Here is a 55,890-nt window from a genome sequence, read left to right as displayed (position 1 = left end):
TCCCAGGGGTGACGGGCCTCAGACGGCGTCGTTCGACCGGTAGCGGGTACTCGGGCGGCCCTTGGTCGAGTAGTCGAGTGTGCGGGTCGCTCGGCCGGAGCCGGCGAGATGCTCGAGGTAGCGGCGGGCGCTGACGCGGGAGATCTCGAGGTCGTCGCCGATCTCGGTCGCCGAAGCGTCGGGGCGCGCAGCGAGAGCTGCGCAGACACGATCGAGCGTCTCGGCGCTCAGTCCCTTGGGGAGCCCGAGTCGCTGTCGGAACGCGATGATCGCATCCGCGGCCTCGACCCGTCGCACCACGTCATGCAACTCGGTGTGATCGCGCAACAGCAGCGTCGCTCCGATGCCTTCGCCGTCTGCCTCGCTTCCGGTGCTGCGGGCGACGAGCACGTGCGCCCCGACGATCACCGGCCGGCCGGCGGACTCGCCCTCCCGGAGCACCGTGGCGAGCTCTGTGCCCAGGACCTCGGCGGCGGGTTCGCCATCGAGATCGGCGGCATCCCTGTCGAGGAATCGGGCGGCGGCGTCGTTGACGAGCGTGATCCGCCCGGTGCCGTCGACCGTGATGACCCCTTCGCTCAGACCGTGCAGCGTGGTCTCCTGGTTCTTCACCAGAGCGGCGATCTGGTGGGGTTCGAGACGGTAGATGCGCCGCCGGATGATGGAGGTCACCCACGCCGAGCCGAATACCCCGAGAACAGCGGCCGCCAGCATCGCCGAGATCAGCCAGACGAGATTGGCCGAGAACTCCTCGTTCAGCTCCGACTCGAGAATCCCGACGGATGCGGTGCCGATAACGTCGCCCTCATCGTCACGGATGGGCACCTTGACCCGCCACGACGTGCCGAGCGTGCCGGTCTGCGTGCCGACGTAGATCTCGCCGGCGAGGGGGATCGACGGGTCGGTGGAGACCTTCTCGCCGATGCGCTCCGGATTCGGGTGCGAGTAGCGGATGCCGTCTTCGTTGGCGACGACGACGTAGGCGAGATCGGAGGCCTCGCGGATGACCTCGGCGATCGGCTGGATGGCTGCGGAGGGCTCGGCATCGTCGAACGCCGCGTGCACCGTCGGGAGCGCGGCGATCGACTGGGCCACGGCCTGCATCCGGTCCTTGTACGCCTCGCGGAGAGCCTGCTCCTGGAACGCGCCGGCCACGATGCCGGTCGCCAGGGTCACCAGGAACACGATCAGCGCCTGCAGCACGAGCAACTGCACGCGGAGCGTCATCTTCGAGGCCACCTGCTCATTCTGGCCCTTCGGCGAGTGCGGTGCGAGCGGGCGGGAGCGCCGCTCGTGACCAATAGTTCCGAAACTCCGACCAATGGTTTCCGAAGCTGGAGCAGGCGCAGCTCCCGCTCCAGGGTGGAGCCACAGCACCACGAACGCTCAAGGAGGAGCGCACATGAAGAACGCACGCATCGCAACCCTGGCCGGGCTGGCCGCGGTCGCAGCCCTCACACTCACCTCGTGCGCGGGAGGCAGCGCAGCGACCGACGACGGTGGAGGGGAAGCAGAGACCGCCACCGTCACCGACGTCTCGATCGTGGTCCCGGCGGATCCCGGTGGGGGATGGGATCAGACGGGCCGGGCGCTGTCGCAGGTGCTCACGCAGGACGACCTCGTGGCCTCCGCCCCGGTGACCAACGTGGGCGGTGCCGGTGGCACGGTCGGCCTCGCCCAGCTCGCCAACGAGAAGGACCCGAACACGCTGATGGTGATGGGCCTGGTCATGGTCGGAGCGGTCGAGACCAACGCCTCGGCCGTGCGGATCGAGGACACCACACCGATCGCCCGGCTCACCGACGAACCGCTCGTCGTGGTGGTGCCGGCCGACTCGAAGTACGACACGCTCGAAGACCTCGTCGAAGACGTCGTCGACAACGGCCAGGCGGTCACGATCACCGGCGGCTCGGCGGGCGGCGCCGACCACATCCTCGCCGGTCTCATGCTCGAGGAAGCAGGACTCGACGGGGCCGAGATCGCCGAGAAGCTGAACTACACGCCGAACTCCGGCGGCGGTGAGGCCGTTCCGCTGCTGATCGGCGGCAAGGTCGCCGCGGGCATCTCGGGCGTCGGCGAGTTCGCGCAGCACATCGAGAGCGGCGCGCTCAAGGCTCTGGCTGTCTCGAGCGAGGAGCCGGTGTCGCAGCTCCCGGATGTCCCGACCATCACCGAGGAGGGGTACGACGTGGTCCTGACCAACTGGCGCGGCGTGATCGCCCCCGGTGGCATCTCCGACGGCGAGAAGGACGAGCTGGTGCGCGTGATCACCGAGCTGCACGAATCCGAGGCGTGGACGGAGCAGCTGGAGACCAAGGGGTGGACCGACGCGTTCCTGGTCGGCGCGGAGTTCGATGACTTCCTCACCGGGAACATCGAAGAGGTCACGGCGACGCTGAAGAACATCGGTCTGGTGCAGTGACATGACGGTCCCCGCCTCATCGGGGACCGAGGAGCAGGGGGTGCGGGTCGACCACGATGGTCGACCCGCACGCCGCTCTCCCTCCGTCCCCCTCGGCGAGCTCGTGTTCGCCGGAATCATGGTCGCGCTCGGCGTCTTCGCCGTCGTCGGCATCTTCCTGATCCACGTCCCCGTCGGGATGAAGGCCGGTCCGACGGTCTTCCCGATCTTCGTCTCGGTCATCCTGCTCGCCTCGGCCGTCGCCGTTCTCATCGGCGTGCTGCGCGGGGAGCGCGGCGGTGCGGAGGAGGCGGAGGACATCGATGAGAGCCTGCCGACCGACTGGGTCACCCTCGCCAAGCTGGCCGGTCTCGTCGTCGCGCACCTGCTCCTGATCGAGCCGCTGGGGTGGGCGCCGGCGGCCGCTCTGCTGTTCGGCGGGGTCGCGTGGTCGCTCGCCGCCAAGCGGTGGTGGATGGCGTTCCTGATCGGCATCCTGGTCGCGCTCGTGATCCAGGTCGTCTTCGGCGGTCTGCTCGGCCTGTCGCTGCCCTGGGGCCCTGCTCTCGGCTGGCTCGGAAGGATGTTCTGATGGACAGTTGGACCCTGCTCCTGGAGGGCTTCGCGACCGCGCTGCAGCCGCAGTACCTCGCCTTCGCCTTCCTCGGCGTCTTCGTCGGCACCGCGGTCGGGGTGCTCCCGGGCATCGGCCCCGCGATGACGGTGGCGCTGCTGCTTCCCCTCACATACACGCTCGACCCCGCAGCGGCGCTGATCACGTTCGCGGGCATCTACTACGGCGGCATGTACGGCGGCTCGACGACGAGCATCCTCCTGAACACACCGGGGGAGTCGGCCTCGATAGTCACGGCGATCGAGGGCAACAAGATGGCCAGGATGGGGCGGGGCGCTGCCGCGCTCGCCACCGCCGCCATCGGGTCCTTCATCGCCGGCACCCTGGCGACGCTGGGCCTCACGCTGCTCGCACCGCTGCTCGCGCAGTTCGCCGTGAACCTCGGGCCCGCCGACTACGTGGCCCTCATCGTCATCGCGTTCATCACGGTCGGCGCGCTGATCGGCAGCTCGATCTCGCGCGGCATGCTCTCGCTCGGCGTCGGCCTCTTCCTCGGGCTGGTCGGCACCGATTGGCTCTCCGGCCAGCAGCGCTACACGCTGGGGCTCCCGGCGCTGTCCGACGGCGTCGACATCGTGCTGGTCGCCGTCGGCCTGTTCGCGGTCGGGGAGACGTTCTACATCGCCGCCCGGTTGCGGCACGGCGGGGTCGACGTGATCCCCGTGACTCGCGGGTGGCGCTCGTGGATGACGAGGTCCGACTGGCGGAGGTCCTGGAAGCCGTGGTTGCGCGGCACGGCGATCGGCTTCCCGATCGGCACGATCCCCGCCGGCGGCGCGGACGTCGCCACGTTCCTGTCGTATGCGACCGAGCGCAAGCTGTCGAAGCACCGCGACGAGTTCGGCCGCGGTGCGATCGAGGGCGTCGCCGGTCCGGAGTCGGCGAACAACGCCGCGGCCGCCGGAGTGCTGGTGCCCCTGCTCACGCTGGGCCTGCCGACGACGGCGACTGCGGCGATCATCCTCACGGCGTTCCAGTCGTACGGCATCCAACCGGGACCGCTGCTGTTCGAGAGCCAGTCGAACCTGGTGTGGGCGCTCATCGCGAGCCTCTACATCGGCAACGTGATCCTGATCGTGCTCAACCTGCCGCTCGTGGGCATGTGGGTGAAGCTGCTGCAGATCCCGCGGCCGTATCTGTACGCGGGCATCCTCCTGTTCGCGGTGTTCGGGGCATACGCACTGCACAGTTCGCCGTCGGACATCGTGATCCTGCTGATCGTCGGCATCCTCGGCTACTTCATGCGCAGGTACGGCTATCCGGTCGCGCCGCTCGTGGTCGGCATGATCCTGGGGCCGATGGCCGAGGAGCAGCTGCGCAAGGCGCTGCAGCTGAGCCAGGGGGATCTGAGCACGCTCGTCATGCAGCCGTTCGCGGCGATCGCCTACGGGGTGCTCGCCCTGCTGATCGTCGGCGGACTCTGGTTGCGGCGTCGCCAGCGCCGGTACGAGCAGGCGCTGACCGCGTCGATCGCGGTGCCGATCAAGGCGGACTCCGAGGTCTGATCCGCGACGCGGGTTCGAGAGGGGAGGAGGCCGCGAGTAGGCTGATCCGGTGAGTGACGTACAGGCCCCCGCACGAGGGCCTCGCGCCTACGCGGCGTTCATCGGCATCGGCCTTCTCGCCGGCCTCCTCTCCGGACTCTTCGGCGTGGGCGGTGGCACGGTCATCGTTCCGCTTCTCGTGCTCCTGCTGCACTTCGATCAGCGCCTCGCGGCAGGGACATCCCTCGCGGCGATCGTGCCGACGGCGAGCGTCGGCGTCATCTCCTACGCCACGACCGGGTCTGTCGCCTGGATCCCCGCGATCATCCTCGCCGCGGGCGCCGTGGTGGGGGCGCAGATCGGCACGCGGCTGCTGCCGCGCATCTCGCAGACCGCCCTGCGTTGGGGCTTCGTCGGCTTCCTGCTGGTCGTGATCGTCAGCCTCTTCCTGGTCATCCCCTCGCGCGATGCCGCGTTCGAACTGTCCTGGCTGACAGGTATCGCCCTCGTCGGCGTGGGCATCGGCACCGGCATCCTCGCCGGGCTCATCGGCGTCGGCGGCGGTGTGATCGTCGTGCCCGTGCTGATGCTGGCGTTCGGCACCAGCGACCTGGTCGCCAAGGGCACGTCGCTGCTCATGATGATCCCGACGGCGATCTCGGGCACCGTGGGAAACCTCCGCAACCGCAACGTCGATCTGCTCGCCGCGCTGCTCATCGGCGTCTCCGCCTGCACGACGACGGCGCTCGGGGCATGGTTGGCGACGATCGTCGATCCGACTCTCGGCAACATGCTGTTCGCGGCATATCTGGTCGTGATCGCGGTGCAGATGGCGATCAAGGCGGTCAGAGGGCGCAAGCGGGCCTGAGCGTGTCCGGATGAAGGGATCTTCATCCACGGCTCATCTGCCCATCATGATCGACGGGCATCATGGGGTCATGCCCACTCCACGTCGCCTTCTCGTCACCGGCGCCCTGATCGCGATCCCGGTCGCCTTCGCGGTCGGAAGCGTCGTGCTGGCGCAGATGCCGCCCTCGCCGCGGATCCCTACCGAACCCGTGTCGGTGCAGCTCGCGCCGCCGGTGCCGAGCGAGGTGCCTGCGCCCGTGCCTGCGCCGGCACCTGCGCCTGCGCCGGGACCTGCGCCGGCCCCTGCCCCGGCACCGGTACCTGCGCCTGCGCCCGCCCCACCCGCTGGCGACGACGACGATGACGGTGGCGGCGATGATGACTGACGCCCCTACCCTGCCCCTGGATCTCGACGAGAGCGCCACGCCGCACGCGCCGACGCGTGCGGCGGCGCAGGGCCTCGCGGCCACCGGTGCGCCGCTGCGCACCTTGCGCCGCCGCACTCTGCCCGCCCGCTGGCGTATCACGCTGTGGATCATCCTCAGCACCGCCATCACGCTCCTCGCCGTCGGCATGGTCGGCCGCAGCATCTTCCTCGCCGGTGTGGAGCAGTCGGCCAACGCCGAGATCGAGCAGGAGGCCTCTGAGTTCTCCCGATTCGCGGAGGATGCCGCGGCCAGTGGTCACACCACGGCCGAGGAGCTGGTCAGCGAGTACGTCGCCCGCCAGTCCGTGCACGAGAACGAGGTCGTGATCGCCACCGTCGAGGGGGCAGTGATCGCGGTCGCGAACGGCCGGGTGCAAGCGACGGATGCCTCCGCGCTCGCTGCAGTGCCGGGCGGCGAGGCGCTCGTGAACCGACTGCTCGATGAGCCGTCGGCGTCCGGCGCGATGGATGCGCCCGACGTGGGCCCCCTGCGCTGGGGTCGGTTGGAGTTCACCACCGGTGATCGCGGTGGCGCGGTGCTGATCGTGCAGTACACGCAGGAGGCGCGCTCGCAGGTCGACGCGGGATTCGCCACGATCGCGTGGGTGGCGCTGATCGGGATCCTGCTCAGCTCCGGCGTCGCCTGGCTCGTCGCCGGGCAGATCCTGGCTCCCGTGCGAGAGGTGTACCGGGTCGCCCGCGACATCGGAGAGCACGACCTCTCGGCGCGCGTGCCGGTCGAGGGCACCGACGACATCGCGGCCGTGGCCACGACCTTCAACCAGATGCTCGACCGCCTCGAGGCCGTGCACGCGACGCAGCAGCGGTTCGTCGACGATGCGGGACACGAGCTGCGCACGCCGATCACCATCGTCCGCGGCCAGTTGGAACTGCTGAGCGAAGACCCGGAGGAGCGTGCGGCGACCCTGCGTCTCGTCAGCGACGAGCTCGACCGGATGAGCCGCATCGTCACCGACCTGCTCGTGCTCGCGAGGGCCGAGCAGCCCGACTTCGTGCGGGTCGCGAACTGCGACACCGCCGCCCTCACCCTCGACATCGAGGCCAAGGCGCAGAACCTCGGAGATCGTCGCTGGCAGCTCATGGAGGTGGCCGAGGGGACGGCGGCGCTCGATCCCCAGCGGGTGACCCAGGCCGTGCTGCAGCTCGCGGCGAACGCGGTGCAGGTGACCGAGACAGGTGACCGCATCCTCATCGGCTCGCGCTTCGACGGCGAGGGGAGCGAGCGGCGGCTGCGGCTGTGGGTGCGCGACTCCGGTCCCGGGGTCGCCGTGGCCGACGCCGAGCGCATCTTCGAGCGCTTCGCCCGCGGCGACAGCTCTGGTGCGCGACGAGGGTCGGGGCTCGGGCTCGCGATCGTGCGGGCGATCACCGATGGACACGGCGGTTCAGCCTGGGTCGACAGCGTGTTCGGAGAAGGTGCCACGTTCGGCATCGACCTTCCGGCACCCACCACCACGCGGTTCGACACCGCGGCAGAGAGGAGCGAGTGAGATGCGCAGCATCCTCATCGCGGAAGACGACCCGCACATCACCTCGTTCGTCCGCCGGGGCCTGCGCGCGGCCGGCTACGAGACCGCCGAGGCGGCCGACGGCCACACCGCGCTGCTGATGGCACGCAGCGGCATGTTCGATCTGGTGCTGCTCGACATCGGGCTCGGCGGCATGGACGGTTTCGACGTGCTCGCCAACCTGCGCGGCGAGGGCGTCGCGACACCGGTCATCATCCTCACCGCCCGTGACTCGGTCATCGACACGGTGCGGGGCTTGGAGAGCGGGGCGAACGACTACGTCACCAAGCCGTTCCAGTTCGCCGAGCTCATCGCCAGGGTGCGGCTGCGGATCGGCGACGGCGAGGGACGGGCGGCCGGCCCCGTGCTCACCCACGGCGATGTGCGGGTGGATGTGCGCGCCCGCACGGTCACGGTCGACGGTGACATGCGCGAGCTCACCTCGCGGGAGTTCGCCCTGCTCGAGGTTTTCCTGCAGAATGCCGGCCAGGTGCTGTCGCGCGACCAGCTGATCGGGCACGTGTGGGGGATGGACTTCGATCCGGCCTCCAACGTGGTCGACGTGTACGTGCGGGCGCTGCGCGGCAAGATCGGTGTCGATCGTATCGAGACGGTGCGCGGGGCGGGATACCGATTCCGATGAGTGATCCCACCCATACCCCTACCGAGAACGCGCGCCGGGTGGCCGAGCCGTCGGCGGTCGAGCGCACGCGATTCTCGACGATGCCGCCGCAGCGCCCGACTCCGTTCCCCGGTCGCAACTCGGCCGGAGGTGGCTTCGCGGTGCGCCGGCTCGGGCGCGGGCGCATCCTCAGCCTCCTCGCCCTCGGACTCGTGCTGATCGCGGGGCTCGCCATGGCGCTGTCGTCGCTGTCTCAGGGCGCCGGCCCCGGCCGGGTGACCATGCCGATCGCCGTGACTCTCACCGTGTTCCTGCTCGCGGTGTGGGCGTGGACATCCACCGGCCTCGATGACACGCTCGTCGCCTTCCTCGCCGCGATCGCCCTGATTGTCACCGGCGTGCTGCCGGCGAGCGACTTCTTCGCCTCCCTCGGCGACGAGACGATCTGGCTGCTCATAGGCGCGTTCGTGATCGCCTCCGCAGTGTCGTCCTCCGGCCTCGCTCTGCGCGGTGCCTCGCATCTGCTGCGGTTCGCACGCGGGCCGCGGAGCCTGTTCCATCTGACGACCGTCGCCCTCACGCTCACCGCCTTCGCCGTGCCCGCCACCTCCGGGCGCGCCGCGCTCGCCGTCCCCGTGCACACGGCGGTCGCGGCCGCGCTTCCCGGACGCGAGCGGGTGATCCGCGCCCTCGCCCTGCTGATGCCGACCGTGGTCCTGCTCTCGGCCGTCGGCTCGCTGCTCGGCGCGGGGGCGCACATCGTGACGGATCAGCTGCTGCGGGCCGCGGGCGAGCAGGGCTTCACGTTCCTGAGCTGGCTCTGGCTCGGGCTGCCCCTCGCCGTGGTCTCGTCGCACCTGGCCTGCGAGCTCATCCTCTGGCGCTTCACCCGCCGCGACGACCGCAGCACGCCGCTGCGGATGAGCGCGACGGATATCGGCCGCTCCGCATCGACCGCCGTGACCGGGCCGCTCAGCACCATGGAGCGACGCGCTGGCGTGCTGCTGGGCGGTGTGATCCTCCTCTGGGCCACGGAACCGCTGCACCATCTGTCGCCGGCACTGGTCGCCCTCATCGGAGCCGTCGCCGCCGTGACGCCCGGGATCGGCTGCCTGACCTTCCCCGCTGCGATCAAGCGCGTGCCGTGGTCGCTGCTGCTGTTCCTCGCCGCGACTCTCGCGCTGGCATCCGCGCTCACCAGCACGGGCGCCGCCGCCTGGTTGAGTTCGTCGGCGCTCGCCCCGCTCCGGGGGCTCGGCGCCGCGGGGGCCGTCGCGTTCGTGCTCGTGGTCATCGCGATCTCGATCGCCGCGCACCTGCTGATCCCGTCGCGGTCGGCCCGCTCCGCCGCGATCGTCCCGGTCGTGATCGCGCTCGCGCCCGCACTCGGCGTCTCCCCGATGGCGGCGGCGTTCGCCTCGACCGCCGCGGCCGGGTTCTGCCACACGCTCCCCAGTTCGGCGAAGCCGGTCGCCATGTTCGCCGACCCCGACATCGTGAGCGGGGGCTTCACCCCGCTGGACCTGCGCCGGCTCTCGGGGCTGCTGGCACCGGCGATGTTCGTGCTCGTGGCCGTCTTCGCCCTGTGGGTGTGGCCTCTGATGGGGCTGCCGCTGCTGCTCTGATCCGCGGCCTCGGCCCCTCTCACACCCGCTTCACTCCGCGTGCACCGCCGGTGCACCGGTGCTCGTCGTGCCCGCACACCGGGCGCTCGTCGCCCGTCTCGGGCGCAGAAGGAGGAATCATGTCGTTCCACACCCCGCAGCGCATCCTGGTCGCACCCAGTGGCTTCAAGGAGAGCCTGAGCGCCGAGGCCGTGGCCCAGGCCATCGCCGCCGGCGTTCGTCGGGTCATCCCCGGCGTGCAGGTGGACGAGTACCCGGTGCCGGACGGCGGAGAGGGCACGGCCGCCGCGCTCGCCGCGGCGACCGGAGGCGAGCTCATCCCGGCACGGGTGACGGGCCCCGTCGGCGACCCGGTGGATGCGCACTGGGCACGGCTCGGTGGGCACGCCATCGGAACCGCCGTGGTCGAGATGGCGTCGGCGGCGGGTCTGCGGCTCGTGCCGCGCGATCGCCGCGACCCGGGGGAGACGACGACGCGCGGCGTGGGCGAGCTGATCGCCTCTGCACTGGACGCCGGTGCGGAGCGGATCGTGGTCGGCTGCGGCGACTCCGGCACGAGCGACGGCGGTGCCGGGGCGCTCGAAGCGCTCGGCGTGCGCATCCTCGACCGAGACGGTGTGCCGATCACCGCGGGCGGGCGGCATCTCCGCGATGCGGTGCGCCTCGATCTCGCGGGTCTTCATCCCCGCATCGGCGAGGTCGAGATCGTGCTCGCCTGCAACATCCACAACGTCCTGTGCGGACCGCGCGGCGTGGCCAGGGTGTTCGGTCCGCAGAAGGGAGCGACGTCCGAGCAGGTCGAGGAGCTCGCGGACGCCCTCGACGTCTGGGCCGGTCTGCTCGAGGAGCAGAGTCCGTTCGGAGCGGCGATGGATGTGCGCACCGGCGGCGGCACCGGCGCCTCTGGCGGGCTCGGAGCGGGTCTCGCCGCCGTGCTCGGTGCGCGTCTCGCCCCGCGTTTCGAGGTGCTCCTCGACAGCGGGCTGCTGCCCGAGCCCCTCGATGAGCTGATGGCGGTGGCCGATCTCGTCATCACCGCCGAAGGGGCGATCGACTTCCAGACGCCTCGGGGCAAGGTGCCGGCCGAGATCGCGATGCGCGCCAGAGTCGCCGGCGTGCCGGTGCTCGGCATCGCCGGATCGCTGGGTGTCGGCGCGCCGACCGTGCATGACATCGGCATCGACGCGATCGCCTCGATCATCACCGTGCCGATGCCCCTCGAACAGGCGGTGGAACACGGCGAGGCACTGCTGCGCGACGCCGCGGAGCGCAGCATGAGGATGGTGCTGCTCGGATCGGCGATGTCCGCACGTGCGGCCTGAACTCCCGGGAGCCGACCCGCGGCCTGGTTCGCTGCCACCCCTCGGTAGGATCGAGGGGTGGCAGTGAACCAAGATCTGGTCGGCCGGGAGTTCCCGCCGACGGCCCCGTACCTCGTCGGCCGCGAGAAGGTGCGCGAGTTCGCTCGTGCCGTCTTCGCCGACGCCCCGCAGCACACCGACCTGAAGGCGGCCCGCGCGGCGGGCTTCTCCGACGTCGTGGCGCCGCCGACCTTCGCGATGGTCATCCAGGACCTCACGCTCCAGCAGCTCCTGGGGCAGGAGGATTCCGGCATCGTGCTCGCGCGCACCATCCACGCCGAGCAGCGCTTCACCTACACGCGCCCCATCGTCGCGGGCGACGAGCTCACCGCGCAGCTGCGCGTCACCGGCATCCGGATGATGGGCGGCAACGCGATGATCACCAGCGAGGCCGAGATCACCGACCCCGCGGGCGCTCACGTCGTCACCGCCACCAGCGTGCTGCTGGTCGGTGCCGAGCCGAGCGCGGATGAAGGAGAGGCCGCCTGATGGGCTACACCGTCGGAGACGTGCTCGCCGAGCGCACCGTGCACCTCACCCGCGAATCGCTGGTGCGTTACGCGGGAGCGTCCGGTGACTTCAACCCGATCCACTACCGCGATGATGTCGCCGCGTCCGTCGGGCTTCCCGGCGTGCTCGCGCACGGCATGCTCACGATGGGCATCGCCTCGTCGGTGGTCGTCGCGGCGCTCGACCCGGCCACCCGCATCCTCGACTACGGCGTGCGCTTCACCAAGCCGGTCGTGGTCGACCCCGACGAGGGCGCTGACGTCACCGTCGTCGCCACCGTGGGTGCCGTCGACGACGAGGCCGTGCGCATCGACCTCAAGGTCACGTTCGGCGAGACCACCGTGCTCGTCAAGGCGCAGCTGCGCATCGCTGTCCGATGAGGGCGAGCTGATGCGGGAGATCGAGCCGGTCCGTCTGGCGGAGCTGACCACGCTGCGCACAGGAGCAGCACCGGAGCGGATGTTCGAGGCGACGACGACGCCGGGTCTCGTCGATGCTCTGCGTGAGGCGTGGGCGCGCGGCGACGAGTGGTTCGTCCTCGGTGGCGGCTCCAACCTCTTCGTGGGCGACGAGCCGTTCGAGGGCACGGTCATCCGCGTGCGCACGGAGGGCATCGACGAGCTGCCGTCCCCGCACGCGGGCCGCATCCGTCTGCGCGCGCAGGCCGGCCACGGGTGGGACGACCTCGTCGCGTATGCCGTCGCCCACGGGTATGCGGGCCTCGAGGCCATGAGCGGGATCCCCGGCACGGTCGGCGCCGCCCCCGTGCAGAACATCGGGGCGTACGGGCAGGAGATCCAGGAGACGCTGGTCGAGGTCGAGCTGATCGACGAGTCGACCGGCGAGATCTCGACGGTTCCCGCTGCCGAGCTCGGGCTGGGTTTCCGCACCTCGGTGCTCAAGCATCACCATGGCAGTGTGCCGCTGCGCCGTGCCGTGATCCTCTCCGTGACCGTCGACCTGCTGATCGCGGGCGAGCGTGTGGTGCGCGGTGAGCAGCTGCGTCGGGCACTGGGTCTGACCGATGAGACACCGGTTCCGCTCGGCTGGGTGCGCGAGCGCATTCTCTCGACTCGCGCGTCGAAGGGCATGCTGCTCGACGCGGATGACCCCGACACCCACGGCGTCGGCTCCTTCTTCCAGAACGCGATCGTGACGGCGGCGGTCGCCGGCTCGTTGCCCCCGGAGTGCCCGCGCTGGCCGGTCGCCCCCGATCTGGACGCCGTGACCGTGATCCCGCTGGCGTCTTACGACGGACAGGTGCCGCTATCGAAGCCCGCGGCGGTCTCCGACGTGAAGGTGAGCGCGGCCTGGCTGATCGAGCAGGCGGGCATCCGCAAGGGGTTCAAGCTCCCGCGCTCCCGCGCATCCGTGTCGACGAAGCATGCGCTCGCGCTGACCAACCGTGGCGGGGCGACCGCGGGTGAGGTCGCCGAGCTCGCCCGGTTCATCCAGAGCAGGGTGCACGCCGAGTTCGGTCTCGTGCTGCAGCCGGAGCCGGTTCTCGTCGGCGTCGAACTCTGAGGCGTCGAACTCCAAGGCGTCGAACCGCAGGCACGTCGGCTGTCGCGGCTACACTCGCGGCATGAGCGGATTGATCCCGTACCTGCTGTTCCCCGGCAACGCCGCGGAGGCGCTGCGTCATTATCGATCGGTGTTCGGCGGTGAGCTCCAGCTGCTCGACTACGCCACCGCGGGGAGGCACGACGGCCCCGGCGATGCGATCGCGCACGGGCAGCTGAGCGGACTGGTCGAGATCGCCGGAGCGGATGCCGGAGCCGATGACGATGCCGTGCAGATGGGCGGCATGTTCCTCTCGCTCCTCGGCACGGCCGACGCCCTCACTCTGACCGACTGGTACGACGAGCTCGCCGGCGGCGGCCGCGTGATCGACGCACTGCAGAAGCGACCCTGGGGTGACTTCGACGGCACGCTCGTCGACCGTTACGGCGTGCGCTGGCTGATCGGCTTCCGTCCCGAGGACTGAGGTGTCCCGCTGCCGAAGTAGGAACGAGACGACGGCAGGAGGATCAACACGACCGCCGCCGTGGTGACGGCGAGGGCCGCGATGGCGACCCAGAACTCCCAGATCGGGGCTGCTACCGCCGGAACATAGAGCGCGAGCGGGAGCGGGAACAGCAGGGTCGCGTATCGGGCCCACGACTTTCGTCTGATCACGAGCACCGTGATGGTCGCGTAGACGACCACCGGTACGAAGGCGAGCGCACTGAGCCACTGACGCGACTCTCCTCCCCAGTACCAGAGGAAGGGAGCGACCGCGAGGGAGAGGAAGAAGACCAGCACGGTCACCGTGATCAGGATGGGGAATGCCACCCGCAGAGTCACCGGCATCCGCTCATACTCCTGCTCGCCGTTCGTCATGCCTCCAGTATCGCTGACCCTCGCCTGAGGGCAGGAGACGTCGTGACGAAGGCCCCTCCCATCTGCAGACGGGAGGGGCCTTCGTCGGGTTCCGCGGGTCAGGTGAACAGACGCTGCAGGCGCTGCACGCCCTCGAGCAGCTGCTCGTCGCCCAGTGCGTATGACATGCGGATGTAGCCGGAGGGACCGAAGGCCTCGCCGGGGACGACCGCGACCTCGGCCTGGTCGAGGATGAGATCGGCGAGTTCGAGCGAGGTGGTCGGGGTCACGCCGCCCCAGGTGCGGCCCAGCAGGCCCTGCACGTCGGGGTACACGTAGAACGCGCCCAGCGGGTTCGGTACGACGAGGCCGTCGATCTTCGACAGCTCCGAGACGATCAGCTGGCGGCGACGGTCGAAGGCCTGGCGCATCTGCTCGGCCTCGTCCTGCGGGCCGGTGAGCGCGGCGATCGCGGCCTTCTGGGCGACGTTGTTCACGTTGCTGGTGAGGTGCGACTGCAGGTTGCCGGCGATCTTGATGGCATCGGCCGGGCCGACCATCCAGCCCACGCGCCAGCCGGTCATGGCGTAGGTCTTCGCGACGCCGTTGACGAGGATCGTCTGGCCGGCGACCTCGGGCACGGCGTCGACGATCGAGGTGGCCTTGACACCCTCGTAGGTGAGGTTCTGGTAGATCTCGTCGCTGATGATCCAGATGCCGTGCTCGAGCGCCCACTCGCCGATGGCCTTGGTCTCCTCGGCGGTGTAGACGGAGCCGGTGGGGTTCGACGGGGAGACGAACACGAGGGCGGTGGTGCGGGCGGTGCGTGCGGCTTCGAGCTGCGCGACCGTGACCTTGTACTCCTGGTCGGCCCCGGCGAAGACCTCGACGGGGGTGCCGTCGGCGAGGCGGATGGCCTCGGGGTACGTGGTCCAGTACGGGGCGGGCAGCAGCACCTCGTCGCCGGGGTTCACCACGGCCTGGAAGGCCTGGTAGACCGACTGCTTGCCGCCGTTGGTGACGATGACCTGGCTCGGAGACACCTCGAGTCCGGAGTCGCGGAGGGTCTTCGCCGCGATCGCCTCGCGCAGCGCCGGGAGGCCGGGAGCGGGCGTGTACCGGTAGCTCGCCGGGTCGGCCAGAGCCTCGGCCGCCGCATCCACGATGAACTGCGGCGTCGCGAAGTCGGGCTCGCCGGCAGCGTACGAGATGACGTCCTTGCCTTCGGCCTTGAGGGCCTTGGCCTTGGCATCGACCTTGAGGGTCGCGGACTCGGCGATGGCGGACAGCTTGCGGGAGAGGGGAGCGCGTTCGGTCACGATTACGAGCGTACTCGGGTCGGTGCGGCAGGAGAGGTGTGGGATGCCGCCAAGATCCGGAGTTCTTTCGGGTTCGGAAGGTCAGTCGGTCGTGAGTCCGTGCGCCTGTGCGACGGCCGGAAGCGTGATGCGTCCGCCCTGCACGTTCAGACCCGCGGCCAGCGCGGCGTCGTCGGCCGCCGCCCGCTCCCAGCCCTTGCCGGCGATCGCCGAGACATAGGGGAGGGTCGCGTTCGTCAGTGCACGGGTCGCGGTCTCGGGAACCGCGCCCGGCATGTTCGCCACGCAGTAGTAGATCGAGTCGTGCACCGCGAATGTGGGATCGTCGTGGGTGGTCGGGCGCGAGCCCTCGAAGCATCCGCCCTGGTCGATCGCGATGTCGACGAGCACGGACCCCGGCTTCATCGCGGCGACCATGTCGTCGGTCACGAGCTTGGGGGCCGCGGCACCGGGGATGAGCACGGATCCGATCACCAGGTCGGCGGTCTTGAGCTCTTCGGCGATGTCGTAGCGGCTTGACGCACGGGTCTCGAGGGCGCCGCCGTAGCGGTGCTCGAGCTCGCGCAGACGCGGTAGGGAGACGTCGATCACGGTGACCTTCGAGCCGAGTCCGAGGGCGTTCGCCGCGGCGTGTTCTCCAGCGACACCGCCGCCGATCACGACGGTTTTGGCGCGCGGCGTGCCGGCGATGCCGCCGAGCAGCATTCCACGTCCGCCCTGGGAACGCAGCAGCGAGTACGAGCCCATGGTGACCGAGAGGCGTCCGGCGATCTCGCTCATCGGCACGAGCAGCGGCAGGCTGCGGTCGGGGAGCTGCACGGTCTCGTACGCGACGGCGGTGGTCCCTGCCTCGACGAGGGCCGTCGTCAGCGCGCGGTCGGCAGCGAGATGCAGGTAGGTGAAGAGGGTGAGGTCGTCGCGCAGGAAGCCGTACTCCTGGGCGATCGGCTCCTTGACCTTGATGACCATATCGGCCTCGCCCCACGCGTCGGCGGCGGTGGCGACGATCTCGGCGCCGGCGGCCCGGTAGTCGTCGTCGGTGATGCGCGAGCCGAGCCCGGCCCCGGACTGCACGAGCACCCGGTGGCCCTCGTGCACCAGACGGTCGGCGCCGGCGGGAGTGAGGGAGACGCGGTTCTCGTTGTTCTTGACCTCGGTGGGGACGCCGATCTTCATTGATCCTCCAGGTTCGATGCGGTGCGGCACCCAGGATCGCAGAAACATCGACAGAACAACAGAATCGGTGAAGATGATTCGTGTGATGGGGAAATCCTGAATAATGCTTCGTATGGAGACCACCTCAGAGGCCCCGGAGCCGAACACCGTTCGGGCCCCCGCCCTGGATGCGATCGACGCCAGGATCGTGCAGCTGCTCACGGCCGACGGGCGCATGACGAATGCCGAGCTCGCCGGGCGTCTGGGTGTCGCGCCCTCGACGGCGCACACCCGGCTGCGGGCGCTCGTGGATCGTGGCGTGATCACGGGCTTCCACGCGAGCGTGGACGAGCGGGCGCTCGGCGCGGGCCTGCAGGCGATCATCGGCGTCACGCTGCGTCCGAGCGGACGCCGGGAGAGCATCGTGGAGTTCGCGGACCGCGTGCGCGTGCTGCCGCCGGTGATCCAGCTCTTCTTCCTCGGTGGCGACGACGACTTCCTGCTGCACATCGCGGTCGCCGACTCGTCCGAGATGCGCGAGTTCGTGCTCGAGCATCTCTCGGCGCAGAGCAGCGTCGCCTCCACACGCACGAGCATCGTGTTCGACTACCACCGCAACTCGGTGGCCGCTTCCTTCCGCTGACGGCTGCCGCGGGTCAGGCGCCGTAGGACGCGGGCAGTGCGCAGTAGTCGGCGAACCGCCGCGTCGGGTGCGCGGGGTCGGTCACGTCGACGATCGCACCCGCGACCGTGTGCGGTGGCTCGTCGCCGGCCAGCTGCCACACCGCGTAGTTCCACATGCCCCTGGTGCGCTCGCCGAGCAGAGCCGCCGGTCCGGAGACGAGCAGGATGTCGCCGCTCTTCGGGCCTTCGCGGAACGCGGTGACCACGGAGCGGAGCTCGGCCTCGGCACCGTCCGGTGAGTGGTCGCGGATGACCGGCTGCCCTGACGCCGTCAGCGCGGCCGCGAGGTCGTCTGCCGCCTGTCGCGAGCGCCCGGCATCCGCCCCGGCCACCGCGAGCAGTCGTCGGCCGCGCGGGTAGAAGTGCAGGAACTCGGAGGCGATGTCCGCCCAGACGTCGGTCATGCCTCCAGGCTACGCCCGGGGAGGGGTATGGGAGCGGGAGCAGAGGGAGCCCCCGGGACCACGGCGGATGCCGCAGTCCCGGGGGCTCCCTCCTGTGCTCAGTCCTCGTCGATCAGGAACCGGCTGTAGGCGCCCAGTGTGAGGAAGGTGGGGAACTCCTCCTGGAGGGCGACCTCGCGGAAGATCTCCGCCGCGTCGTCGTACCGGTCGCCGTGGCTGCGCGTCGCCTGCGCGAGCACCTGGGCGATCAGACCCTCGATGTACTCCGCCGTGATCGGGGTGCCGTCCTGAGTGGTGCGGTCCTGGTGGATCCACTGCCACACCTGCGAGCGGCTGATCTCGGCCGTCGCGGCATCCTCCATCAGGTTGTCGATCGCCACGGCCCCGAGTCCGCGCAGCCAGGCCTCGAGGTAACGGATGGCGACCGACACGTTGTCGCGCACGCCCTGTGCTGTGATGGGCCGGCCGATGTGCAGGTCGAGCAGGTCGCGGGCCTCGACGTGCACGTCGTCACGCTGGCGGTCGACCTGGTTGGGGCGGTCGCCCAGCACGGCATCGAACTCCGCCTGCGCCGTGGGGATCAGGTCGGGGTGCGCCACCCAGGTGCCGTCGAAGCCGTCGCCGGCCTCGCGCTTCTTGTCGGCGGTGACCTTCTCGATCGCGCGTGCCGTCACCTCGGGGTCGCGGCGGTTGGGGATGAACGCGCTCATGCCGCCGATCGCGAAGGCGCCCCGCTTGTGGCAGGTCTGCACGAGCAGATCGGTGTACGCCCGCATGAACGGCACCGTCATCGTGACCTCGCTGCGATCGGGGAGCACGAAGCGCGCCCCGCGGCCGCGGTAGTTCTTGATGATCGAGAAGATGTAGTCCCAGCGGCCGGCGTTCAGGCCCGCGCAGTGGTCGCGCAGCTCGTAGAGGATCTCGTCCATCTCGAACGCCGCCGGCAGGGTCTCGATCAGCACGGTCGCGCGGATCGTGCCGTGCGGGATGCCGATGTACTCCTCGCTGAACGAGAAGACGTCGTCCCACAGCTTCGCCTCCTCGCTGGACTCCAGCTTGGCGATGTAGAAGTACGGTCCGCGACCGCCGTCGATCAGCGCCTGCGCGTTGTGCAGGAAGTAGAGGCCGAAGTCGACCAGGGAGCCGGATGCCGAGGTGCGACGACCGGCGCGGTCGATGAAGGCGATGTGCTTCTCGGGCAGGTGCCACCCGCGAGGGCGCATCACGATCGTCGGCGTGCGCTCCGCCGTGACGCGGTACTCCTTGCCGGGGCCGGATTCAGAGGCAGGCGATGTGAACGACAGCTCGCCGCGGATGGCGTCACGGAGCGACAGCTGCCCCTCGATGACGTTCTTCCAGGTCGGGCTCGTGGCATCCTCCTGGTCGGCGAGCCACACCCGCGCGCCGGAGTTCAGCGCGTTGATCGTCATCTTCGGGTCGGTCGGTCCGGTGATCTCGACGCGGCGATCCTCGAGACCGGGCCCGGCACCGGCGACCCGCCAGTCGCGATCCTCACGGATGTGGGCGGTGTCGTCGCGGAACTTCGGGTCGTGACCGTTGCCGATCTCGAAGCGACGGCGCATGCGGTCGGCGAGGCGGTCGTGGCGACGGGAGGCGAAGCGGTGGTGCAGCTCGGTGAGGAAGGCGACCGCTTCGGGGGTCAGGATCTCCGCGTAGCGGTCGCGGAGGGGGCCGGTGACCTTGATCGCGGGACCCTGCTGGGTCGTCTGGATCGGAGCCGTGGTCGGGGGAGCGGTGGGAGTGGTCATGATCGTGGGTCCTTTGAGTCGTGTCGAGTACTGCGACGAATGCGTCGAGCACCGCGACGAAGAGGGGCCACGCGCCCGGAGGGGGCGTGGGGATCAGTGGAACTGCGCGGCTTCGGTGGAGCCGGCGAGGGCGAGTGTCGCGCTGTCGGGGTTGAGCGCGGTGGAGATGACGTCGAAGTAGCCGGTGCCCGCCTCGCGCTGGTGCTTGGTGGCGGTGTAGCCGTCTGCTTCTGCGGCGAACTCGGCTTCCTGCAGCTCGACGTATGCGCTCATGGCGCGATCGGCGTAGCCGCGGGCGAGGTCGAACATCGAGTAGTTCAGGGCGTGGAAGCCGGCCAGCGTGATGAACTGGAACTTGTAGCCCAGGTCGGCCAGCTCCTGCTGGAACGTCGCGATCTCGGCGTCCGACAGGTGCTTCTTCCAGTTGAAGCTCGGCGAGCAGTTGTACGCCAGGAGCTTGCCGGGGAACTGCTCGTGGATCGCTGCGGCGAACGAGCGGGCGAGCTCGATGTCGGGCTCTCCCGTCTCGACCCACAGCAGGTCGGCATAAGGGGCGAAGGCGAGGCCGCGGCTGATGACCGACTCCAGTCCGGGCCGGATCCGGTAGAACCCCTCGGTGGTGCGCTCGCCGGTGGTGAACTGCTGGTCCCGCTCGTCGACGTCGCTGGTGAGCAGGTCGGCGGCGAGGGCATCGGTGCGGGCGATGATGACGGTCGGCACTCCGGCGACGTCGGCCGCGAGGCGGGCCGCGTTCAGGGTGCGGATGTGCTGCTGGGTGGGCACGAGCACCTTGCCGCCGAGGTGGCCGCACTTCTTCTCGCTGGCCAGCTGGTCCTCCCAGTGGATGCCGGCGGCACCGGACTGGATGAGCGACTGCGCCAGCTCGTAGGCGTTCAGGGGTCCTCCGAAGCCCGCCTCGGCGTCGGCGACGATCGGTGCGAGCCAGTCCTGCGTGGTCTCGCCCTCAGCGTGCTCGAGCTGGTCCTGGCGGATGAGCGCGTTGTTGATGCGGCGCACGACTGCCGGCACCGAGTTCGCGGGATACAGCGACTGGTCGGGGTAGGTCTGGCCGGCGAGGTTGCCGTCGGCGGCGACCTGCCATCCGGAGAGATAGATGGCCTTGAGTCCCGCCCGCACCTGCTGCACGGCCTGGCCGCCGGTGTAGGCGCCGAGCGCACGGACGTAGTCCTCGGTGTGCAGGAGGTTCCAGAGGTTGTCGGCACCGCGATGGGCGAGCGTGGCCTCTTCGCGGACCGAACCGCGGATGCGGATGACGTCTTCGGCCGAGTAGGTGCGCTCGACGCCGTCCCAGCGGGGGTCGGTGTCCCAGATCTCCTGGAGCTCGGCGGCCGTCTGAACCTGGTCGCCGGCTCGCAGACCGGCGGGGCGGGGCGTCGGGGTGTGGGCGGTGTTCGTCATGGTGTCTCCTCGGTGGATCCGGCGGCTGTGCCGGTGTGGCGTGGTTCCACTGTGCGTGAAGTTCGGAGGGCTGATCGACCGAATGTGAGGAGAAGATCGATGGAAATTCTGTTTCTGTGACAGAATCGGCCGCATGAGCACCATCGACGCTGCAGAAGAGGCCGACGCTCTCACGATCGGCCGCCGCATCCGCCAGCTCCGCACGGCGAAGGGCATGACCCTCGACGACCTCGCCTCCGCCGTCGATCGGGCGCCGAGCCAGATGTCGATGATCGAGACCGGAAAGCGCGAACCCAAGCTCACGCAGCTGCAGGCGATCGCCCGGGCGCTCGGGGTCACGATCGATGCGCTGCTGGAGGGCGAGCCGCTCGACGAGCGCAGTGCGGTCGAGATCGCGCTGGAGCGGGCGATGAAGGGGCAGACGTTCCAGGCGCTGGGCATCGAGCCTTTCCGCATCGCGAAGAGCCTGCCGACCGACGCTCTGAAAGCACTGCTCGCCCTGCACGGCGAGATCGACCGGCTCAAGGATGAGCGGGCCGCGACACCGGAGGAGGCCCGGCGGGCGAACGTCGAGCTGCGGCACCTGATGCGTCGGCAGGACAACCACTTCGCCGACCTCGAGGCGAAGGCCGCCGAGATCCTCTCCGCGGTCGGTCATCCGGGTGGTCCGCTGACCCAGCGCACGGCGTCCGAGATCGCGGCCTACCTGGGCTTCACCCTGCACTACGCGCCCGACCTGCCGCAGACCACCCGGAGCGTCGCCGACCTCGCGAACGGCCGGCTCTACCTGTCGAGCAGCGTGCCCGCGAAGGGCGATGCCCGCACCGCGGTGCTGCAGGCGCTGTCGAGCCGCATCCTCGGGCACTCCGAGCCGCGCAGTTACGCCGAGTTCCTGCGTCAGCGCGTGGAGACGAACTACCTCACCGGTGCGCTCCTCATCCCCGAGGCGCATGTGGTCCCGGCGCTGAAGGATGCCAAGCAGCGCCGGGCGATCTCGATCGAAGACCTGCGTGACGCCTACTCGGTCTCGTATGAGACGGCTGCGCATCGGTTCACGAACCTCGCTACCCGGCACCTCGACATCCCCGTGCACTTCCTCAAGGTGCATGAGTCGGGCACGATCACCAAGGCGTACGAGAACGACGACGTGAACTTCCCCACCGACCGTCTCGGGGCCATCGAGGGGCAGATGTGCTGCCGCCGGTGGACCTCGCGCGTGGTGTTCGATGAAGACGACCGCTTCAACCCGTATTACCAGTACACCGACACCGGGAACGGCACGTACTGGTGCACCGCCCGGGTGGAGTCGTCGAGCGAGGGGCTGCACTCCGTCAGCGTGGGCGTGCGCTTCGACGACACGAAGTGGTTCGTGGGGCGCGACACCTCGCATCGGGGCGTCTCGAAGCACTCGGTCGAGGTGTGCTGCCGCCGGGCGCCGGCCGACCTGGAGGACCGCTGGCGAGACAACTCCTGGCCGAACGTGAAGACCCCGCGCACGCTGCTGGCGACCCTTCCGACCGGGGCCTTCCCCGGCGTCGACACGACCGACGTGTACGAGTTCCTGGAGGCGCACGCCCCCCGCTGACCCCGCCCGTCCCCGCCCTCCGCCCTCCGCCCCGCTCCCGCCCGCCCCGCCCTCCGCCTCCGCTCCCGCCCGCTCCGCCCGGCGTTCCGGTCGCAGTTGCTGCCGCCCGGGAGCGGCGAAGGCGACAGGAAGTGCGACCGGAGCGGATGGATCGACTCGCGCGGGCATCCTGCGCAGGCTACGGAGCGGACGGAAGCGGGGGTTGAGCCAACACTGAACACCTGTTAGGTTTTCGCGTGTGGAGTGGCTCCGGTCAGCGGCGCCCGTTCTCGATGAGGAGACGTGATGAAGCGATGGATGAGCACACTGGCCACGGTCGGACTGGTCGTCTCAGGCCTGGCCCTGGCCGGACCGGCGGCGGCGGGAGGCGGCCGTCAGGGCGACGCCGAGCTCACGCGCTGGGCGCAGGACACCTGGGGCTCCCTCGCGGCGATGACCGATGAGGAGACGGGCCTTCCGGCCGACAACATCACCGGCGACCTGCAGACCCCCAGCGCATACACTTCTCCGACGAACATCGGCGGATACCTGTGGTCGACCGTCACGGCGCGAGACCTCGGCATCATCGGCGCCGACGAGGCGCGCAGCCGCATGTCCGCCACGCTCGACACCCTCGAAGGGCTCGAGCGCAATGACGCGAGCGGCATGTTCTACAACTGGTACTCGCCCACGACGGGGGAGAAGCTGACGACCTGGCCCGACTCCGGCGATCCGGTGCATCCGTTCCTCAGCACGGTCGACAACGGGTGGCTGGCCGCCGCCCTGCGTATCGTCCGCGAGGCGGATCCTGCCCTCGCGGTGCAGGCGGACGCCCTCTACGACTCCATGGACTTCGCCTCGTTCTTCGATCCCGCGGGTGCCGCCGGCCTCCCCGCCGGCACCAACCGCGGCGGTTTCTGGGACGAGGTGCCGCCGGACTGCAGCGTCGCGGCCCCGATGTACAACGGATCGGGCGAGACCGCGTATTACACCTGCCACCACTACGACACGACGGTGAGCGAGAGCCGCATCGCGACCTATCTCGGCATCGCCAACGGGCAGATCCCGGCGACGGCGCTCTACGGCACGCACCGCACGATGCCGCCCGGCTGCGACTGGGCCTGGCAGGAGCAGCTCCCCCAGGGGAAGTACCGCACCTACGACGGCGTCGAGGTATGGGAAGGCGCGTACAGCTATGACGGTATGTCGTTCGTCCCCAGCTGGGGCGGCAGCATGTTCGAGTCGCTGATGCCCGACCTGCTCGTCCCGGAGACGAAGTGGGGTCCGAAGTCGTGGAAGCTCAATCATCCGATCACGGTCGCCGTGCAGAAGCAGCACGGGCTCGACGAGGCCGGATACGGGTATTGGGGCTTCTCGCCCGCGAGTGATCCCTTCGGCGGATACGCGGAGTACGGCGTCGACATCGCGGGCATGCGGTCTGACGGCTACACGTCCGACGTGGAGAAGACCGACGTCGATGTGGACCGTCCGGGCTGTGCGGTGGGCACGAACCCCGCTCCCGAGTTCGGCGACGGCGTGATCACGCCGCATGCGGCCTTCCTCGCGCTGCCCTATGACCGCAGGGGTGTGCTGCGCAACCTCGAAGGCATCGAGGAGGATCTCGGCGCCTATGGCCCCGGTGGGTTCTACGACGCGGTCGCCGTGAAGAGCGGCACGATCGCCGAGCGCTACCTGTCACTCGACCAGTCGATGATCATGGCGGCGATCGGCAACGAACTCACGAAGGATAAGCTCAAGGACTACTTCGTGGATCGCGAGATGGAGAAGCTTCTGCGTCCCGCGATGCGGCAGCAGGAATTCAGCTCGTCGTGGGGTGCGGGCGGCAACGGCCACCAGGGCTGAACCGCCGCTTCCCTCGACGAGGGATGGGAGTGGGCAGTGGGAACGGACGGCCAGTCGACAGCGGGTCGTGGCCCCCGTGGCTCCTACGCCACGGGGCAGGCGCGACGGCAGGCGATCGTCGACGAAGCGCTGGTCGTGTTCTCCCGGACCGGATTCCACGGCGGGTCGCTGCGGGAGATCGCGAAGCGCGTCGGCGTGACGCCTGCCGGCCTCCTGCATCACTTCGCCGACAAGGAGGAGCTGTTCGCCGAGGTGCTGCACCAGCGCGACGAGAAGGTACGAGCGGCCGCGGGCGATCCTGCGGAGCACACCCTCCTCGAGCAGGCGAAGAGAGTCGTCGCCCACAATCAGACCTCGCGCGGCCTCACATCGTTGTACGCGATCGTCTCGGCCGAGGCGACCGATCCGGAGCATCCGTCGCACGCCGAGTTCGCCGCCCGCTACCGGGCACGAGCCGACGAAGCCGTGGAGATCCTCCGCCGTGGGCAGGAAGCCGGTGAGGTGCGCGACGACATCGACCCCGCGCTCGCCGCACGCCTGATCAGCGCCGTCATGGACGGGATCCAGCTGCAGTGGCTCCTGGACGAATCCGTCGACATGGTCCCGCTCTTCGACGAGTTCGTGCGCCGCTACCTCTACCCTGCCGACCCTCCCCGGCCCTGACGGCTCCCGCTCCGCCCGCGCTCCCGCTCTGTGTCGTCGAGTGCACGGCTTCCTGCCGAGTGCACGGCTTCTCGACGTCGACAAGTCGTGCACTCGGCGAGTTCGCGTGCACTCGACGCCCGTCCAGCCCCCGTCCGTGTCGTGCCTGTCGTCAAAAGTTAGTTTGATCTTGCTTAGTCAATCTTGACTATGTTACTTTCATCGAGCCATCAACGACGAACGGCCGAGAAGGGACCCTCATGGCTACTTCCTCTGCGGAAACCCGATTCCGCATCACTGCCACCCTGACGTGCGTTCTCGCCGCCACGCTGACGCTCGGAGCATGCTCCGCGCAGACGCCAGGCGGCGATACCGCCCCCACGAGTGCGAGCGACACCGACGCCTGCAAGCGGAATCAGGATGCCGGCACCATCACCTACATCTCCGGCTACGGCTACTCCGCCAGCGCCGGCCAGCTCGACGTGTTCCTCGCCGAGGAGCTGGGCTACTTCGACGACCTGTGCCTCGATGTCGAGATCAACGCCTCCGGGGCGAACGGGCAGCAGCTCGTGGCATCCGGTCAGGCCCAGTTCACCGCTCTCGGTTCTGCATCCGACGTCATGCTGGCGGCGGCGAACAGCAAGAACCTCACGGCGGTCGCCACCTACGGCACGACCCCGCCGTTCTCGATCTTCGGCAACGAGAAGCTCGAGAGCCTGAAGGACCTCGAGGGCGGATCGCTCGGATACTTCATCAACCTGACGCCGATCGCCTCGGCCATGCTCGACGAGGCCGGCGTCGACGTCTCGAAGGTCGAGATGGTCAAGATGACCAACTACGACCCCACGGTCGTCGTCCGCGAGCAGGTCGACGCGATCGTCGGCTACGCCTCCAACCAGCCGCAGTCGCTCAAGGCTCAGGGCCTGCCGTTCAGCGAGTTCCTCCCCGCCGATCTCGGCGTCGAGGGTACATACAACGTGATGGAGGTGAATTCCCGATTCCTCGACGAGCACCGCGAGGTCGCCGCCGACTTCATGCGGGCGAGCCTCAAGGCGCTGCAGTACTGCCTGGACGAGTCGGATGCCTGCATCGACAAGCTCGCGAAGCTGGCCGAGGACAGCGGTCAGGGTGCAGCGTTCCCCCGCGACCAGCTCGCCCGCACGTGGGAGGTGGAGTCCGCGTGGGTGCGCGAGAGCGCCGGCGGGAACCCCGGCGTGCAGAACGAGTCGATGTGGGAGCCCGAGTACGCCCTCGTGAAGAAGTACGGCGACGTCAAGGAGCTGCCCGCGATCGCCGACATGATGGACGCCGACCTGGTCGCCGACCTCTACGACGGCGACGCCCTGATCTGGCAGGAGAAGTGATGACGGTCGCACACGGCGCCGGCGTCGAGGTCAGGAACGTCTCGAAGTCGTTCGGCGTCGACGGCGCGAAGGTCACCGTGCTCGATGATGTGAGCCTGACGATCGGCATGGGCGAGTTCGTGTCGGTGATCGGCCCGAGCGGCTGCGGCAAGTCCACACTGCTCAAGGTCGTCGCCGGCCTTCTCGACGCCGACTCCGGAACCGTCACGATCGACGGCGAGAGCGTCACGGCGGCTTCGCGCGACAAGAAGATCGGTCTCGTGCCGCAGTCGCCCGCACTGCTGCCGTGGAAGACGGTGCGCGAGAACGTCGAGCTGCCGGTGCGGATCAACGCCAAGGCCAACGCCGGGCGAGCGCTCCGTGATCCCGCGGAGCTGCTGGCCACCTTCGGGCTCGGCCAGGCGATGAAGAAGTACCCCGGACAGCTGTCGGGCGGCATGCAGCAGCGTGCCGCGATCGCGAGGGCGTTCGTGTTCGACCCGGCCATCATGCTGATGGACGAGCCGTTCTCGGCGCTCGACGAGATGAACCGCGACCTGCAGCGGATCGCGCTGCTGGAGTTCTGGCAGTCCAACCGCAAGGCCGTCATGTTCGTCACGCACTCGGTGCCGGAGGCGATCATGCTCTCCGACCGCATCGTGGTGATGGCCGCGCACCCGGGGCGCATCGCCCAGGTGATCGATGTGAACCTGCCGCGGCCGCGCACCGAAGAGGCCTACGCGACGGACGAGTTCCGCGAACTGGAAGCAGTCGTGCGCGGTGCGCTGCGCGCGCAGACGGAGAAGGCCCATGTCTGAGCTGACGATGAGAGACACGACCGCGACCCTCGCGACCGCCCGCCTGAAGGCCCAACCACGCCGGGGAGTTCCTTCCTGGCTGCGCTGGGGAGCGTGGGGACCCACGTTGATCACCTTCGTGATCGCCGCTCTCCTCTGGCAGGTCGTGGCCTGGACCAACCCGTACGTGCTGCCGACTCTGGAGGCGATCGGCGCCAGCCTCGTCGATGACGCCGGCATGTACTGGTCGAACTTCCTCGTCACGCTCCTCGAGGTGGTGGTCGGCGCCGCCGCCGGCATCCTCGCCGGATTCCTCCTGGCGGTCGTCATGGCGGAGTTCCAGATCATCGAGCGGGCGGTCATGCCGCTGGTCATCATCGTGATGGTGACCCCGATCGTGGCGATCGCCCCCGCACTGGTCGTGGCCTTCGGCTTCGGCATGGTGCCGAAGTTCATCGTGACGGGGCTCGTGGTGTTCTTCCCGATGCTCGTGAACTCGCTCGCGGGTCTGCGCGACGTCGATCAGAAGGCGCTCGACGTCTTCAAGACGCTGCACGCCTCGCGGTGGGAGATCTTCCGCGAGCTGCGCTTTCCCGGCAGCATGCCCTACGTGTTCGCAGGGCTCCGCATCGCCCTGCCGCTCGCGGTGGTCGGCGCGGCGGTCGCCGAGTTCGTCGCGGCGGGACAGCAGGCCGGTCTCGGCTCGCTCGTCACCACGTCTGCGGCGCAGGCGAACCTCGCGGTCACCTGGGCCAGCATCGCTCTGCTCTGCCTGCTCGGAGTGCTCCTGATCATCGTCCTCGCCCTGGTGCGCAAGCGCGTGCTCTGGTGGAGCGACGGCGAGGTCACGGCCAAGGGCTGACGCGGCACCCTCACCCCGGGACGGGTGCCCCCCAACCCGTCCCGGGGTTCCTCCGGCGTGCCCGGAACCACTCCAGAACCACCAGAACGAACCACCCACAAGGAAGGCACCCGCACATGACCGATCAGAACACCGTCAAGCAGTTGCGTCTCGGCCTCTTCGAGAACGCCCAGGCGAACGACTCCGGCACTGCCACGTGGCGGCACCCCGACAACGGGCGCTACCTGTTCGACAAGCTCGAGTACTGGCGCGACACCGCGCGCATGGTCGAGGACGCGGGGTTCGACTTCCTGTTCCTCGCGGATGCCTGGGGGTGGGCCGACGTCGCCGGCGAGCGCCCCGACATCTGCTCCCTCGAAGGCCTCGATCTGCCGCGTCTGGACCCGGCGATCATCCTCGCCGCTCTCATCCCCGAGACGACGCGCCTGGGGCTCGTCGCCACCGGCTCGACGCTGCTCGAACCGCCCTATTCGTTCGCGCGACGGATGGCGACGCTCGACATCCTCTCCGGCGGCCGCATCGGCTGGAACGTTGTCACCACCGGCACGGCGGACACGGCTGTGCAGGGCTTCGGCGTGCCGATGGTCGGCCACGACGAGCGCTACCTCATGGCCGACGACTTCATGCAGGTCGTCTACAAGCTGTGGGAGCAGGCGTGGGAGGAAGGGGCTCTGGAACGCGACAAGTCCGGGCGCTTCGCCGACCCGTCGAAGGTGCACCGCATCGCCCACGACGGCCCGTACTTCCGATCGCACGGCTACGGCAACACCTCGCGCTCGCCGCAGGGTACCCCGGTGCTGTTCCAGGCCGGCGCATCCCCCGCGGGTCGAGAGTTCGGGGGCAAGCACGGCGAGGCGATCTTCGTCGGCAGCGGCTCGGTGGAGCAGCTGCGTGCGCACTCGTCGGCGATCCGCGAAGAGGCCGTCAAGAACGGCCGCGGGGCGGACGAGGTGAAGATCATGTCGGCATTCGCCGCGATCGTCGGCAGCACCGAGGAAGAAGCGCAGCGCAAGTACGCCGAGGTCGCCGACGCGCAGAACCCCGACGTCACCGTCGCCTCCTACGCATGGTTCACCGGCCTCGACCTCTCAGCCTATGCGCCGAACACGCCGATGTCGGAGCTGAGCACCGAGCTGTCGCAGACCCAGGTCGCCCGCTTCGCCGACAAGACGGTCGGCGACGTTCTCGGAGACTGGCACGCGCACGGCGTCGGCGCCCGCCCGATCGTCGGCACCCCCGAGCAGGTGGCAGACCGGATGATCGAGCTCGCCGACGGCGCCGACCTGGACGGATTCCTGTTCGCTCCCGTCATCCCGCCGGCGTCGACGGTCGACTTCATCGAGCACGTGCTGCCGATCCTCAAGGAGCGCGGTGCGATCGCCGAACCCTCGGCCGAGCCGCAGTCGCTGCGTGAGCGTCTGATCGGCACGCCGACGCCGGCGCTCGCCGACTCGCACACCGGCTCCCGGTACCGACGGACGATGTCGCGTGTCTGACACGCTCACCGGTGTCGCCGTCGTCGGGAGCGCGAATCTCGATCTCGTGGTCGAGGTTTCGCGCCCTCCCCGCGTCGGCGAGACCCTGCTCGGTCGGGCCGGCGGCCGCTTCGCCGGGGGCAAGGGGCTGAATCAGGCCGTCGCCTCCGCACGCAGCGGGGCTCCGACCCGGTTCTGTGCGGTGGTCGGAACGGACGAGGCCGCCGACGTGCTGCAGCAGACGCTGGCGGATGCCGGAGTCGCGGCGGCCCTGCGCCGGAGTGCCGCCGTTCCGACCGGCGTCGCCCACGTGCTGGCCTTCGACGACGGCGACAACAGCATCATCGTCGCGGCCGGTGCGAACGCCGAGCTCGACGTCGACGACGCGGTCGCCGGGATCGCGGGCGCGGCGGTCGTGCTCGCGCAGCTGGAGGTTCCGCTCGCGAGCGTGGCGGCTGCCCTGCGCGCGGGCCGGACGGCCGGAGCCCTGACGATCCTGAACGCCGCGCCCGCACACGCCGGGGCGGTCGAGATGCTCGGCGACGTCGACGTGCTGGTGGTCAACGAGACCGAGTGCGCCGCGCTCGGCGGCATCGACCGGCTGCACGCCGCCGGAGCCCCGGTCGTGGTTCTCACCCGGGGTGCCGGGGGAGTGGTGCTGCATCGCGCGGGGACCGATCCTCTTCAGGCCGACGCGTTCCGGATCGATCCGGTGGATACGACCGGCGCCGGCGATGCGTTCTGCGGAGCGTTGGCCGCCGCGCTCGCCCAGGGAGAAGCAATCGAGACGGCGCTGATCCGGGCCTGTGCGGCCGGCGCCGTGGTGGCGCAGCATCGGGGTGCGACGACGTCGGCCCTGTCGCGCGAGTCGATCGACGCGCTCGTCTCGTCGCGCTGACCTCAGGCCGAGGTGCCCGCCTCGGCCGACGCTGCGCCCTCGGTCGTCTCGCCGGCGAACGTGTACTCTCCACCACGCAGACGTTCCAGCAGGTCGAGCAGCCACTGCTTCTCGGCCGTGAGGCGGGCTGTGGAGAGGTCGAAGATCTCCCGCACGTACTTGGGCGTCGTCTCGGAGCGCAGCGTGTCCTGCACGTCGAAGCCGTTCTGCGTGATGATCGCGTCGCTCTTGATGAGGCGGTGCTCGAGGCCGGCGATCACCTCCTGCCGACTCAGAACGAACATGAACGAGGCGACGGTCATGATGGCCTGGGTGTCGAAGGCTGCGACGTTCCAGAGGTTCTCGCGCAGCATGCGCTGCAGTTCGACCTCGCCGGCCGGGGTGATGCGGTAGGTGGTCCGCGCCGGGCGCTTGCCCTCGGCCTCGGTGCCGCTTTCGGCGATGTAGCCGTCGACCTCGAGGGCGCGCAGGGCGTTGTAGATCGATCCGGGTTGGATATGCGCCCACTCGTCGACGTGCCAGGTCATGAGTTCGCGACGGAGGAAGTACCCGTGCACGGGCTGGAACTGCTTCACGGCGCCGAGGACGACGAGGCGGGTGGTCGACATGCCCCTCATGCTAACGGCTGGCCTTCGCCTTTCCTGTTGTTTGCATGATCAAAGTTGCCTATTATCAAAACTAGTCAAAGTTGACTAACGAAAGGAAGCCGAAATGACGACTGTCGTGACCGACGCGCTGACGAACGATACGGTCCCGCGCGACCTCGCCCTCCGCCGGGCCTTCTCGGTGTACCCGACCGGCGTCGTGGCCCTGGCCGCGCACGTCGACGACCGTGCCGTGGGAATGGCGGTCAACTCCTTCACCTCGATCTCGCTCGAACCGGCGCTGGTGGCCATCAGTGCCGCCCGTACGTCGAAGACCTGGCCGGTGCTGCGCACCGTGCCCGAGCTCGGCATGAGTGTGCTCGCCGCGCACCACGAGCCGCTCAGCCGCTCGCTCTCGGCGAGGGAAGGCGACCGGTTCGGCGGCCATGAGTGGCGCCGCACCGATGGCGGAGCCGTGCTGATCGCGGACGCAGCGCTCTGGCTCACGTGTCGCCTGCACAGCACGTTCGACGGCGGCGACCACGAGATCGCGCTGTACGAGATCGCCGACATCACGCTGTTCGACGACGTCGAGCCTCTGGTCTTCCATCAGAGCCGCTACCGCTCGATCGCCGCCCCCGAGAACGCGTGAGCGCGTCGCCGCCCGGGACGATCGTCGGACTGGTCGTCCCCGGCGACGGTCGGGGTCGCGAGCTCGGCTTCCCGACGGCGAACCTGGCGCTCGACCACGAAGATCTGCCCGACGACGGGATCTACGCGGCGTGGGTGCGGATCGACGACGACCCGCTGTCGTGGGCGGCGAGTGTCAGTGTCGGGATGAACCCGACCTTCGACGGCGATCGCGAGCGACGCGTCGAGGTGCACCTGCATGATGCCGACATCGACCTCTACGGTCGGCGCCTGTGCGTGACCCTCGTCGCGCGCCTTCGTCCGACGCTGCGGTTCGACGGCGTCGAGGCGTTGATCGCCCAGACTGCCGATGACGTCACGCGGTGCCGGGCGGTGCTGGCTGCGGGAGCGCGCATCCACTCCTGACCCGCGCTTGGCCCGATGTTGGCCCGCTGCTCCGGTTGCAGTTCCTGCCGCTCAGACGTCGCGGGGGTGGCGCGAAGTGCGACCGGAGCGTTCCCGCCGCGCGGGGTGCGAGCAGGAAGCACGTGGATGTTCGGGAGCGTGCAGCCGCCCCGGCTCAGTCGCGGGCGGTCTGCAGGATCGTCCAGAGCTCGGCGCGGGCGGGGAAGGTCGACAGGTCGACGTCGAGCAGCGCGCCCGCGTGGGCGATGCGGGAGCGCAGGGTGTGCCGATGCACTCCGAGCGCGACCGCGGCGGATTCCGCTTTCGCGTCATGCTCCAGCCAGGTGCGCAGCGAGCGTTCGAGCTCGGCGCCGGTACGGGCGTCGTGCTCGCGCACCGGGGCCAGGCGCGATTCGGCGACGAGGCGCGCCTCGTCGGTCGCGAGGGCCGTGAGGATGCTCGACCCGACGGTTTCGGAGTAGCGGGCGACCCCGTGGGTGCCCTGCTGACGCAGCGCCGTGAGCGCCTGCGCGTGTGCCCGGGCGAACGAGTCGTACCCTTCGGGATCGGAGACGCCGATGCGGATGCCGAAGCGGGCGGCGACCTCGTCGAGCAGGGCCTCGTCTCCGGCTGAGACGCACATCGTCACCCCGTCCTCGGATTCGGCGAGGAAGATCGAGGTCCCGTGCTCGGCGCGGTGCCGCTCCCACCAGTCGGCGAGCGGCCCTGCCGGCGCGTCGGCGGCGACGGCCACGAGCACGGGTGCGGTGGGCAGGCTGCCCAGCACCCTCCTGGCCAAGGTGGGGTCGTCGGCGAGGAGCGATCTGAGGAGCTGCGCGTGCAGGCGACGACGGCTGCGGGCGAGCTGCTCGCTCTGCTCCATCGCGAGTCCTGCCATGGCGATCACCGAGGTCACGACCGACCGGGCTTCGGGATCGAGCGTATCGACGGCGAGGGCGATGACGCCCCGCAGATGGCCGCCGCGGCCGACCGTGAACAGCATGAACGAATGGTCTTCGATGCTGAGCGACTGCCCCGCCTCGAGTCCACGGGTCAGGATCTCCACCGCGCGATTCCCGAGCTCGTCGAGCACACGGGCCTCCACCGTTTCCCGAGGGTGGGAGAGGGTGAGCGCTCCGGCGGCGTCGAACATCCCGGCCCAGACGCCGATTCGCCGCCCGAGTTCGGCGATCGTCGCATCGAGGCCGTGCGGACGGAGGGCGGCGAGAGCGAGGGCACGCTGCGTGTCGAGGGCCCAGGACCGTCGGGCATACGCCTGAGCCGCGATCGCCTCGGAGTGCGCGCGGGCGACGGCGATGAACGGGGTGCGGTACGGGACGGCGAACAGCGGCATCCCGTGCGCGGCGCACGCGTCGACGAGCTCTTCCGGGATGCCGGACCGGTGCACCTCGGTGCCGAATCCCAGACCGATCACCCCGCGGTCCGCGAGCCGCCCGACGTACGTGTCGATGCTGACGGCTTCGTCGAACTGGGTTCCGGTGGTCAGCAGCGCCAGGTCTTCGGACAGGAACGGGGTGGGGTCGGCGAGATCGGAGCTGTGCACCCAACGCAGCGGGCGGTCGAGTGCTCCATCGGGGATGGCGCCTTCGCGCGGGATCAGGGAGAGCCCGAGATCGCGACGCTGCAACAGGGCGCGCAGGGTCGGCTGGGCGGTGACGACCACAGTGACCTCCGGCGGGTTGTACGAGCGGGCGATTTGCTTCTCCAGATTGTACAGACCGGTGAGTGCAGCCGGCTCGGTGGCCGCCGTACGCTCGCGAACATGGCACTCCTCGACACCGCAGCCCCCGCAGTCCCTCTCGGCGGACCCGACCTCCCCCAGGAGCGTCGTCTGGTCACGGATCTTCCCGGCCCCCGTTCCGCCGAGATCCTCGCGCGCAAGGCGGATGCCGTGGCAGCGGGCGTCGGACACACCGTTCCGGTCGCCGCTGTGGCCGCCGGTGGCGGCGTCGTCGTGGACGCCGACGGGAACTCGCTCATCGACCTCGGCTCCGGCATCGCCGTGACCACCGTCGGCAACGCGCACCCCAAGGTCGCCGCGGCCGTCGCCGCTCAGGCCGCGCAGTTCACCCACACCTGTTTCATGATCTCGCCCTACGAGTCGTACGTCGGCGTCGCCGAGGCGCTCAACCGCGTGACCCCCGGTGACTTCGCCAAGAAGAGCGCCCTGTTCAACTCGGGCGCCGAGGCGGTTGAGAACGCGATCAAGATCGCCCGCAAGCACACCGGTCGCCAGGCGGTCGTCGCCTTCGACCACGGCTACCATGGCCGCACCAACCTGACCATGGCGCTCACCGCCAAGTCGATGCCCTACAAGAGCGGTTTCGGCCCCTTCGCGCCCGAGGTCTACCGGGCGCCGATGTCGTACCCGTTCCGCGACGGACTCGATGGACGTGAGGCCGCGGCCCGCGTCATCCTCCAGCTCGAGAAGCAGATCGGCGCCGACAACCTGGCCGCGGTCATCATCGAGCCCATCCAGGGCGAGGGCGGCTTCATCGTCCCCGCCGACGGGTTCCTCCCCGCGATCGTCGAGTGGTGCCGCGCGAACGGCGTCGTGTTCATCGCCGACGAGGTGCAGACCGGCTTCGCCCGCACCGGGCACATGTTCGCGAGCGAGATCTTCGGCATCGAGCCCGATCTGATCACCACGGCCAAGGGCATCGCCGGCGGCCTCCCGCTCGCTGCGGTCACCGGTCGCTCCGAGATCATGGACGCCTCGCACTCGGGCGGCCTCGGTGGCACCTACGGGGGCAACCCCATCGCCTGCGCCGCAGCCCTCGCCTCGATCGACGTGTTCGAGAACGACGGCGTGATCGAGCGGGCGCGCGAGATCGGCACGATCCTCATCGACCGCCTCACCGCGATCCAGCAGAACGACCCGCGCGTCGGCGACGTCCGCGGCCACGGTGCGATGATCGCCGCCGAGTTCGTCGACCCCGAGACCAAGGCGCCGAACGCCGCTCTCACGGCCGCCGTCGCCAAGGCGTGCATCGCGCAGGGCGTCATCGTCCTCACCTGCGGAACCTACGGCAACGTCATCCGCTTCCTCCCTCCGCTCTCGATCGGCGACGACCTGCTGAACGAGGGACTCGACATCGTCGCCGCCGCCCTGGCAGCCGCCGAATAGCATCCGGGCCGCACTCCCGTGCGGCCCGACCCCCTGTCCGGTCGCGACCCCAATCGGGGGATTTCGGGTCGCGACCGGCACTACTTCCCCCAACGAAGGAGTTGCAGATGTCTGAGATCACCCGCGACGTACTCATCATCGGCGCCGGAGCCGCAGGGCTCACCGCCGCGAACGACCTGCGCAAGGCCGGCCTGTCGGTCGCCGTGCTGGAGGCCCGCGACCGCGTGGGCGGACGCCTGTGGACCGACGTCATCGACGGCGCCATGCTCGAGATCGGCGGTCAGTGGGTCTCGCCCGATCAGGATGCGCTCAAGGACGCCATCGATGAGCTGGGCCTCGAGACCTACAGCCGCTACCGCGAAGGCGACAGCGTCTACGTCGGCCCCGACGGGAAGACGCACCGTTTCACGGGGGAGATGTTCCCCGTGTCGCCGGAGACCGAGGCCGTGATCGCCCGGATCACGGGCATCCTCGACGCCCTGGTCGCCGAGATCGACCCCGATCAGCCGTGGGCGCACCCGAACGCCGAGGAGTGGGATTCGATCACCTGGGACGCCTGGCTGCGCTCGCAGACAGATGACGACGAGGCCGTGCGCAACCTGGCCTTCGCCACGGGATCGGCGATGCTCACCAAGCCCACGCACTCGTTCTCGCTGCTGCAGTCGCTGCTGATGGCCGCATCCGCCGGTTCGTACTCGAACCTCGTCGACGCCGACTTCATCCTCGACAAGCGCGTGGTCGGCGGTCTGCAGCAGGTGCCGCTGCGTCTCGCCGAGCGCCTGGGCGACGACGTGCTGCTGAACCAGCCGGTCCGCAGCCTCGAGTGGTCGGACGCGGGGGTCGTCGCCACCACCGACGAGCTCACGGTCCGCGCCCGCCACGCGATCCTCGCGCACGCGCCGGTGCTGTACAGCCGTATCTCCTTCGATCCGCCGCTGCCGCGTCGTCAGCACCAGCTGCACCAGCACCTCTCCATGGGCTTCGTCATCAAGGTGCACGCGGTCTACGATCGTCCGTTCTGGCGCGAGCAGGGTCTCAGCGGCACCGCGTTCAGCCCGTACGAGCTGTCGCACGAGGCGTACGACAACACGAACCACGGCGACGAGCGCGGCACCCTGGTGGGCTTCGTCTCCGACGCCAACGCCGACGGCGTGTTCGAGCTCTCTGCCGAGGAGCGCAAGGAGCGCATCCTCGAGTCGCTCTCGCACTATTACGGCCCCGAGGCCAAGAACCCGGTCGTCTACTACGAGAGCGACTGGGGCAGCGAGGAGTGGACGCGTGGTGCCTATGCCGCGAGCTTCGACATGGGCGGCCTGCACCGTTACGGCGCGGACCTGCGCACGGCGGTCGGCCCGATCCACTTCGCCTGCAGCGACATGGCCGGAGCCGGGTACCAGCACGTCGACGGTGCGATCCGGATGGGACACCTCGTCGCATCCAACATCGTCGATGCGAGCCGCGAGTCCGGCGCTGTCGAGAGCAGCAGCTGATGACCGGCTCGGTCGTCGTGGGGTACACGGCGACGGATGCGGGAGCGGATGCCGCGGCGCTGGGCGCGCGCATCGCCCGCAGCCTGGGCGCGACCCTGCACCTGGTGATCGTGCTGCCGAACGAAGGAACACGCAACGCCGCGGTGCCGCCGGAGCGCGCCTATGAGGAGCACATCCGGTCGCAGGCCAGGAAGTGGCTCGCCGACGCCGTCGTCCGGCTGCCGCAGGGGCTGACCCGCAGCGGTCACGTCCGCTTCTCCGAATCGTTCGCCGAGGGGCTCATCGCCGCCGGCGAGGAGTTCGGCGCCCGCGTGATCGTGATCGGTGCGGCGGGCGGGGGCATCTTCGGACGCCACCGGCTCGGGAGCGTCGCCTCCGAGCTGCTCCATTCGTCGACCATCCCGGTCGCACTGGCTCCGGTGGGCACCGCCCAGCAGGACGACCACGTCATCCCGCGCGTCACGGTCGCCGTCGGATCGAGGCCGGGCGCCGATGCGCTGCTCGACGAGGCTGTCGCCCTCGCCGGCGACAGCGGCGTCGACCTGCGCCTCGTGTCCCTCGTGCCGTTCGATGTGCCCCCGGGGCTCGATACGGGCGCGATCCGCACGGTCGGTGACGACCACGGGCAGGAGGTCCTCGCGATGGCGACAGAGCTGCTCCCCGACGGGCGCACCGCCGCCGTCGAGAAGGCTCCGGGCGACACCGTCGAAGATGCGGTCGCGAACCTCTCCTGGCTTCCCGGCGAGGTGGTCCTGGTCGGCTCCAGCAGGCTGGCGCAGCCCCGTCGTCTCTTCCTGGGCTCCACGGCGGCGAAGATGCTGCACGAGCTGCCCGTCCCCATGATCGTCGTCCCGCGCACCCGCAACGAAGCAGGAGAACGCTGATGAGCAGCACCAACCGGGCGACGGAGCCCGAATCCGGTGTCACGACCGGGATCTCCACCAAGGGCCTGAGCGCCGGAACGGTCGGCCTGATCGGCGCGGTCGTGATCGGCATCTCGTGCATCGCACCCGCCTACACCTTCACCGCCGCCGTCGGCCCTGTGGCCTCCACGGTGGGGTCGCAGATCCCCGCGATCATCCTGGTCGGTTTCATCCCGATGCTCCTGGTCGCCTTCGGGTACCGCGAGCTCAACAACCGGATGCCCGACTCCGGCACCTCGTTCACCTGGGCGGCCCGCGCCTTCGGTCCGTGGGTGGGCTGGATGGCGGGCTGGGGCCTGGTCGTCGCCACGATCCTCGTGCTGTCCAACCTCGCGGGCATCGCCGTCGACTTCCTCTTCCTGCTGATCTCGCAGATCACGGGCAACCCCGACATCGCCTCCCTCGCGAGCGTCACCTGGATCAACATCGGCGTGTGCCTGCTGTTCATGCTCGGGGCGACCTGGATCTCGTACCGCGACATGCAGACGACCCAGAAGCTGCAGTACTGGCTCGTCAGCTTCCAGATCCTCGTCCTGCTCTTCTTCGCCGGTGCGGCGATCGTGCAGGCCGTCAACGGCAACGGCTTCGACTACCAGCCCTTCGATCTGAACTGGTTCAACCCGTTCGCGATCTCGTCGTTCAGCGCCGTCGCCGCCGGACTCTCGCTGTCGATCTTCATCTTCTGGGGCTGGGACGTCACCCTCACCATGAACGAGGAGACCAAGGACCCGGAGAAGACCCCGGGTCGCGCGGCCACCGTCACGGTGCTGATGATCGTCTCGCTCTACCTGCTGCTCGCGGTGGCGATGATCATGTTCGCCGGTGTCGGCACCGGTGCGCTGGGTCTCGGCAACGAGGACATCCAGGAGAACGTGTTCTTCCACCTCTCCGGCCCGATCCTCGGCCCGCTCGCCTTCCTGGTGTCGCTCGCGGTGCTGACCAGCTCGGCGTCGTCGCTGCAGTCCACATTCGTGGGACCGGCGCGCACGCTCCTGGCGATGGGGCACTACGGCGCCCTGCCCAAGTCGTTCGCGAAGGTCAGCCCCCGCTTCTTCACCCCGGGGTATGCGACCATCATCTCCGCCATCGTCGCGTCGGCCTTCTACGCCGTGATGCGCGTCGTGAGCGAGGACACGCTGTGGGACACCATCCTCACGCTCGGCATGATGATCTGCTTCTACTACGGGATCACCGCCTTCGCGTGCGTCTGGTACTTCCGCAAGCAGTGGTTCGACTCGACGAGGAACTTCTTCTTCACGTTCCTCTTCCCGCTCGTCGGCGGTGCGATCCTCGCGGTGCTGTTCTTCACGACGCTGATCGACTCGATGGACCCGGCCTACGGCTCGGGTTCTCAGATCGGCGGCGTCGGCATCGTCTTCATCCTCGGAATGCTGATCATCGGCGTCGGCATCGTCGTCATGGTCTGGAACGCCATCAGACGGCCGGCGTTCTTCCGCGGTCAGACGCTGAGCATCGACGCACCTCCCAGCCGACGCACGCGCTCCTAGCCCTCCTCACAGAAAGAGAATCATGAGCACTCAGACCGAACAGGCGCTCCTGGACAGCATCCCCACCGGCCTCTTCATCGGCGGTGAGTGGATCGACGGCGAGACCGGCGGCACGTTCGACGTGCAGGATCCCGCGACCGGTGCCGTGATCCGCACCATCGCCGACGCGACGCCCGCAGACGGCATCCGCGCCCTCGATGCGGCCGTCGCCGCGCAGGACGCGTGGGCCGCGACGGCTCCGCGCGTGCGCAGTGAGATCCTCCGCCGGGCATTCGACCTCGTGCAGGAGCACAAGGAGGACCTGGCGCTGCTCATGACGCTCGAGATGGGCAAGCCGCTCGCCGAGGCGCGTGGCGAGGTCGGCTACGGCGGCGAGTTCCTGCGCTGGTTCAGCGAGGAGGCCGTGCGCATCAGCGGCCGCTACGGCATCAACCCCGAGGGCACCGGTCACATGGTCGTGTCGCAGCGCCCGGTCGGACCGTCGTTCTTCGTGACGCCGTGGAACTTCCCGTTCGCGATGGCGACGCGCAAGATCGCTCCCGCACTCGCGGCCGGCTGCACCGTGGTGATCAAGCCCCCGGCACTCACGCCGCTGACGACGATGTACTTCACGAAGCTGCTCGAAGAGGCCGGCCTTCCCGCCGGTGTCGTCAACGTCGTGCAGACCTCGAAGTCGAGCGCGCTGTCGGCGCCGATCATCGCCGACCCGCGTCTGCGCAAGCTCTCCTTCACGGGCTCGACCGAGGTCGGACGCAAGCTCATCGCCCAGGCGGCGGAGGGCGTGCTGCGCGTGTCGATGGAACTCGGCGGCAACGCCCCGTTCGTGGTGTTCGACGACGCCGACCTCGACAAGGCCGTGGACGGTGCGCTGGCCGCGAAGTTCCGCAACATCGGACAGGCCTGCACGGCGGCGAACCGTTTCATCGTGCACAAGGACGTCGCGGGCGAATTCGCCAAGCGTGTCACCGAGCGCGTCAACGGCATGAAGATCGGCCGTGGCACCGAAGAGGGCGTGGCGATCGGACCGCTCATCGACGCGGATGCGGTCGCGAAGGCCGGCGAACTCGTCGACGATGCGGTCGGTCGCGGTGCGACGCTGCTCGCCGGTGGCAAGGCTGTGGAGGGCACGGGCACGTTCTACGAGCCGACCGTGCTGACCGATGTCGTCGCGGGAAGCGCGATCCTCCGCGAGGAGATCTTCGGGCCGGTGCTCGCGATCGCGACCTTCGAGACCGAGGAAGAGGCCGTGCGCCTGGCGAACGACACCGAGTACGGACTCGTGTCGTACGTCTTCACCGAGAACCTGCAGCGCGGCCAGCGGATGATCGACGGGCTCGAGACCGGCATGATGGGTCTCAACGTGGGCGTTGTCTCGAACGCGGCCGCACCCTTCGGCGGCGTCAAGCAGTCCGGCGTCGGCCGCGAGGGCGGCTTCGAGGGCATCCACGAGTACCTGTCCACCAAGTACACGCTGATCCCGGTCTCCTGATTTCCGATGCGGGGCCCGCGCGTCGGGCCCCGCACCACCACACGAGAGGACATGTCATGACCGACTACGCCGTCACCAACCCCGCCACCGGAGAGACGCTGGCGTCCTTCGACACGTTCACGGATGCCCAGATCGATGAGGCGGTCGCCGCCGCCGACGAGGCCCACCGCGAGTGGTCGCGCTCGTCGACGGTCGCCGAGCGCGCGGCCCTCGTCCGGCGTGCCGCCGAGCTGCACCGCGAACGCCGCGAAGAGCTCGCCGACATCTTCGTGCGTGAGATGGGCAAGCCCCGCGAGGCCGCCCTCGGCGAGGTCGACTTCGCCGCCGACATCGCCGAGTACTACGCCGACCAGGCGGAGTCGATCATGGCCGACCAGCCGATCGCGATCCTGGGGGAGGGGTCGGCCATCATCCGCCGTTCCTCGCTCGGCCCGCTCGTCGGCATCATGCCGTGGAACTTCCCGGCGTACCAGATCGTGCGCTTCGCAGCTCCCAACCTGATCGTGGGCAACACGATCCTGCTCAAGCCCGCCCCGCAGTGCCCGGAGTCGTCGACCGCGATCGAAAAGATCTATCACGATGCCGGATTCCCGAAGGGCGCCTACCAGAACGTCCTCGCGACGAACGAGCAGATCGCGACGATGATCGCCGACCCGCGCGTGCAGGGTGTCTCGCTCACCGGATCCGAGCGCGCCGGTGCCGCGGTCGCCGAGATCGCCGGACGCAACCTCAAGAAGGTCGCACTCGAGCTCGGCGGCTCCGACCCGTTCATCGTGCTCTCCACCGACGACCTCGACGCCACGGTGCAGGCCGGCGTCGATGCGCGCCTCGACAACAACGGGCAGGCCTGCAACGGCGCGAAGCGCTTCATCATCGTCGACAGCCTGTACGACGCCTTCGTCGAGAAGTTCACGGCGGCGATGGCGGCCGTCGAGGCGACCGATCCCATGCTCGACGACACGGTCCTCGGTCCGGTGTCGTCCGAGACGGCTGCGGTCAACCTGCAGAAGCAGATCGACCAGGCGGTCGAGCAGGGAGCGACGCTCCTCACCGGCGGCACCCGTGACGGCGCGTTCTTCGCTCCGACCGTGCTGGCTGACGTGACGCCCGAGATGAACGTCTACCGCGAGGAGCTCTTCGGCCCCGCCGCCGTCGTCTACCGCGTGGCGGATGAGGACGCGGCGGTCGAGCTCGCGAACGACACCACCTTCGGTCTCGGCTCCTACGTCTTCACGACGGATGCCGCGCAGGCCGAGCGCGTTGCCGACAAGATCGAAGCGGGCATGGTCTACGTCAACCTCGTGCTCGCCGACAGCCCCGAGCTGCCGTTCGGCGGCGTCAAGCGCAGCGGCACGGCCCGCGAACTGGGTCACCTGGCCGCGGACGAGTTCGTCAACAAGAAGCTCATCCGCATCGGCTGAGCGCACGATGAACGGCCCCTCGCAGAACGCGGGGGGCCGTTGTCGCATCCACCACCGAATGCGGGACGGATGCCCTGTCGGTGGGGACATCGAGTGGGAGACAATGGCGGCATGAGCGCGCACACCGACCCCATCGAGATGCTGACCACCGACCGGAGCCGGGAGCTGCTCGGCACGCAGGAACTGGGAAGACTCGTCACCCACGTCGGGGACACGATCGACATCTTCCCGGTGAACTATGTGGTCGACGGCGACGGCATCCTGTTCCGCACGGCACCAGGCAGCAAGCTGTTCGAGCTGACGGTGAACACCGACGTGCTGTTCGAGGTCGACGATCATACCGACACGGACGCCTGGAGCGTCATCGTCCGCGGGCACGCGACCGCTCTGGAGGCGGATGCGGACGTGCACCGCGCGGATGCCGCGGGCCTTCGCCCCTGGATCCCCACCCTCAAGCGCGTCTACGTGCGCATCGACCCGACGTCGGTCTCCGGGCGGGCGTTCCGTCGCAGTGCGGAGCCGGACCGGGATGGTGCTCAGGAGTACTGAGCGCCACTCGTCGCCCTCAGGCGGAGAAGAGCTTCAACTCGTCGGGAGTGAAGTAGTTCTGGGTCACGTCCGTGATGCGCACGAGGTACTTTCCCCGCTTCCCGTCGATCGAGACGACGGTTCCGACATTGCCGGTCATCGTCGGTCCGGTGATCTGCACGGTGTCTCCGATGGCGAAGTCGCTCATTCTGCATCCTCTCGTCGTGCCGTGACCCCGGATGCGCCGGCGAGCGTCTCGGCTTCTTCTGATGCTTCGAGGCTAGATCGCGCGTCGAAGCGGCGACAGTGTCGGATGTCGGCAGTTCGAGTGACATCTGTCACGGCCGTCCGACGAGCCTCAGCCCCCTGCCTCAGGCGTAGGGTCGAAGCATGGCAAACGTCGCTGAGAACATCGTCAAGACTCTGCACGCCAACGGGATCGACCGTGTCTACGGCATTCCCGGGGACTCGCTGAACGGCTTCACGGATGCGCTGCGCAAAGACGGCACGATCCGATGGGTGCATGTGCGGCACGAGGAATCCGCCGCGTTCGCCGCCGCCGCCGATGCCGCAACCACCGGCGAGCTCGCCGTCGTCGCCGGATCCTGCGGGCCCGGGAACCTGCATCTGATCAACGGCCTCTACGACGCCAACCGCTCACGTGTTCCCGTGCTCGCGATCGCCGCCCACATCCCCACCACCGAGATCGGAACCGGATACTTCCAGGAGACGCATCCGCAGGAGCTCTTCCGCGAGTGCAGCGTCTACGTCGAGTACGTCGCCGATCCGAAGCAGATGCCGCGCCTGATGGAGATCGCCATGCGTGCTGCCATCGAAGAGCGCGGGGTCGCGGTGCTCGTGATCCCCGGTGACGTCGCCCTGGCGGACATCGCCGACGACCGTGCCGTCGTGATCGAGCGCACCCGCCCGGTGGTCGTGCCCAATCCGGCGGAGCTCGAGAAGGCGGCGACGCTGTTGAACGCCGCGAAGAAGGTCACGATCCTCGCGGGAGCCGGCGTCGAGGGCGCGCACGACGAGGTCATCGCGCTCGCCGACACACTGGGTGCTCCCATCGTGCATGCGCTCCGCGGCAAGGAGTTCATCGAGTACGACAACCCCTTCGACGTGGGGATGACGGGGCTTCTCGGCTTCGCTTCGGGCTTCCGGGCCATGGAGGCCGCCGACGCGCTGCTGGTGCTGGGCAGCGACTTCCCGTACGAGCAGTTCTACCCCGACAACGCGACGACGATCCAGGTCGACATCCGTGGTGCCCAGCTCGGCAAGCGGCATCCGCTCGATCTGGGGCTGGTCGGCGATGTACGTGCCACGGCGGACGCACTGCTGCCTCGACTGGCGCGCAAGGACGACCGCACGCACCTCGACGATGCCACCGCGCACTACCGCAAGACTCGCAAGAAGCTCGACGAGCTGGCGGTGCCGGCCAAGGGCAAGCGTCCCATCCACCCGCAGTACCTCGCTCGTCTCCTGGACGAATACGCGGCCGACGATGCGATCTTCACGGCCGACGTGGGGTCGCCGACCGTGTGGGCGGCCCGATACCTCTCGATGACCGAGAACCGGCGACTGATCGGCTCGTTCACGCACGGCTCCATGGCCAATGCGCTGATGCACGGCATCGGGGCCCAGGTCGCACACCCCGACCGTCAGGTCGTGGCGCTCGCGGGTGACGGCGGCCTCTCGATGATGCTCGGCGAGCTGCTGACCCTGACGCAGAACAAGCTGCCCGTGAAGACCGTCGTGGTCAACAACTCGTCGCTGAACTTCGTCGAGCTCGAGATGAAGGCCGCCGGTTTCGTGACGTACGGGACGGGGCTGGACAACCCCAGCTTCGCTGCGATCGCCGAGGCGATGGGGATCTTCGCACGCCGGGTGGAGCGGAGCGAGGACCTCCCCGACGCCGTCCGCGAAGTGCTGGCCCATGACGGTCCCGCTCTGCTCGACGTGGTCACCGAACGGCAGGAGCTCTCCATGCCGCCCGCGATCGAGGCGGCGCAGGTCAAGGGCTTCGCGCTCTACGCGATCCGCACGGTCATGTCCGGGCGCGGCGACGAACTCCTCGATCTCGCGAAGGCCAACTGGCGCCAGCTCTTCTGAGACGGCGCCCCCAGCGACGGCGCCGTCTCGCCGGCCCTGCGCTCAGCTCTCCAGGTGCGCGCGGATCTCGGCGGCTTCGCCGTGACGGCCGAGTGCCTCGAGCACGTTGCCGAGCTCGAGGGCCGACACCTGCAACAGCGGCGGGTGTCCGGCCGCGTGCTCGATGGCGCTGCGGTAGACCGGGACCGCGTCGGCTGAGCGCTCGTTGCCGGCGAGCACCCGTGCCGCGAACAGCTCCGAGCCTCCGGCCGAGCCCAGGTCTCCGAGCGCTGCGAAGCCGTCGGCCGCGGTGAGAGCAGCCGAGACGGCTTCATCGACACGGCCGAGCTCGGCCAGCGCCCGTGCGCGCGAGTCGGTCACATCCGCGAGCAGCCACTCGGCCTCGTGCTGCTGCGCGAGGGCGGCGACCTCGTCGAAGAGCCCGAACGCCCGCTCATCGCCGCGTCCGCCGTAGGCCTGGCCGAGACTGTGCAGAACCTCGGTGAGCGCGCCGACGGCTTCGGGCGCGCGCCGCACGATCTCGGCGGCGGACTCGAGCAGGGCGATCGCATCGTCGTGCTCGTCGAAGCGCGCGAGGATCTTGGCCTGCTCCGTCATCGATATCGCCTGGTCCGCGTGCTCCTCGGCCTGCCCGAACAGTTCGGAGGCATAGCCGTGCGCACCGACCGACTGACCGAACTCGCCCGCGGCGCTCAGGGCGCGCGCGAGCATCGACACGGTCATGGCGCGCGAGCCGGCGGGGACGTCGGCCTCCTCCTCGCGCTGCAGCACGTCGCCGAACAGCTCTGCGGCTTCTTCTGCATCGCCGACACGCAGCATCGCGCGCGCGAGACGGAAGTCGAGTCCGGTCGTGTCCGCTCCGGCTTCGCCTCCCAGGCGCGCGGCGAGGCGGTAGCGCGAGACGGCTTTCTCCGGCTCGTCCGCGTCCTCCCAGAGGGCTCCGGCGAGCAGGTGCGCGTCACCGAGCGCGCGGGTCGCTCCCAGTTCGGCGAGCAGGCGGCAGGCCTCGTCGGCATCGGCCGCGCCCTCCAGGTATGTGTTCCCGCCGCCGCGCACGCGTGCGCGGGTCTGCAGCGCCTGGGCCCGGTGGCCCGCGCTGAGGTCGTCCTGAGCGAGGAAGCGGTCGAGCAGCGCGCTCCCCGCTTCGAGGTCGCCCTTGCTCAGCACGGCCGAGATGGCCAGCAGCGTCGTGGTGTTCGTCAGACGGGTGTCCTCGGCCTCGGCGAACGACCGCGCCGCCACCTCGGCGTGATCGAGCGCGGCGTCGGGTTCGCCGGACTGCAGGTGCAGGGCGGCGCGGCTGATCGCGAGGTCACCGCGCGTCCAGGCGGGCAGGTCGTCCGATGCGCCGATCTCCTCTTCGAGCGCGGCGGTCGTCTCCGGGGTGTTCAGGCCGAACGTCGCGAGGCCGATGCGCTCCTCGAGGTCGGCCTGCACGTCGCGGCCGGCCGCCCGCAGCGCAGCGATGCGTTCCGGCAGAAGCTGCAGGGCCTCGTCGGCGCGATCGAGGGCGATCAGGATGCCCAGGCGCATCGAGAGCAGCTGGGCGCGCTTGGCGGGGTCCTCGACCTCGAGGGCACGGGGCAGGGCCTCGAGCGTCTCGTGCTCGGCGCCGAACTGGGCGAGCTGCATCGCCCGTTCGAACCATCCGTCCGCGTCGACCGGTGTGGTGGTGGGGGCCGCGGCGACGAACGCGTCGGAGCGGATCGGAACGTCGTACCGCTCGTCCGCCAGCGCCCGCATCCGTTCCAGGCTGCGGGCGTGCCCGTCCGTCCCGTCACGCTCGTCGAAGCCCGCTCCGATCCGCTCCGCAGCGGTCCACGCGGCTGCCGCGAGCTCGGCGGCGCTCCAGGTGCCGTCGTGCTCGCCGAAGAACGGGACGAGGGCGGCCGACTCCGCGCCGCGCACGGGAGCGTCGCCGTGTCCGACGGCCGTCACCCGGTCCAGCGCCACGGCGAGGGCCGCGAGAGCCGCGAAGTGGGCGTCGACGTTCAGGCCGTCGTGCGCGAGCCAGGAGATGTGCTTCTCGACCAGTGCGAGCGCGCGCGCCTCGTTGCCGGTGAGGGCTGCGAACACGATGTTGTTGGCGACGATGCGCAGGTTGTCGGGGTTGTCCTTGGCCAGTCGGTAGCTGCGCAGATGCGCGGTCTTCGCCTCGTCGAGGCGTCCGGCACGCAGGTAGGGCAGGAGCACGCGCGAGAGGGCGTGCTCGGGCTCCTCTCCACAGGAGAATCCGCCCTCGATCATCTCCTCGACGAGCACGATCGCCTCGGCGTCGCGGTCGGTGTCGGCGAAGAAGCCCGCGATCTGACTGCGTCCGCAGGCGTCGCAGTGGCTGTGGTCGTCGCGCGGCGTCGCCTCCAGCTGCACGCGCAGCGCCTCGGCCTCGTCCATGCGACCGGCGTCCCAGGCGTCCTCGAAGCGCGCGGTGAGCACGCCGCTGACGCCGAGCCCCGCGGCGCGGTAGTGCGACTCCATGTCGTCGAGCACGGCGGCGATCTGCTCCTGCGAGAACGCGGGGGAGGACCGCAGCGACGAGGCCATCCACTTGAACTGCCACATCAGATCGGCTCCGCCGTTGTCGAGATCGGCCGGGAAGCGCTGCGGGTCGGCATCGTGATGGGCGAGGCACCACGCGAACGAGTTGAGCATCACGTCGGTGGCGCCGTTCATGTTCGCCGACGCGGTCTGACGCATCCGAGCCTCGTACTCGAGCCGCTCGTCGCCGATCTCGATCGCCAGGGCGACGGCCTCGGAGACCAGCGCCTGCTCTGCGGGCCCCCAGGGGGTGCGATCGATCTCCTCGATCAGCTGCTGGAAGCGCTTCTTCGGACGTGCCATGGAGGGGACCTTTCGGTGGAGAGTCAGCGGGCGTCGCCGAAGGGGATGGTGTCGCCCTCCAGACCGGCCGAGAGCGAGACGAGGTCGGCGAGGGCGCTGGTCATCAGCGTCCGGTCGGCGTCCGCGAGCGGATGGTGCCCGGCGAGAAGCGCCTGGATGTAGAGGAGCTGCACGGTGCGCGCGAAGACGGCGTCGTCCTGCACGCGCACCAGGGCGCGCACGACCCGATTGGACCAGTTCAGGCACAGGCGTGCGCGCAGATCGTCGTCGCGGGCGGATGACAGGGTCTGGTCGATGCGATCCAGTACACCGCCCCACAGGGCCCCGGTGACGCCCTTGGTGCGTCCGCGGTCGATCGCCCGCAGCACCTCGGGGTCGGCCACGTAGAGCCCGGCGAGATCGGGGCGGTCGATCGACCGGACGACCACGGAGCAGTCGGATGCGGCGAGCACGGCACCGGCGCGCGCTTCGAGGGCGACGGCCGCATCGCGGTCGTCGAGAGGTGGCGGATCGAGACGATCGAGTTCGCCCGTGACATCCACCTTTTCGACGGAGACGTGCGGGTAGAGGTCGGGCAGCATCCGGATCAGATCGGCGTCGTAGAGGTAGCCGCCGTTGACGAGCACCTCATCGGAGGGGGAGATGCCGGCCACCTGGCGGAATTCGTCCACGCTCTGCGCGTAGCGGATGTGCGGGTATCGCTCGACGAGGTCGCCGATCCGCACCGTGCCGTGCGTCGTCTCGACCGTCAACCAGCGGGAGATGAAGTGGGCGAGCTCCTCGTCGTGGCGCACCAGGGATTTGAGGCCGACCTCGTGCACGGCGACGAACTGCGCGAGACGATGGGGTTCGCGCAGCCCCAGCTCGAGCACCCAGCGGCGGATGCCGGCGCCCAGCTGCTCGCGCACGCGTTCGAGCGCCGCGTCCTCGACGAGCGATTCCCTGCTCGCGGTGGGAGCGAGGCCGGTGGAATCGATCACGGCGCGCACGAAGAAGGCCCAGTCGGGGAGCACGTCGTCGACGCGCTCGGAGAGCAGCATCCGTCCCAGGTACATGCGCGTGGCCTGGCGTGCACCGGGAGGAGGGGCGAACGGCAGCACGTACGCGAGGCCGCGCGTGCCCGTCGCGGGCTCGCTCAGCTCGATGACGTCGAGCGGACTCGCGCCGAGGAGATCCCGACCGTAGCCGACCGCCGCTTCGGGGTCCTGCGCGGCGTCGAGGAACGGAGCGTCTCGGGTGATGTCGATGTCGCCGGCGGCGGCGTCGATCGTGACGCGCACCGGCAGGAACTCCCCGAACGTCGTCGCCAGCTCGTGCACTGCGGCGGGGCGCAGCAGCTCGTCGGCGTCGAAGCGCGGGACGAGGTGCACACTGGTGCCGATCGGCAGCTCCTCGTCGATCTCGGCCACCTGGAACGTGCCGTCGGCACTGCCGGTCCACTCGACCGAGGCGCCGTCGCGGGCGCTGCGCGAGCGGATGACGATCGTGTCGGCGACCATGAAGCAGCTGAGCAGACCGATGCCGAACTGCCCAAGGTAGTCGCTGCGGGGGAGGTCGAAGATGTCCCGCTTGGAGCTGCGGCCGACCGTCGCCAGCAGATCGGCGACCTCCGTGGCGGTCAGCCCCACGCCGTCGTCGCGCAGCACGAACTCGCCGGTCTCGGCGGTCAGCGGAGTGATCCGGATGCGGCCGCCGCCACCGTCGACCTCGCGGCGGGCGGTGATCGCGTCGCGGGCGTTCTGCAAGAGCTCTCGCAGGTACACGCGAGGACTGGAGTAGATGTGCCGGCTGAGCAGATCGACGACTCCGCGCAGATCCACCTGGAACTGCTGCACTTCAGCGCTCACCGGCGCTCCCTCCTCCTGCATACGCTCGCTGAGCCTAACAAGAACACGCCATCGCGATCCCGGTTCGGCGCGACCGGATCGATGCCGTATGCTTGTGGGGCAGTTGTTGTCTGCATTCTTTCGCCATGCCTGGGGTCTTCCGATCGCGGCTACGGTGGCAGAGTGGGGAGAACACCCCGAGACCTCCCGGTCTCTAGGGCGGTAGCTCAATTGGCAGAGCAGCGGTCTCCAAAACCGCAGGTTGCAGGTTCGATTCCTGTCCGCCCTGCGCGTCAGCGCAACGCTGACACACGAAAGGTACATTCAGGATGGATCAGGACGAACCGCGCGGCGAGGTCGTCGCGGCCGGCGCCACCCGCGAGAAGAAGGGCAACCCCTTCTCCCGGTTCTTCGGGAGCATCGCCCTGTTCATCCGCCAGGTCATCGCCGAGCTCCGCAAGGTCGTCACCCCGACTCGCAAGGAGCTGTTCAAGTTCACCGGGGTGGTGCTCGTCTTCGTGATCATCGTCATGGGCATCGTCTACGGCTTGGACTTCGCCTTCGGGCTCTTGGCGCACTGGGTGTTCGGAATCCCTGGCTGATGACCCCCGCGGCTCGCGCCGCAGCTATGGAGAAAACAACGTGTCTGAACGATATTCCGACGACGCCGACTGGGCGACCGCCGCAGAGCAGTCCAGCGAGGAAGACGAGGCCCAGGAGGGCAACGTCCTCGCTGAGGAAGAGCTCTCGGTCACCTCGGCGGAACACGTCGCGGTCCACGTCAAAGATGAGGACGGCGAAGAGGATGACACGGCTGACATCGACATCGACATCGACGACCCGGAGGCGGACGCGATCGTGAACGACGCTCTCAACCTGGACGAAGCGGCTGAGTCTGAGGCTGCCGCTGAGGTCCTCAACGAATCAGTGGCCGAAGAGGTCGCCGAGCAGGAGGCGGAGGCGGCCGACGAGGTCACTCCCTACGACGGTCCCGAGCTCGGCGCTGACGACGCGCAGGCCGACGAGGACTCCTCGACGGACGAAGACGACGAGGACGCCGAGGAAGACCCGTACGAGGCCTTCCGCATGGACCTCCGCATGCTCCCGGGCAAGTGGTACGTCATCCACTCCTACGCCGGTTTCGAGCGCAAGGTGAAGGCCAACATCGAGCAGCGCAAGTCGACGCTCGAGGTCGAGGACGAGATCTACCAGGTCGAGGTCCCGATGGAAGACGTGGTCGAGATCAAGAACGGCCAGCGCAAGATGGTCACCCGCGTGCGCATCCCCGGCTATGTGCTGGTGCGCATGGAGCTCACGGAAGACACCTGGTCGGTCGTGCGGCACACCCCGGGTGTCACCGGCTTCGTGGGCAACGCCCATAACCCGACGCCGCTGCGCTTCGAAGAGGCCTTCAACATGCTGAAGTCGCTCGTCGAGGTCAAGGACGTCCCCACGGCCAAGAACATCGCGTCGAAGGGCGGCGTCGCCGTCGCTCGTCCCCTGCCGGCCGAGGTCGACTTCGAGGTCGGCGAGACCATCACGATCAAGGAGGGCTCGTTCGCGGGTCTTCCCGGTTCGATCAGCGAGATCAAGCCCGAGAGCGGCAAGCTCACGGTCCTCGTCTCCCTCTTCGAGCGCGAGACGCCGGTGGAGCTGTCGTTCGACCAGGTCACCAAGATGGTCTGACACACATTCACACGAGAACGGCCGTCCCTCTCGGGGCGGCCGTTCTCGCGTCGTGCAGGCGCCTCTTGCGTCGGGCAGGCGTCCGTTGCGCCGCTGAGCGGCCGTGGCCGGCAGGACTCCTTCTGATCGGGTAGACTTGTGTGGTTTGTGCGACGCTTCGGCGTGCGCGGAGACGACCACGTTCCGGAACCGCCGGATCTGTGGGAGAAGCGGATGCTCCGGCATCCGATTCGATGAAAGGAAAGAGAATGGCACCGAAGAAGAAGGTGACCGGCCTGATCAAGCTTCAGATCAACGCCGGTGCAGCCAACCCGGCGCCGCCGATCGGCCCCGCGCTCGGTCAGCATGGCGTCAACATCATGGAGTTCTGCAAGGCGTACAACGCCGCGACCGAGTCGCAGCGCGGCAACGTCATCCCCGTCGAGATCACCGTCTACGAGGACCGCAGCTTCACCTTCGTCCTGAAGACCCCGCCTGCTGCGGAGCTCATCAAGAAGGCCGCCGGCGTCCCCAAGGGCTCCGCGACCCCGCACACCGTCAAGGTCGCGAAGATCACCAAGGACCAGGTCCGTCAGATCGCCGAGACCAAGCAGGCCGACCTGAACGCGAACGACATCGAGGCCGCGATCTCGATCATCGCCGGCACCGCCCGTTCCATGGGCATCACGGTCGAGGGCTGAGGAGAATAATCATGGCTACCAAGTCCAAGGCTTACAAGGCTGCCGCCGAGAAGATCGAGGCAGACCGTTTCTACACCCCCACCGAGGCCGTCGCCCTCGCGAAGGAGACCGGTTCGACGAAGTTCGACTCGACCGTCGAGGTCGCGCTGAAGCTCGCCGTCGACCCCCGCAAGGCGGACCAGATGGTGCGCGGCACCGTCATCCTGCCCCACGGCACCGGCAAGACCGCCCGCGTCATCGTCTTCGCCACCGGCCCCGCGGCCGAGGCTGCGATCGCCGCAGGTGCAGATGAGGTCGGCGGCGCCGAGCTCATCCAGAAGGTCGCCGATGGCTGGACCAACTTCGACGCCGCTGTCTCCACCCCGGAGCTCATGGGCCAGGTCGGTCGTCTCGGAAAGGTGCTCGGACCGCGTGGTCTGATGCCGAACCCGAAGACCGGCACCGTGACCCCGAACCCGGCCAAGGCCGTCGAGGAGATCAAGGGCGGAAAGATCGAGTTCCGCGTCGACAAGCACGCCAACGTGCACTTCGTCGTCGGCAAGGCGTCCTTCACCGCAGAGCAGCTGAACGAGAACATCGGCGCAGCGCTCGAGGAGATCGTCCGCCTCAAGCCGTCGAGCTCGAAGGGCCGTTACATCCAGAAGGGTGCGGTGTCGACCACGTTCGGCCCCGGCATCCCGCTGGACGTCAACTCCATCTGAGTCTGACTCTCTGAAACGCCCCCGGGTTCGCCCGGGGGCGTTTCTGCGTCCTGCGCAGACCTCGTTCCGGTCGCACTTCCTGCCGCATCATCGACTGCTGAGCGGCAGTAAGTGCGACCGGAACAGGGCTGGCGCTCGAACGGGGCAGGGCCCCGAGAGGGCCGGCCAGCCCGCGAAACGCAACGTCATCGGATGCGGCGAACCGCCGAGCGCCACGTACTGTAGGGGAGTTCCCGCGTCGGTCGCGTAAACTCGCACCGCGCTTCACACCCCAGGAGGGTTCATGTCCCGTCGTCTCATCGCCGTCACCGCACTCGTCGTCGCCGCCGCAGCCCTGACCGCCTGCAGCGGGTCGAGCACGCCCGCGAGCACCTCGGGCAGTGGCGAGAGCTCCGCGAGTTCGGAGTACGGTCTCGCGAAGGACGGCACGCTCACCGTCGGAACCGAGGGCACGTATCGCCCGTTCAGCTTCCACGGCGACAACGGCGCCGGCGACCTGACCGGATACGACGTGGAGATCATCGAAGCCGTCGCCGACAAGCTCGGCCTCGAGGTGAAGTTCGAAGAGACCCAGTGGGATGCGATCTTCGCGGGCCTCGACGCCGGACGCTTCGACGTGATCGCCAACCAGGTCACGATCAATGACGAGCGTGAGGCGAAATACCTCTTCAGCACGCCCTACACGGTCTCGCCCGGCGTGATCGTCGTGAACGAGGACGACGACTCGATCTCGTCGTTCGCTGACCTCGAGGGCAAGACCACCGCACAGTCGCTCACGAGCAACTGGAACGACCTCGCCACCGAATCGGGTGCCAAGGTCGAGGGCGTCGAGGGCTGGGCGCAGGCCGTCGAGCTCCTGCGTCAGGGCCGCGTCGATGCGACCATCAACGACAAGCTGACGTTCCTCGACTACGAGACGACCAACAGCCCGACCGGTCTGAAGATCGCCGCCGAGACCGAAGATGCCGGCGAGCAGGCCTTCGCGTTCACCAAGGACAAGGAAGCGCTCGTCACGGCGGTCGACGGGGCGCTCGACGAGCTGCGTGCGGACGGAACTCTGGCCGAGATCAGCAAGAAGTACTTCGGCGAAGACGTCTCGCAGTAATCGATGGAGAACCCCTGGCAGCTGTTCCTCGACTCGCTCGGGCCGATCGCCTGGGCGGGGCTGACGGCGACGGTGCCGCTCGCACTGGCATCGTTCACGCTGGGACTCGTCATCGCCATCGGCATCGCGCTGATGCGGATCTCCGTGAACCCGATCCTCTCTGGCGTCGCGCGGTTCTACATCTCGGTGATCCGGGGGACGCCGCTGCTGGTGCAGCTGTTCGTGATCTTCTACGGCATGCCGTCGATCGGGATCACGATCGATCCATGGCCGAGCGCGATCATCGCGCTGTCGCTCAATGTCGGCGGCTACGGCGCCGAGGTGGTGCGTGCGGCCATCCTCTCCGTCCCGCAGGGGCAGTGGGAGGCCGCGTACACCGTGGGGATGAACCGCACGCGCACGCTCACGCGCATCATCCTGCCGCAGGCGGCGCGGGTGTCGGTGCCGCCGCTGTCGAACACGTTCATCTCCCTCGTGAAGGACACCTCGCTCGCGTCGCTGATCCTCGTGACCGAGCTGTTCAAGGTGGCCCAGCAGATCGCGTCGACGACCTACGAGTTCATGGTGCTCTACCTCGCCGCGGCGCTGGTCTACTGGGTGTTCTGCCTGGTGCTGTCATTCGGGCAGAGCGCCCTCGAGAGGAGGCTCGACAGTCGTGTCGCGCACTGACAACGCTTCAGAGGCTCTGCTCACCGCCCGTGGCCTGCACAAGAGCTTCGGTGACAACGAGGTGCTCCGCGGCATCGATCTGACTCTGCACCGTGGCGAGGTCGTCGTGCTCATCGGCCCCAGCGGCTCGGGTAAGACGACCGTGCTCCGTGCGCTCAACGGGCTCGAGACACCGGACGCCGGCACGATCGTGGTCGCGGGCGGGCCGGAGATCGACTTCGCGCCGGAGGCGAGGCCTTCGCCCCGCGTCCAGAAGCAGAAGCGACTCGCGCTGCGCGACCGTTCCGCGATGGTGTTCCAGCACCACAACCTCTTCCCGCACCTGACGGTTCTCGAGAACGTCATCGAGGGGCCGTGGCGGGTGCAGGGGCGTCCGAAGGCCGAGGTGGTGGCCGAGGCGCTCGCGCTGCTCGACCGGGTCGGTTTGGCCGACAAGGCGGATGCCCGCCCGCACCAACTCTCCGGAGGGCAGCAGCAGCGCGTGGGAATCGTGCGCGCGCTCGCGCTCAAGCCCGACCTGCTGCTGTTCGACGAGCCGACCAGTGCGCTCGATCCGGAGCTCGTCGGCGAAGTGCTGCTCGTGATCAAGGAGCTCGCGGACGAGAACTGGACCATGGCGGTCGTCACCCACGAGCTGAGCTTCGCGCGCGAAGCCGCCGATCACGTGCTGTTCATGGACGGCGGCGTCGTCGTGGAGCAGGGGCCGCCGGCTGAGATCTTCAGCGCACCGAAGCATGAACGCACGAAGCGTTTCCTCACCCGCATCATGCGTCCGCTCGACGGCGTCTGATCGCGCTCGGTCCTCGCCCTGCGCGTCGATCGGTGGCAGGATGCCCTCGTGGGAACCATCGACGACTACCTGGCAGAGCTCACCACGGCGGATCGTGAGGCGATCGATCGGGTCTACGCGGTCGCGCGTCAGGAGGCGCCGGAGTCCGAGCAGGGCAAGGGCTACGGCATGCCCGCGCTCGTGCACGGCGGCAAGCCGCTGCTCTCGGTGATGCGCGCCAAGAAGCACATCGGCATCTACCCGTTCAGCCCGGATGCCGTCGCGGCCGTCGCGGACGATCTGGAGGGGCATCCCGGCGTCAGCGTCGACAAGGGCACCATCCGCTTCCAACCCGAGCATCCGATCCCACGCGCCGTGCTCGAGAGCCTCGTCCGCGCTCGGCTCGCACAGATCGACGGAGCCTGAGACCTCGTCAGCCTCCCAGCACCGGCAGCACAAGGCTGATCGCGATCGCGATCATGACCACGGCGATCACGGCGTCGAGGATGCGCCAGGATCGCGGGGTGCGCAGCCAGCGCCCCAGATAGCGGGCGCCGAACCCCAGCGCGGTGAACCACAGGATGCTGGCGGCGATCGCCCCGCCCGCGAACAGCCAGCGCTCGTCGCCGTGGGTGGCCGCGATCGATCCGAGCATCAGCACGGTGTCGAGGTAGACGTGCGGGTTGAGCCACGTGAGGGCGAGCGTGGTGAGGATCACGGGTGTCAACCGCGTGCGAGTGAGCGTCGCCGTCACGCCGCTCGATGCGAGCGATGCGGAGGGCGAGGAGTCGGAGGTCTCGACGACCAGCTCCTCACCTCCACGCCAGGCCCGGCGTGCGGCCAGGATGCCATAGGTCAGCAGGAACAGCGCCCCCGCCCATCGTGCGACGACCACCAGCCACGGCGCGGCAGAGATCACGAAGCCGAGCCCGGCGACGCCCGCCGCGATCAGCGCTGCGTCGGAGAGCGCGCAGATTGCCACGACGGCGAGGACGTGCTCGCGGCGGATCCCCTGACGCAGCACGAAGACGTTCTGCGCGCCGATGGCGACGATGAGGGAGATACCGAGGCCGAGGCCGGCGAGAACCGTGAGCATGGATACAGCCTAGGAACGGCCGGACATCAAGAGAAGCGAAGATTTCTACCGAACCATTAGCATCACTGATGTGCGAATCGATCCCGAACTCGCGGCCACCCTCGCCGCCATCGTCGACGAGGGGACACTGGATGCCGCCTCGAGGCGACTGCAGATCACTCCTTCCGCGGTGAGTCAGCGGTTGAAGACTCTTGAGCAGCAGCTGGGGCGCATCCTGGTCGTGCGCACCAAGCCCGCACGGCTGACGCAGGCGGGGGAGGCGGTCGTCCGTCTGGCGCG

At 69.1% G+C, this 55,890-nt stretch carries 54 protein-coding genes and 1 tRNA gene (1 of these 55 cut by a window edge); 42 read left to right on the top strand and 13 right to left on the bottom strand.

Annotated features, from left to right (window positions below):
- Window positions 1-18: 18 nt before the first annotated feature.
- Window positions 19-1,239 carry a PAS domain-containing protein gene (locus MicroSTF_RS07870; RefSeq protein WP_021201108.1) on the bottom strand — a complete coding sequence of 407 codons (1,221 nt, stop codon included), beginning with the start codon at window positions 1,237-1,239 and terminating at the stop codon, window positions 19-21.
- A gap of 163 nt (window positions 1,240-1,402) precedes the next feature.
- Here MicroSTF_RS07870 and MicroSTF_RS07865 point away from each other — a divergent pair, with 163 nt between their 5' ends.
- The 13 genes from MicroSTF_RS07865 to MicroSTF_RS07805 all read left to right on the top strand — a co-directional run bounded on the left by MicroSTF_RS07865 (window position 1,403) and on the right by MicroSTF_RS07805 (window position 13,429).
- Window positions 1,403-2,422, top strand: coding sequence for a Bug family tripartite tricarboxylate transporter substrate binding protein (locus tag MicroSTF_RS07865; RefSeq protein ID WP_021201107.1), 1,020 nt, complete (start codon window positions 1,403-1,405; stop codon window positions 2,420-2,422).
- A gap of 1 nt (window position 2,423) precedes the next feature.
- Entirely contained in the window at window positions 2,424-2,993 is a 570-nt protein-coding gene (locus MicroSTF_RS07860; protein WP_322954670.1) for a tripartite tricarboxylate transporter TctB family protein, read from the top strand.
- A complete protein-coding gene (locus MicroSTF_RS07855) occupies window positions 2,993-4,540 on the top strand; it encodes a tripartite tricarboxylate transporter permease (RefSeq protein WP_029267372.1) in 1,548 nt (515 codons plus the stop codon). The genes MicroSTF_RS07860 and MicroSTF_RS07855 overlap by 1 nt, the downstream gene beginning before the upstream one ends.
- Window positions 4,541-4,589: 49 nt before the next feature.
- A complete protein-coding gene (locus tag MicroSTF_RS07850; protein ID WP_017829181.1) occupies window positions 4,590-5,387 on the top strand; it encodes a sulfite exporter TauE/SafE family protein in 798 nt (265 codons plus the stop codon).
- Between the two features lie 70 nt (window positions 5,388-5,457).
- Entirely contained in the window at window positions 5,458-5,754 is a 297-nt protein-coding gene (locus MicroSTF_RS07845) for a hypothetical protein (RefSeq protein WP_136025474.1), read from the top strand.
- Window positions 5,747-7,306: a sensor histidine kinase gene (locus MicroSTF_RS07840; RefSeq protein ID WP_322954664.1), complete on the top strand. Its 1,560-nt coding sequence runs from the start codon at window positions 5,747-5,749 to the stop codon at window positions 7,304-7,306. The genes MicroSTF_RS07845 and MicroSTF_RS07840 overlap by 8 nt, the downstream gene beginning before the upstream one ends.
- 1 nt (window position 7,307) lies before the next feature.
- Window positions 7,308-7,967: a response regulator transcription factor gene (locus MicroSTF_RS07835; protein WP_029258937.1), complete on the top strand. Its 660-nt coding sequence runs from the start codon at window positions 7,308-7,310 to the stop codon at window positions 7,965-7,967.
- On the top strand, window positions 7,964-9,571 hold the full coding sequence (locus MicroSTF_RS07830) for an SLC13 family permease (RefSeq protein WP_322954662.1): 1,608 nt from the start codon (window positions 7,964-7,966) through the stop codon (window positions 9,569-9,571). Before MicroSTF_RS07835 ends, MicroSTF_RS07830 begins: the two co-directional genes overlap by 4 nt.
- 119 nt (window positions 9,572-9,690) lie before the next feature.
- A complete protein-coding gene (locus MicroSTF_RS07825) occupies window positions 9,691-10,893 on the top strand; it encodes a glycerate kinase (protein WP_322954660.1) in 1,203 nt (400 codons plus the stop codon).
- A 57-nt stretch (window positions 10,894-10,950) separates the two neighbouring features.
- Complete coding sequence (locus MicroSTF_RS07820; protein ID WP_017829180.1) at window positions 10,951-11,421, top strand: FAS1-like dehydratase domain-containing protein; 471 nt, start codon at window positions 10,951-10,953, stop codon at window positions 11,419-11,421.
- Window positions 11,421-11,822 (top strand): MaoC/PaaZ C-terminal domain-containing protein, encoded by a 402-nt coding sequence (locus MicroSTF_RS07815; RefSeq protein ID WP_297555805.1) that lies wholly within the window; start codon window positions 11,421-11,423, stop codon window positions 11,820-11,822. Before MicroSTF_RS07820 ends, MicroSTF_RS07815 begins: the two co-directional genes overlap by 1 nt.
- Before the next feature lie 10 nt (window positions 11,823-11,832).
- Window positions 11,833-12,966 carry a UDP-N-acetylmuramate dehydrogenase gene (locus tag MicroSTF_RS07810; RefSeq protein ID WP_297555807.1) on the top strand — a complete coding sequence of 378 codons (1,134 nt, stop codon included), beginning with the start codon at window positions 11,833-11,835 and terminating at the stop codon, window positions 12,964-12,966.
- Window positions 12,967-13,027: 61 nt separating this feature from the next.
- Window positions 13,028-13,429 carry a VOC family protein gene (locus tag MicroSTF_RS07805; RefSeq protein WP_297555810.1) on the top strand — a complete coding sequence of 134 codons (402 nt, stop codon included), beginning with the start codon at window positions 13,028-13,030 and terminating at the stop codon, window positions 13,427-13,429.
- On the opposite strand, the gene MicroSTF_RS07800 is transcribed toward MicroSTF_RS07805, so the two are convergent.
- The 3 genes from MicroSTF_RS07800 to ald form a co-directional block, all read right to left on the bottom strand.
- On the bottom strand, window positions 13,387-13,824 hold the full coding sequence (locus MicroSTF_RS07800; protein ID WP_029258932.1) for a hypothetical protein: 438 nt from the start codon (window positions 13,822-13,824) through the stop codon (window positions 13,387-13,389). The genes MicroSTF_RS07805 and MicroSTF_RS07800 overlap by 43 nt on opposite strands.
- Before the next feature lie 98 nt (window positions 13,825-13,922).
- Entirely contained in the window at window positions 13,923-15,122 is a 1,200-nt protein-coding gene (locus MicroSTF_RS07795) for a pyridoxal phosphate-dependent aminotransferase (RefSeq protein WP_029258931.1), read from the bottom strand.
- A gap of 81 nt (window positions 15,123-15,203) precedes the next feature.
- Window positions 15,204-16,298 (bottom strand): alanine dehydrogenase, encoded by a 1,095-nt coding sequence (gene ald, locus MicroSTF_RS07790; RefSeq protein ID WP_029267355.1) that lies wholly within the window; start codon window positions 16,296-16,298, stop codon window positions 15,204-15,206.
- Window positions 16,299-16,401: 103 nt separating this feature from the next.
- Between ald and MicroSTF_RS07785 the strand changes: the two genes are divergently transcribed.
- Complete coding sequence (locus MicroSTF_RS07785) at window positions 16,402-16,920, top strand: Lrp/AsnC family transcriptional regulator (protein ID WP_029258929.1); 519 nt, start codon at window positions 16,402-16,404, stop codon at window positions 16,918-16,920.
- Window positions 16,921-16,933: 13 nt separating this feature from the next.
- Here the strand turns inward: MicroSTF_RS07785 and MicroSTF_RS07780 are convergent, their stop codons facing one another.
- The 3 genes from MicroSTF_RS07780 to aceA form a co-directional block, all read right to left on the bottom strand.
- Window positions 16,934-17,365 (bottom strand): hypothetical protein, encoded by a 432-nt coding sequence (locus MicroSTF_RS07780; RefSeq protein ID WP_029258928.1) that lies wholly within the window; start codon window positions 17,363-17,365, stop codon window positions 16,934-16,936.
- Window positions 17,366-17,463: 98 nt separating this feature from the next.
- Complete coding sequence (gene aceB, locus MicroSTF_RS07775) at window positions 17,464-19,134, bottom strand: malate synthase A (protein ID WP_029258927.1); 1,671 nt, start codon at window positions 19,132-19,134, stop codon at window positions 17,464-17,466.
- Window positions 19,135-19,227: 93 nt separating this feature from the next.
- Complete coding sequence (aceA, locus tag MicroSTF_RS07770; protein ID WP_029258926.1) at window positions 19,228-20,553, bottom strand: isocitrate lyase; 1,326 nt, start codon at window positions 20,551-20,553, stop codon at window positions 19,228-19,230.
- Between the two features lie 133 nt (window positions 20,554-20,686).
- On the opposite strand from aceA, the gene MicroSTF_RS07765 reads away from it, so the two are divergent.
- The 8 genes from MicroSTF_RS07765 to MicroSTF_RS07730 all read left to right on the top strand — a co-directional run bounded on the left by MicroSTF_RS07765 (window position 20,687) and on the right by MicroSTF_RS07730 (window position 29,997).
- Window positions 20,687-22,138, top strand: a complete 1,452-nt coding sequence (locus tag MicroSTF_RS07765; protein WP_021201088.1) for a helix-turn-helix domain-containing protein — start codon at window positions 20,687-20,689, stop codon at window positions 22,136-22,138.
- Window positions 22,139-22,435: 297 nt separating this feature from the next.
- Window positions 22,436-23,980, top strand: a complete 1,545-nt coding sequence (locus tag MicroSTF_RS07760; protein ID WP_416338467.1) for a glucoamylase family protein — start codon at window positions 22,436-22,438, stop codon at window positions 23,978-23,980.
- A gap of 36 nt (window positions 23,981-24,016) precedes the next feature.
- On the top strand, window positions 24,017-24,643 hold the full coding sequence (locus tag MicroSTF_RS07755) for a TetR/AcrR family transcriptional regulator (RefSeq protein ID WP_297555824.1): 627 nt from the start codon (window positions 24,017-24,019) through the stop codon (window positions 24,641-24,643).
- 239 nt (window positions 24,644-24,882) lie between these two features.
- Window positions 24,883-25,986 carry an ABC transporter substrate-binding protein gene (locus MicroSTF_RS07750; protein ID WP_029258922.1) on the top strand — a complete coding sequence of 368 codons (1,104 nt, stop codon included), beginning with the start codon at window positions 24,883-24,885 and terminating at the stop codon, window positions 25,984-25,986.
- The gene (locus MicroSTF_RS07745; RefSeq protein ID WP_021201084.1) at window positions 25,986-26,783 is read left to right on the top strand and encodes an ABC transporter ATP-binding protein; all 798 of its coding nucleotides are present in this window, start codon (window positions 25,986-25,988) and stop codon (window positions 26,781-26,783) included. The genes MicroSTF_RS07750 and MicroSTF_RS07745 overlap by 1 nt, the downstream gene beginning before the upstream one ends.
- Window positions 26,776-27,624 carry an ABC transporter permease gene (locus tag MicroSTF_RS07740; RefSeq protein WP_021201083.1) on the top strand — a complete coding sequence of 283 codons (849 nt, stop codon included), beginning with the start codon at window positions 26,776-26,778 and terminating at the stop codon, window positions 27,622-27,624. The genes MicroSTF_RS07745 and MicroSTF_RS07740 overlap by 8 nt, the downstream gene beginning before the upstream one ends.
- A 116-nt stretch (window positions 27,625-27,740) precedes the next feature.
- Window positions 27,741-29,120: an NtaA/DmoA family FMN-dependent monooxygenase gene (locus MicroSTF_RS07735; RefSeq protein ID WP_297555828.1), complete on the top strand. Its 1,380-nt coding sequence runs from the start codon at window positions 27,741-27,743 to the stop codon at window positions 29,118-29,120.
- Window positions 29,113-29,997, top strand: coding sequence for a ribokinase (locus MicroSTF_RS07730; protein WP_297555830.1), 885 nt, complete (start codon window positions 29,113-29,115; stop codon window positions 29,995-29,997). Before MicroSTF_RS07735 ends, MicroSTF_RS07730 begins: the two co-directional genes overlap by 8 nt.
- 2 nt (window positions 29,998-29,999) lie before the next feature.
- On the opposite strand, the gene MicroSTF_RS07725 is transcribed toward MicroSTF_RS07730, so the two are convergent.
- The gene (locus MicroSTF_RS07725) at window positions 30,000-30,605 is read right to left on the bottom strand and encodes a PadR family transcriptional regulator (protein WP_297555833.1); all 606 of its coding nucleotides are present in this window, start codon (window positions 30,603-30,605) and stop codon (window positions 30,000-30,002) included.
- Between the two features lie 103 nt (window positions 30,606-30,708).
- Here MicroSTF_RS07725 and MicroSTF_RS07720 point away from each other — a divergent pair, with 103 nt between their 5' ends.
- Together MicroSTF_RS07720 and MicroSTF_RS07715 are read left to right on the top strand one after the other, a co-directional pair.
- Entirely contained in the window at window positions 30,709-31,233 is a 525-nt protein-coding gene (locus MicroSTF_RS07720) for a flavin reductase family protein (protein ID WP_021201079.1), read from the top strand.
- The gene (locus MicroSTF_RS07715) at window positions 31,230-31,637 is read left to right on the top strand and encodes a riboflavin kinase (RefSeq protein ID WP_315069528.1); all 408 of its coding nucleotides are present in this window, start codon (window positions 31,230-31,232) and stop codon (window positions 31,635-31,637) included. Before MicroSTF_RS07720 ends, MicroSTF_RS07715 begins: the two co-directional genes overlap by 4 nt.
- A gap of 154 nt (window positions 31,638-31,791) precedes the next feature.
- Here the strand turns inward: MicroSTF_RS07715 and MicroSTF_RS07710 are convergent, their stop codons facing one another.
- Window positions 31,792-33,300 (bottom strand): PucR family transcriptional regulator, encoded by a 1,509-nt coding sequence (locus tag MicroSTF_RS07710; RefSeq protein WP_322954640.1) that lies wholly within the window; start codon window positions 33,298-33,300, stop codon window positions 31,792-31,794.
- 99 nt (window positions 33,301-33,399) lie between these two features.
- Here MicroSTF_RS07710 and gabT point away from each other — a divergent pair, with 99 nt between their 5' ends.
- From gabT to MicroSTF_RS07675, 7 genes are all read left to right on the top strand, one after another.
- Complete coding sequence (gene gabT / locus MicroSTF_RS07705; RefSeq protein WP_029258916.1) at window positions 33,400-34,764, top strand: 4-aminobutyrate--2-oxoglutarate transaminase; 1,365 nt, start codon at window positions 33,400-33,402, stop codon at window positions 34,762-34,764.
- 107 nt (window positions 34,765-34,871) lie between these two features.
- Entirely contained in the window at window positions 34,872-36,254 is a 1,383-nt protein-coding gene (locus tag MicroSTF_RS07700) for an NAD(P)/FAD-dependent oxidoreductase (RefSeq protein WP_322954636.1), read from the top strand.
- Entirely contained in the window at window positions 36,254-37,138 is an 885-nt protein-coding gene (locus MicroSTF_RS07695; RefSeq protein ID WP_322954634.1) for a universal stress protein, read from the top strand. Before MicroSTF_RS07700 ends, MicroSTF_RS07695 begins: the two co-directional genes overlap by 1 nt.
- Window positions 37,138-38,685, top strand: coding sequence for an APC family permease (locus tag MicroSTF_RS07690; RefSeq protein WP_029258915.1), 1,548 nt, complete (start codon window positions 37,138-37,140; stop codon window positions 38,683-38,685). The genes MicroSTF_RS07695 and MicroSTF_RS07690 overlap by 1 nt, the downstream gene beginning before the upstream one ends.
- A 22-nt stretch (window positions 38,686-38,707) precedes the next feature.
- Complete coding sequence (locus MicroSTF_RS07685; protein ID WP_029258914.1) at window positions 38,708-40,174, top strand: NAD-dependent succinate-semialdehyde dehydrogenase; 1,467 nt, start codon at window positions 38,708-38,710, stop codon at window positions 40,172-40,174.
- Window positions 40,175-40,230: 56 nt separating this feature from the next.
- Window positions 40,231-41,595: an NAD-dependent succinate-semialdehyde dehydrogenase gene (locus tag MicroSTF_RS07680; RefSeq protein WP_029258913.1), complete on the top strand. Its 1,365-nt coding sequence runs from the start codon at window positions 40,231-40,233 to the stop codon at window positions 41,593-41,595.
- A 111-nt stretch (window positions 41,596-41,706) separates the two neighbouring features.
- Window positions 41,707-42,144 carry a pyridoxamine 5'-phosphate oxidase family protein gene (locus MicroSTF_RS07675; RefSeq protein WP_029258912.1) on the top strand — a complete coding sequence of 146 codons (438 nt, stop codon included), beginning with the start codon at window positions 41,707-41,709 and terminating at the stop codon, window positions 42,142-42,144.
- Window positions 42,145-42,160: 16 nt separating this feature from the next.
- Here the strand turns inward: MicroSTF_RS07675 and MicroSTF_RS07670 are convergent, their stop codons facing one another.
- On the bottom strand, window positions 42,161-42,331 hold the full coding sequence (locus MicroSTF_RS07670) for a hypothetical protein (protein WP_322954631.1): 171 nt from the start codon (window positions 42,329-42,331) through the stop codon (window positions 42,161-42,163).
- A gap of 182 nt (window positions 42,332-42,513) precedes the next feature.
- Here MicroSTF_RS07670 and poxB point away from each other — a divergent pair, with 182 nt between their 5' ends.
- Window positions 42,514-44,238, top strand: coding sequence for a ubiquinone-dependent pyruvate dehydrogenase (poxB, locus tag MicroSTF_RS07665; RefSeq protein WP_021201068.1), 1,725 nt, complete (start codon window positions 42,514-42,516; stop codon window positions 44,236-44,238).
- Window positions 44,239-44,280: 42 nt separating this feature from the next.
- Here the strand turns inward: poxB and MicroSTF_RS07660 are convergent, their stop codons facing one another.
- Both MicroSTF_RS07660 and MicroSTF_RS07655 read right to left on the bottom strand, forming a co-directional pair.
- Window positions 44,281-47,079 (bottom strand): hypothetical protein, encoded by a 2,799-nt coding sequence (locus tag MicroSTF_RS07660; RefSeq protein ID WP_322954629.1) that lies wholly within the window; start codon window positions 47,077-47,079, stop codon window positions 44,281-44,283.
- 23 nt (window positions 47,080-47,102) lie between these two features.
- Entirely contained in the window at window positions 47,103-48,926 is a 1,824-nt protein-coding gene (locus MicroSTF_RS07655) for an HSP90 family protein (protein ID WP_322954627.1), read from the bottom strand.
- 195 nt (window positions 48,927-49,121) lie between these two features.
- On the opposite strand from MicroSTF_RS07655, the gene MicroSTF_RS07650 reads away from it, so the two are divergent.
- From MicroSTF_RS07650 to MicroSTF_RS07610, 9 genes are all read left to right on the top strand, one after another.
- Window positions 49,122-49,194 (top strand) — tRNA-Trp (locus tag MicroSTF_RS07650).
- Between the two features lie 40 nt (window positions 49,195-49,234).
- Window positions 49,235-49,507 carry a preprotein translocase subunit SecE gene (gene secE / locus MicroSTF_RS07645; protein WP_021201065.1) on the top strand — a complete coding sequence of 91 codons (273 nt, stop codon included), beginning with the start codon at window positions 49,235-49,237 and terminating at the stop codon, window positions 49,505-49,507.
- 40 nt (window positions 49,508-49,547) lie between these two features.
- Window positions 49,548-50,591: a transcription termination/antitermination protein NusG gene (gene nusG, locus MicroSTF_RS07640; RefSeq protein WP_322954625.1), complete on the top strand. Its 1,044-nt coding sequence runs from the start codon at window positions 49,548-49,550 to the stop codon at window positions 50,589-50,591.
- 248 nt (window positions 50,592-50,839) lie between these two features.
- Window positions 50,840-51,271, top strand: a complete 432-nt coding sequence (rplK, locus tag MicroSTF_RS07635) for a 50S ribosomal protein L11 (RefSeq protein ID WP_017829145.1) — start codon at window positions 50,840-50,842, stop codon at window positions 51,269-51,271.
- A gap of 11 nt (window positions 51,272-51,282) precedes the next feature.
- Entirely contained in the window at window positions 51,283-51,972 is a 690-nt protein-coding gene (gene rplA, locus MicroSTF_RS07630; protein ID WP_021201063.1) for a 50S ribosomal protein L1, read from the top strand.
- Between the two features lie 283 nt (window positions 51,973-52,255).
- Window positions 52,256-53,077, top strand: coding sequence for an amino acid ABC transporter substrate-binding protein (locus tag MicroSTF_RS07625; RefSeq protein WP_029258909.1), 822 nt, complete (start codon window positions 52,256-52,258; stop codon window positions 53,075-53,077).
- A 3-nt stretch (window positions 53,078-53,080) separates the two neighbouring features.
- Window positions 53,081-53,746 (top strand): amino acid ABC transporter permease, encoded by a 666-nt coding sequence (locus tag MicroSTF_RS07620; protein ID WP_029258908.1) that lies wholly within the window; start codon window positions 53,081-53,083, stop codon window positions 53,744-53,746.
- Window positions 53,733-54,536 carry an amino acid ABC transporter ATP-binding protein gene (locus MicroSTF_RS07615; protein ID WP_322954619.1) on the top strand — a complete coding sequence of 268 codons (804 nt, stop codon included), beginning with the start codon at window positions 53,733-53,735 and terminating at the stop codon, window positions 54,534-54,536. Before MicroSTF_RS07620 ends, MicroSTF_RS07615 begins: the two co-directional genes overlap by 14 nt.
- 48 nt (window positions 54,537-54,584) lie before the next feature.
- Window positions 54,585-54,941, top strand: a complete 357-nt coding sequence (locus tag MicroSTF_RS07610) for an iron chaperone (protein WP_292761868.1) — start codon at window positions 54,585-54,587, stop codon at window positions 54,939-54,941.
- Window positions 54,942-54,948: 7 nt separating this feature from the next.
- Here MicroSTF_RS07610 and MicroSTF_RS07605 read toward each other — a convergent pair whose 3' ends face one another.
- On the bottom strand, window positions 54,949-55,611 hold the full coding sequence (locus tag MicroSTF_RS07605) for a LysE/ArgO family amino acid transporter (RefSeq protein WP_322954615.1): 663 nt from the start codon (window positions 55,609-55,611) through the stop codon (window positions 54,949-54,951).
- A 70-nt stretch (window positions 55,612-55,681) separates the two neighbouring features.
- Between MicroSTF_RS07605 and MicroSTF_RS07600 the strand changes: the two genes are divergently transcribed.
- Window positions 55,682-55,890, top strand: the 5' portion of a protein-coding gene (locus MicroSTF_RS07600; RefSeq protein ID WP_322954613.1) for a LysR family transcriptional regulator ArgP. It continues 736 nt past the right edge of the window; only the first 209 of its 945 coding nucleotides appear in the window; its start codon is at window positions 55,682-55,684; its stop codon lies beyond the right edge, outside the window.

Source organism: Microbacterium sp. STF-2 (genome assembly GCF_034650155.1).
Lineage (GTDB): Bacteria > Actinomycetota > Actinomycetes > Actinomycetales > Microbacteriaceae > Microbacterium > Microbacterium maritypicum_A.
This window is presented reverse-complemented; position numbering and strand designations above follow the sequence as displayed.

Excerpts from the sequence above, each read along its gene's own strand:
- MicroSTF_RS07860 (WP_322954670.1), top strand. The coding sequence starts at position 2,424 with ATGACGGTCCCCGCCTCATCGGGGACCGAGGAGCAGGGGGTGCGGGTC.
- MicroSTF_RS07855 (WP_029267372.1), top strand. The coding sequence starts at position 2,993 with ATGGACAGTTGGACCCTGCTCCTGGAGGGCTTCGCGACCGCGCTGCAG.
- MicroSTF_RS07625 (WP_029258909.1), top strand. The coding sequence starts at position 52,256 with ATGTCCCGTCGTCTCATCGCCGTCACCGCACTCGTCGTCGCCGCCGCA.
- MicroSTF_RS07840 (WP_322954664.1), top strand. The coding sequence starts at position 5,747 with ATGACTGACGCCCCTACCCTGCCCCTGGATCTCGACGAGAGCGCCACG.
- rplK (WP_017829145.1), top strand. The coding sequence starts at position 50,840 with ATGGCACCGAAGAAGAAGGTGACCGGCCTGATCAAGCTTCAGATCAAC.
- ald (WP_029267355.1), bottom strand. The coding sequence starts at position 16,298 with ATGAAGATCGGCGTCCCCACCGAGGTCAAGAACAACGAGAACCGCGTC.
- MicroSTF_RS07805 (WP_297555810.1), top strand. The coding sequence starts at position 13,028 with ATGAGCGGATTGATCCCGTACCTGCTGTTCCCCGGCAACGCCGCGGAG.
- MicroSTF_RS07865 (WP_021201107.1), top strand. The coding sequence starts at position 1,403 with ATGAAGAACGCACGCATCGCAACCCTGGCCGGGCTGGCCGCGGTCGCA.
- aceB (WP_029258927.1), bottom strand. The coding sequence starts at position 19,134 with ATGACCACTCCCACCGCTCCCCCGACCACGGCTCCGATCCAGACGACC.
- MicroSTF_RS07845 (WP_136025474.1), top strand. The coding sequence starts at position 5,458 with ATGCCCACTCCACGTCGCCTTCTCGTCACCGGCGCCCTGATCGCGATC.
- MicroSTF_RS07810 (WP_297555807.1), top strand. The coding sequence starts at position 11,833 with ATGCGGGAGATCGAGCCGGTCCGTCTGGCGGAGCTGACCACGCTGCGC.
- MicroSTF_RS07835 (WP_029258937.1), top strand. The coding sequence starts at position 7,308 with ATGCGCAGCATCCTCATCGCGGAAGACGACCCGCACATCACCTCGTTC.
- MicroSTF_RS07685 (WP_029258914.1), top strand. The coding sequence starts at position 38,708 with ATGAGCACTCAGACCGAACAGGCGCTCCTGGACAGCATCCCCACCGGC.
- MicroSTF_RS07660 (WP_322954629.1), bottom strand. The coding sequence starts at position 47,079 with ATGGCACGTCCGAAGAAGCGCTTCCAGCAGCTGATCGAGGAGATCGAT.
- MicroSTF_RS07825 (WP_322954660.1), top strand. The coding sequence starts at position 9,691 with ATGTCGTTCCACACCCCGCAGCGCATCCTGGTCGCACCCAGTGGCTTC.
- MicroSTF_RS07760 (WP_416338467.1), top strand. The coding sequence starts at position 22,436 with ATGAGCACACTGGCCACGGTCGGACTGGTCGTCTCAGGCCTGGCCCTG.
- MicroSTF_RS07750 (WP_029258922.1), top strand. The coding sequence starts at position 24,883 with ATGGCTACTTCCTCTGCGGAAACCCGATTCCGCATCACTGCCACCCTG.
- rplA (WP_021201063.1), top strand. The coding sequence starts at position 51,283 with ATGGCTACCAAGTCCAAGGCTTACAAGGCTGCCGCCGAGAAGATCGAG.
- MicroSTF_RS07605 (WP_322954615.1), bottom strand. The coding sequence starts at position 55,611 with ATGCTCACGGTTCTCGCCGGCCTCGGCCTCGGTATCTCCCTCATCGTC.
- MicroSTF_RS07720 (WP_021201079.1), top strand. The coding sequence starts at position 30,709 with ATGACGACTGTCGTGACCGACGCGCTGACGAACGATACGGTCCCGCGC.
- MicroSTF_RS07800 (WP_029258932.1), bottom strand. The coding sequence starts at position 13,824 with ATGACGAACGGCGAGCAGGAGTATGAGCGGATGCCGGTGACTCTGCGG.
- MicroSTF_RS07725 (WP_297555833.1), bottom strand. The coding sequence starts at position 30,605 with ATGTCGACCACCCGCCTCGTCGTCCTCGGCGCCGTGAAGCAGTTCCAG.
- MicroSTF_RS07690 (WP_029258915.1), top strand. The coding sequence starts at position 37,138 with ATGAGCAGCACCAACCGGGCGACGGAGCCCGAATCCGGTGTCACGACC.
- MicroSTF_RS07740 (WP_021201083.1), top strand. The coding sequence starts at position 26,776 with ATGTCTGAGCTGACGATGAGAGACACGACCGCGACCCTCGCGACCGCC.
- MicroSTF_RS07780 (WP_029258928.1), bottom strand. The coding sequence starts at position 17,365 with ATGACCGACGTCTGGGCGGACATCGCCTCCGAGTTCCTGCACTTCTAC.
- aceA (WP_029258926.1), bottom strand. The coding sequence starts at position 20,553 with ATGACGAACACCGCCCACACCCCGACGCCCCGCCCCGCCGGTCTGCGA.
- MicroSTF_RS07745 (WP_021201084.1), top strand. The coding sequence starts at position 25,986 with ATGACGGTCGCACACGGCGCCGGCGTCGAGGTCAGGAACGTCTCGAAG.
- MicroSTF_RS07830 (WP_322954662.1), top strand. The coding sequence starts at position 7,964 with ATGAGTGATCCCACCCATACCCCTACCGAGAACGCGCGCCGGGTGGCC.
- MicroSTF_RS07785 (WP_029258929.1), top strand. The coding sequence starts at position 16,402 with ATGCTTCGTATGGAGACCACCTCAGAGGCCCCGGAGCCGAACACCGTT.
- MicroSTF_RS07735 (WP_297555828.1), top strand. The coding sequence starts at position 27,741 with ATGACCGATCAGAACACCGTCAAGCAGTTGCGTCTCGGCCTCTTCGAG.
- secE (WP_021201065.1), top strand. The coding sequence starts at position 49,235 with ATGGATCAGGACGAACCGCGCGGCGAGGTCGTCGCGGCCGGCGCCACC.
- MicroSTF_RS07670 (WP_322954631.1), bottom strand. The coding sequence starts at position 42,331 with ATGAGCGACTTCGCCATCGGAGACACCGTGCAGATCACCGGACCGACG.
- MicroSTF_RS07815 (WP_297555805.1), top strand. The coding sequence starts at position 11,421 with ATGGGCTACACCGTCGGAGACGTGCTCGCCGAGCGCACCGTGCACCTC.
- MicroSTF_RS07700 (WP_322954636.1), top strand. The coding sequence starts at position 34,872 with ATGTCTGAGATCACCCGCGACGTACTCATCATCGGCGCCGGAGCCGCA.
- MicroSTF_RS07620 (WP_029258908.1), top strand. The coding sequence starts at position 53,081 with ATGGAGAACCCCTGGCAGCTGTTCCTCGACTCGCTCGGGCCGATCGCC.
- gabT (WP_029258916.1), top strand. The coding sequence starts at position 33,400 with ATGGCACTCCTCGACACCGCAGCCCCCGCAGTCCCTCTCGGCGGACCC.
- MicroSTF_RS07695 (WP_322954634.1), top strand. The coding sequence starts at position 36,254 with ATGACCGGCTCGGTCGTCGTGGGGTACACGGCGACGGATGCGGGAGCG.
- poxB (WP_021201068.1), top strand. The coding sequence starts at position 42,514 with ATGGCAAACGTCGCTGAGAACATCGTCAAGACTCTGCACGCCAACGGG.
- MicroSTF_RS07675 (WP_029258912.1), top strand. The coding sequence starts at position 41,707 with ATGAGCGCGCACACCGACCCCATCGAGATGCTGACCACCGACCGGAGC.
- MicroSTF_RS07765 (WP_021201088.1), top strand. The coding sequence starts at position 20,687 with ATGAGCACCATCGACGCTGCAGAAGAGGCCGACGCTCTCACGATCGGC.
- MicroSTF_RS07680 (WP_029258913.1), top strand. The coding sequence starts at position 40,231 with ATGACCGACTACGCCGTCACCAACCCCGCCACCGGAGAGACGCTGGCG.